The 57,671-nt window shown below is 63.2% G+C and carries 40 protein-coding genes and 2 tRNA genes (1 of these 42 only partly in view); 18 read left to right on the top strand and 24 right to left on the bottom strand.

From position 1 onward, the window contains the following. The 6 genes from KF691_04055 to KF691_04030 form a co-directional block, all read right to left on the bottom strand. Positions 1-3,007 carry the 5' portion of a tetratricopeptide repeat protein gene (locus KF691_04055; GenBank protein ID MBX3388609.1) on the bottom strand. The gene continues 143 nt to the left of window position 1, outside the view, so only the first 3,007 of its 3,150 coding nucleotides appear in the window; it begins with the start codon at positions 3,005-3,007; its stop codon lies beyond the left edge, outside the window. Positions 3,008-3,127: 120 nt separating this feature from the next. Continuing rightward, on the bottom strand, positions 3,128-5,971 hold the full coding sequence (locus tag KF691_04050; protein MBX3388608.1) for a hypothetical protein: 2,844 nt from the start codon (positions 5,969-5,971) through the stop codon (positions 3,128-3,130). Between the two features lie 14 nt (positions 5,972-5,985). After that, positions 5,986-6,372, bottom strand: a complete 387-nt coding sequence (locus KF691_04045; GenBank protein MBX3388607.1) for a BlaI/MecI/CopY family transcriptional regulator — start codon at positions 6,370-6,372, stop codon at positions 5,986-5,988. A gap of 593 nt (positions 6,373-6,965) precedes the next feature. Further along, positions 6,966-7,535: a four helix bundle suffix domain-containing protein gene (locus tag KF691_04040; protein ID MBX3388606.1), complete on the bottom strand. Its 570-nt coding sequence runs from the start codon at positions 7,533-7,535 to the stop codon at positions 6,966-6,968. 93 nt (positions 7,536-7,628) lie between these two features. Beyond that, positions 7,629-8,120, bottom strand: coding sequence for a nitrous oxide reductase accessory protein NosL (locus tag KF691_04035; protein ID MBX3388605.1), 492 nt, complete (start codon positions 8,118-8,120; stop codon positions 7,629-7,631). Between the two features lie 140 nt (positions 8,121-8,260). Then, a complete protein-coding gene (locus KF691_04030) occupies positions 8,261-9,565 on the bottom strand; it encodes an FIST C-terminal domain-containing protein (GenBank protein ID MBX3388604.1) in 1,305 nt (434 codons plus the stop codon). 187 nt (positions 9,566-9,752) lie between these two features. Between KF691_04030 and KF691_04025 the strand changes: the two genes are divergently transcribed. Both KF691_04025 and KF691_04020 read left to right on the top strand, forming a co-directional pair. Continuing rightward, entirely contained in the window at positions 9,753-10,133 is a 381-nt protein-coding gene (locus KF691_04025; protein ID MBX3388603.1) for an RNA-binding protein, read from the top strand. Positions 10,134-10,400: 267 nt separating this feature from the next. Further along, positions 10,401-11,996, top strand: coding sequence for a polysaccharide biosynthesis protein (locus tag KF691_04020; GenBank protein ID MBX3388602.1), 1,596 nt, complete (start codon positions 10,401-10,403; stop codon positions 11,994-11,996). Positions 11,997-12,039: 43 nt separating this feature from the next. Here the strand turns inward: KF691_04020 and KF691_04015 are convergent, their stop codons facing one another. Then, entirely contained in the window at positions 12,040-12,372 is a 333-nt protein-coding gene (locus KF691_04015; protein ID MBX3388601.1) for a hypothetical protein, read from the bottom strand. Between the two features lie 166 nt (positions 12,373-12,538). Here KF691_04015 and KF691_04010 point away from each other — a divergent pair, with 166 nt between their 5' ends. After that, complete coding sequence (locus KF691_04010) at positions 12,539-13,774, top strand: M20/M25/M40 family metallo-hydrolase (GenBank protein ID MBX3388600.1); 1,236 nt, start codon at positions 12,539-12,541, stop codon at positions 13,772-13,774. A gap of 222 nt (positions 13,775-13,996) precedes the next feature. Here KF691_04010 and ychF read toward each other — a convergent pair whose 3' ends face one another. After that, positions 13,997-15,100, bottom strand: a complete 1,104-nt coding sequence (ychF, locus tag KF691_04005; GenBank protein ID MBX3388599.1) for a redox-regulated ATPase YchF — start codon at positions 15,098-15,100, stop codon at positions 13,997-13,999. 142 nt (positions 15,101-15,242) lie between these two features. Here ychF and KF691_04000 point away from each other — a divergent pair. From KF691_04000 to KF691_03985, 4 genes are all read left to right on the top strand, one after another. Further along, positions 15,243-15,317, top strand: a tRNA-Arg gene (locus KF691_04000). Between the two features lie 194 nt (positions 15,318-15,511). Then, positions 15,512-15,585: transfer RNA gene (locus KF691_03995), tRNA-Arg, on the top strand. 102 nt (positions 15,586-15,687) lie between these two features. After that, positions 15,688-16,908: an efflux RND transporter periplasmic adaptor subunit gene (locus tag KF691_03990; GenBank protein MBX3388598.1), complete on the top strand. Its 1,221-nt coding sequence runs from the start codon at positions 15,688-15,690 to the stop codon at positions 16,906-16,908. Between the two features lie 28 nt (positions 16,909-16,936). Next, positions 16,937-20,116 carry a multidrug efflux RND transporter permease subunit gene (locus KF691_03985; protein MBX3388597.1) on the top strand — a complete coding sequence of 1,060 codons (3,180 nt, stop codon included), beginning with the start codon at positions 16,937-16,939 and terminating at the stop codon, positions 20,114-20,116. A 153-nt stretch (positions 20,117-20,269) separates the two neighbouring features. Here KF691_03985 and KF691_03980 read toward each other — a convergent pair whose 3' ends face one another. Together KF691_03980 and KF691_03975 are read right to left on the bottom strand one after the other, a co-directional pair. Further along, a complete protein-coding gene (locus KF691_03980) occupies positions 20,270-21,865 on the bottom strand; it encodes a DNRLRE domain-containing protein (GenBank protein ID MBX3388596.1) in 1,596 nt (531 codons plus the stop codon). Positions 21,866-21,986: 121 nt separating this feature from the next. Beyond that, positions 21,987-23,606 carry a hypothetical protein gene (locus KF691_03975; GenBank protein ID MBX3388595.1) on the bottom strand — a complete coding sequence of 540 codons (1,620 nt, stop codon included), beginning with the start codon at positions 23,604-23,606 and terminating at the stop codon, positions 21,987-21,989. Positions 23,607-23,859: 253 nt separating this feature from the next. On the opposite strand from KF691_03975, the gene KF691_03970 reads away from it, so the two are divergent. Further along, on the top strand, positions 23,860-24,288 hold the full coding sequence (locus KF691_03970) for a hypothetical protein (protein ID MBX3388594.1): 429 nt from the start codon (positions 23,860-23,862) through the stop codon (positions 24,286-24,288). 1 nt (position 24,289) lies between these two features. Here the strand turns inward: KF691_03970 and tmk are convergent, their stop codons facing one another. Together tmk and KF691_03960 are read right to left on the bottom strand one after the other, a co-directional pair. Further along, entirely contained in the window at positions 24,290-25,024 is a 735-nt protein-coding gene (tmk, locus tag KF691_03965) for a dTMP kinase (protein MBX3388593.1), read from the bottom strand. Between the two features lie 50 nt (positions 25,025-25,074). Then, positions 25,075-25,614, bottom strand: a complete 540-nt coding sequence (locus KF691_03960) for an ArsR family transcriptional regulator (GenBank protein MBX3388592.1) — start codon at positions 25,612-25,614, stop codon at positions 25,075-25,077. Positions 25,615-25,875: 261 nt separating this feature from the next. Here KF691_03960 and KF691_03955 point away from each other — a divergent pair, with 261 nt between their 5' ends. Beyond that, a complete protein-coding gene (locus KF691_03955; protein MBX3388591.1) occupies positions 25,876-30,246 on the top strand; it encodes a hypothetical protein in 4,371 nt (1,456 codons plus the stop codon). A 20-nt stretch (positions 30,247-30,266) separates the two neighbouring features. Here the strand turns inward: KF691_03955 and KF691_03950 are convergent, their stop codons facing one another. The 4 genes from KF691_03950 to tsaB form a co-directional block, all read right to left on the bottom strand. Then, positions 30,267-31,391 (bottom strand): GAF domain-containing protein, encoded by a 1,125-nt coding sequence (locus KF691_03950; protein MBX3388590.1) that lies wholly within the window; start codon positions 31,389-31,391, stop codon positions 30,267-30,269. Positions 31,392-31,459: 68 nt separating this feature from the next. Beyond that, positions 31,460-32,737: an HDOD domain-containing protein gene (locus tag KF691_03945; protein ID MBX3388589.1), complete on the bottom strand. Its 1,278-nt coding sequence runs from the start codon at positions 32,735-32,737 to the stop codon at positions 31,460-31,462. A 1-nt stretch (position 32,738) separates the two neighbouring features. Next, entirely contained in the window at positions 32,739-33,398 is a 660-nt protein-coding gene (locus KF691_03940; GenBank protein MBX3388588.1) for a response regulator, read from the bottom strand. Positions 33,399-33,533: 135 nt separating this feature from the next. After that, a complete protein-coding gene (tsaB, locus tag KF691_03935; GenBank protein ID MBX3388587.1) occupies positions 33,534-34,274 on the bottom strand; it encodes a tRNA (adenosine(37)-N6)-threonylcarbamoyltransferase complex dimerization subunit type 1 TsaB in 741 nt (246 codons plus the stop codon). A gap of 85 nt (positions 34,275-34,359) precedes the next feature. Here tsaB and KF691_03930 point away from each other — a divergent pair, with 85 nt between their 5' ends. Both KF691_03930 and KF691_03925 read left to right on the top strand, forming a co-directional pair. Beyond that, positions 34,360-35,238 carry a hypothetical protein gene (locus KF691_03930; GenBank protein MBX3388586.1) on the top strand — a complete coding sequence of 293 codons (879 nt, stop codon included), beginning with the start codon at positions 34,360-34,362 and terminating at the stop codon, positions 35,236-35,238. Positions 35,239-35,631: 393 nt separating this feature from the next. After that, positions 35,632-36,021: an integration host factor subunit beta gene (locus tag KF691_03925; GenBank protein MBX3388585.1), complete on the top strand. Its 390-nt coding sequence runs from the start codon at positions 35,632-35,634 to the stop codon at positions 36,019-36,021. Between the two features lie 63 nt (positions 36,022-36,084). Here KF691_03925 and KF691_03920 read toward each other — a convergent pair whose 3' ends face one another. Genes KF691_03920 through KF691_03905 form a run of 4 tightly spaced genes read right to left on the bottom strand, consistent with a single transcriptional unit; the run spans position 36,085 to position 41,210 of the window. Then, the gene (locus KF691_03920) at positions 36,085-37,407 is read right to left on the bottom strand and encodes a DUF4340 domain-containing protein (protein MBX3388584.1); all 1,323 of its coding nucleotides are present in this window, start codon (positions 37,405-37,407) and stop codon (positions 36,085-36,087) included. Between the two features lie 23 nt (positions 37,408-37,430). Further along, on the bottom strand, positions 37,431-39,365 hold the full coding sequence (locus KF691_03915) for a Gldg family protein (GenBank protein ID MBX3388583.1): 1,935 nt from the start codon (positions 39,363-39,365) through the stop codon (positions 37,431-37,433). Positions 39,366-39,423: 58 nt separating this feature from the next. Then, on the bottom strand, positions 39,424-40,161 hold the full coding sequence (locus KF691_03910; protein MBX3388582.1) for an ABC transporter permease subunit: 738 nt from the start codon (positions 40,159-40,161) through the stop codon (positions 39,424-39,426). Further along, positions 40,158-41,210: an ABC transporter ATP-binding protein gene (locus tag KF691_03905; GenBank protein ID MBX3388581.1), complete on the bottom strand. Its 1,053-nt coding sequence runs from the start codon at positions 41,208-41,210 to the stop codon at positions 40,158-40,160. The genes KF691_03910 and KF691_03905 overlap by 4 nt, the downstream gene beginning before the upstream one ends. A gap of 409 nt (positions 41,211-41,619) precedes the next feature. Between KF691_03905 and KF691_03900 the strand changes: the two genes are divergently transcribed. Together KF691_03900 and KF691_03895 are read left to right on the top strand one after the other, a co-directional pair. Continuing rightward, positions 41,620-42,189 (top strand): STAS domain-containing protein, encoded by a 570-nt coding sequence (locus KF691_03900; GenBank protein MBX3388580.1) that lies wholly within the window; start codon positions 41,620-41,622, stop codon positions 42,187-42,189. A gap of 175 nt (positions 42,190-42,364) precedes the next feature. Further along, positions 42,365-44,524 (top strand): S8 family serine peptidase, encoded by a 2,160-nt coding sequence (locus tag KF691_03895; protein ID MBX3388579.1) that lies wholly within the window; start codon positions 42,365-42,367, stop codon positions 44,522-44,524. A gap of 104 nt (positions 44,525-44,628) precedes the next feature. On the opposite strand, the gene der is transcribed toward KF691_03895, so the two are convergent. From der to KF691_03880, 3 genes are all read right to left on the bottom strand, one after another. Next, on the bottom strand, positions 44,629-46,353 hold the full coding sequence (der, locus tag KF691_03890) for a ribosome biogenesis GTPase Der (GenBank protein ID MBX3388578.1): 1,725 nt from the start codon (positions 46,351-46,353) through the stop codon (positions 44,629-44,631). Between the two features lie 21 nt (positions 46,354-46,374). After that, a complete protein-coding gene (locus tag KF691_03885) occupies positions 46,375-47,283 on the bottom strand; it encodes a hypothetical protein (GenBank protein MBX3388577.1) in 909 nt (302 codons plus the stop codon). A gap of 66 nt (positions 47,284-47,349) precedes the next feature. Next, entirely contained in the window at positions 47,350-47,892 is a 543-nt protein-coding gene (locus KF691_03880) for a methylated-DNA--[protein]-cysteine S-methyltransferase (protein MBX3388576.1), read from the bottom strand. 101 nt (positions 47,893-47,993) lie between these two features. Between KF691_03880 and miaA the strand changes: the two genes are divergently transcribed. The 4 genes from miaA (at position 47,994) to KF691_03860 (ending at position 54,910) form a co-directional block, all read left to right on the top strand. Further along, positions 47,994-49,004 (top strand): tRNA (adenosine(37)-N6)-dimethylallyltransferase MiaA, encoded by a 1,011-nt coding sequence (gene miaA, locus KF691_03875; GenBank protein MBX3388575.1) that lies wholly within the window; start codon positions 47,994-47,996, stop codon positions 49,002-49,004. 344 nt (positions 49,005-49,348) lie between these two features. Beyond that, positions 49,349-52,189 carry a type I DNA topoisomerase gene (topA, locus tag KF691_03870; protein MBX3388574.1) on the top strand — a complete coding sequence of 947 codons (2,841 nt, stop codon included), beginning with the start codon at positions 49,349-49,351 and terminating at the stop codon, positions 52,187-52,189. Positions 52,190-52,635: 446 nt separating this feature from the next. Then, entirely contained in the window at positions 52,636-53,085 is a 450-nt protein-coding gene (locus KF691_03865) for a hypothetical protein (GenBank protein ID MBX3388573.1), read from the top strand. 103 nt (positions 53,086-53,188) lie between these two features. After that, positions 53,189-54,910 carry a hypothetical protein gene (locus KF691_03860; protein MBX3388572.1) on the top strand — a complete coding sequence of 574 codons (1,722 nt, stop codon included), beginning with the start codon at positions 53,189-53,191 and terminating at the stop codon, positions 54,908-54,910. 90 nt (positions 54,911-55,000) lie between these two features. Here the strand turns inward: KF691_03860 and KF691_03855 are convergent, their stop codons facing one another. Beyond that, on the bottom strand, positions 55,001-56,863 hold the full coding sequence (locus KF691_03855; protein MBX3388571.1) for an ABC transporter permease subunit: 1,863 nt from the start codon (positions 56,861-56,863) through the stop codon (positions 55,001-55,003). 215 nt (positions 56,864-57,078) lie between these two features. Here KF691_03855 and KF691_03850 point away from each other — a divergent pair, with 215 nt between their 5' ends. After that, positions 57,079-57,438, top strand: a complete 360-nt coding sequence (locus tag KF691_03850) for a nuclear transport factor 2 family protein (protein MBX3388570.1) — start codon at positions 57,079-57,081, stop codon at positions 57,436-57,438. Positions 57,439-57,671 lie beyond the last annotated feature (233 nt).

Raw genomic sequence — 57,671 nt, 5'->3', positions numbered from 1 at the left:
CCAGTTCCCTCATGCACCGGCCCGCTTCATACAAAGCCGCCGCACTCCACTCCGGATACCCGTACAGCACATCCACTTTCAATAACTCGCGGACCGCCTCATCGAGCTTCTTCTGGGCGTACAGGCACTCTCCGATCTGGAACTGCGCCCGCGCCGCCGTCGGCCCCTCGTGCTTCTCAACGACGTCTCGATACGCCTCGCATGCCTGGTCGTACTTCGCGAGGTTCTCTCGCGCCCATCCCTGCCCGAATCGCGCCTGGAACCACAGCGGACTCGCCGATTCTCCCTCGAGAAAACGCGAATACGCCTTCTCGCTCTCATCCCAAAGCGATGCGCTCGCGCTCACTTCCCCCAGCTTCAGCAGCGCGAACGACCGGTTCGCGCCCGTCGCCGGCATCTCCGCAACGCGGCTCAGCACGGCCGCCGCATCGCGTGCCCGCCCGCACTTGCCGAGCACATCTCCCAAAGTCAATAGCGCCGCCGACAGCACGTCGCTCGTCGGATACTTCTTTTCGAAGTCCTCGAGCGCTTTCACCGCATCCGCCGGCTTCCCCGATTCCTGCGCACACAGGGCCCGCAGATACGTCTCGCGCTCCCCGATTCTCGCCGCTTCCGAGGGCGGCAGCTTCTCCGCCGCGCCGCGAGAGCGCTCCAGCAGCGCCGCCGCCTCGTCCAGCTTCTTCGCCCCAAGCGCGATCTGCCCCAAATCGAGCGCCGCGTACGCTTCGATCATCGCCGTCGGCTGTCCATCCAGCAGCGCGCGGTACGCGCTCGCCGCTTCCTCGTCCCGTCCGAGCGCGCGAAGCGCCAGCGCCGTTTCATACCGAAACGCACTCTGAGTTTCCGCATCCAGCGATCCCGCCTTCGCCGCAATCGACCCGAACTCCTTCACCGCTTCTTCGTGACGGCCGAGACGGTTCATCGCGATCGCGTGCCGGGCGTGCGCGAGCGTCGCCCCCTTTCCCTTCACCCCCTGTTCCAAGTAGAGCCTGCTCGCCTCTTCCGCCTTCGCGTACTCACTCGCCGCAAGCCACGCTCCCGCTTGTTCGAGCAGCGCGCCCCGATCCGATCCACCGATCTTCGCGAGCGCTTCCGCGGCAGTCTTCGCATCCCCGCCGTTCGATGCGATCGCCGCCAGTTGCCGCAGCGCCGCCGCCGACAGCTCCGTCGTCCCTTTTTCCGATTCGACGATCGCCGTCAGCCGCGCCGTCGCTTCATCCGCCCGTCCGAGCCGCGCAAGCACGCCCGCATATTCGTACGCCGCGTGATTCTCGAGCGCCGTTCCCGCCGCCGATTTCCATGCTTTCTCCAGCAGCGTGAGCGCCGCGTCGTTCTTCCCCTGCCGCGCCATCGCCACACCCGCCCGCAGATTCAAATCGGCGCCCGCATCGACCCCGCTCGCTTCGATCGCGCGCGCGAACCACTTCTCCGCGCCGCCCCAGTCCTGCCTTCGAACGCTCAGATCGCCGAGTGCCGCAAACGCGCCCGCCCGGAGCTTCGAGTCCGCCGAAGGCGCCGATCCCGCCACCGCGCGCTCGAGCACGCGTTCCGCATCGTCGCTCCTGCCCAGCTTCTCGAGGCAAATCCCCCGCCGGGTTTCCGCTCGAACCTTTGCCGCATCGTCCGGGAAGCGTTGAGAGAACATCGCAAACGTCCGTTCCGCGTCGGCGTAGCTCTCCATCAGGAATTGATCTTCGCCAAGCAGCAGCACGATTTCGCTCATCCGCGCGTCGTTTCCGCCTCGTTCGAGGATCGCCGCGCACACCGCCGCGCTCCGTTCGTATTTCCCCAGCCGGTAGAGGCACGCCGCGAGCGACGAATCCGCCTGCGCTGCCAGCGCATGACTCGCGAACCGTCCCCGCCAGTCTTCCCACGCCGATGCCGCGCCCGCGTCGTCGCCGGTCTGCGCCAGCGCAACCGCTCGATCAAACAGCACCTCCGGCAATTCGTTCTCGCCCGCCGTCTTCGCAAGTTGCGAGAGTCTCGCGAGCGCCTCCGCCGACTTGCCGCCCTGCAGTTCGCACTTGGCCCGCCACAGCTCGGCGTTCGCGCGAACGGCTTCCGGCCCGCTCGTCGCGATCCGTTCAAACACCGCGCCGGCTTCGTCCGCTTTTCCCGCCTGCAGCAGCAAACGCCCCCGTTCAAAATCGACAAGCGCCCGTTGATCCGGCGTACTCCTCATCCCATCGAGCTCGCGCAGCGCCGCCTCCGCGCTCGCAGTGTCGCCCGATGCGCGCGCAAGCCGCGCGATCTCCAGATTCGCATCGAACGCGATCGCCCCTCCCGCCTTCGCCGCCCGCTGATACATCTCCCGCGCGCCCGCCGAATCCCCCGCGCTCTGGCGGCATTGCCCAAGCGCCAGCGCCGCGTTCCCCGCGCACGCTCCATCCGGCGATCGCTTCAGAATCCCTTCAAGCAGGGCGCTCGCGCTCTGGTTGTCCGAAAGTGAAATCTCCGCGAGCGCGCAGATCAGTTCCGCCCGATCGAGCGATCCGCTCGCCGGCCACTTCTTGCTAAAGTCCTGCAGCGCCGCCCGCGCCTGCTGCGCGCGCCCGAGGCGATACTGCGATTCCCCGTACAAAAGCACCGCCCGGTCTGCCTTCTCAAACTGCGGCGCCTCGCGCATCAGCTTCTTCAGCCCCGCGCTCGCTCCCGAATAGTCGCCAGTCCCCGCGGCGCACTGCGCCCGCAGCAGCCTTGCATCATTCACAAACGCAAAGTCCTTCACGCCGACAACAAGATCAAGCGCCTTCATCGCATCCGGATACTTCTCGAGTTTCGCCAGGCATACGCCCAGCGTGTACCGCGCCGAAGTCGCGTTCGGTCCTTCCGGATCGCCCGCCAAATACTTGTTCAGTTCCTCGATCGCCCCTTCATTCACTCCTTTATTCGCAAGCCCGACTCCCGCGCGATACGCCTTCTCGTCCGCGGGCGCCGCGCTCGCCCCACAAATCGCGCCGCTCACCGCGACCACCGCCAGCAACTTCGTTCCCCATCTCGTTCGCATGGACTCCTCCCGACAAAGCGATACCGCGGCACAGTGCGGGCCGTTTCCCCGATCACTCGTTTGTTCTTGCCAACCCTGCACCCGACCGTTAAGCCGGGCGCGGGGGTCTCGCGATGGAGGTCAAGCGCTTCGTGTAGAATTCACAACACTCGCCGCGGCAGGTGTCGGCTGCGCGGGCTGCGTCGACCCAGCAGGCGCCGCAGACGGGCTCGGTGACACAGGCGCCGTCGGGGCCGCGGGTGGTGTCGCAGCGGAAGATGGCGAAGGAGCCGCATTTGGCATCGGCGCGCCAATCGGAGCGACCGCCGGAAGTGTCGGCAACGCCGGAACCACAACCGGAGCCGGCGTTGGAATCGGCTCAAGATTGGTGAACGGAGCAGGTACGCCGAACGGCTCGGCGATTGGGCTCTCGTCCATCTCTTCGAGCTCATCCTCCGTGACATCGCCGGCCGCATCGGGAGCGATGATCACTTCCATCATCTCGGGAAACACTTCGTCGCCGTCGAACTCGGCGATCTCGTCGCCATCGTCCGATTCTGCTTCGGAGATCTTCTCTTCGAGCTCCTCGGCGCGTTGCTCGAGCTGCTCGATCTTTCTTTCGATCTGTTCGACCTGTTCGTCCGTCGAGCGCGAGCGCTGTCGCACCGATTCTGCGCGCCGACGCATCTCGGACGCCGCTTGTTCGACGATCTTTCGCGAGTCGCCGGCCTGCAATTCCGCCGCCTGCTCCTGCAGCCGCTCGGTCATCGCCTCGAGTTGCTCCTGCTGCTCACGGAACCGGTCGGCCTGGGCGCGCATCCGCTCGGCGTTGCGTTCGATGTTCGCGCGGTTCGCATTCAATTCGCGGAGCGCCTGCTCGTACGAACGCGTCAGTCCTCTTCGCGCGCCCGCCTCGGCCTGCTCGGCGCTGCGCGCCGCGCTCCGGCCCGAGCCCTCGCCCGATGCGCCGCCGGAACCGCCGGGATTGATGATCTCGACGAAGCCCGCGACGATCGGATGCTGCGCATCGGTCTCCCACACGACGATCGAGTTGCCCTTGCGCTGCACGAGAATCGGCACATCGCTCCTGCTCAAGAGTTTGTACAGCGCCTCGGCCTTTCCGGGCGAGAGCACATATGCCCGCGCCGTCCGCCCGCTCCTCAGATCCTGACTGGAAGCGATCGCCTTCGGTCGCGAGGCGCCGCACTGGCCGCCCCGCGCGATCACTTTCGCCTTCGGAGCAGACTCAAAGAACACGCCCGTGCCCGGAGGCATCGGCGGCATCGGAGCGACGGGGGCAACCGGAGGAACCGGAGCGACGGGGGCAACCGGAGGAACCGGAGCGACCGGCGCCGCAAACGCGCCGCTCTTGGCCTTCTTCGCGCGCATCGCCTCGAGCGCCGGCGCCTCGCCGAAGAACTGCACGTTGCCGTCCGCGCTCTTCACTTTCTTCCCGTCCGGCGTGATGACGACAAAGCCGGACGCTTTGTTCTTCGAGGCCTCCTTCTCGGCCTTTTCTTCCGGCGGGCACGCCAGTCCCGGCATGACAAACGCGCCGAGCGCCACCACTCCCGCCGCCGTGAACGCACCGAACAGCGACACTCTCGAAGCCGACTTCTGCGTCATCACCATCGTAATTCTCCTTGCCATTTTCTTCGCCGAGCCCGACAACACTCCGACGCCGCCGCTGAAACTCCCGTGCGAAAGCCACGGGCCCGAAACCCGACCCTTCATGCTCACAAACGACTTGGTCGCGAGCAGCGCCGTCGCGTACGCGCGCCGGCTCTCCGGCAGCGTGTTCACAACCCACGCGTCGCAGCTCGCCTCCGCCTCGTCATGCAGACGCCGACGCGCCCACCACGAGACCGGATGCCACCAGTACAACGACCCGATCGCAAGATCCAGCCAGCACAAGACGTGATCCCATCTCCGCACATGCGCGAGTTCATGCACCACCACCGCGCGCTGCGAACTCTGATCAAGCGCATTCCACAAGCCCCGCGGCAGAATCAGCTTCGGACGCAGCCCGCACCAGATCATCGGCGATACCGCTTCGTCCACCATTCTCGCTTCAGGCACTCGCGAAAGCCCGATCTGCTCCGCCGCACTCCGCACCATCGCCCGCACGTGCACATCCGCGGGCTCTGACATTCGAATCAGCCTCCCCGCCCGCGCCGTCCGAACAAGCCTTGCGCAGAGCAGCAGCGCCGCAACCCCGAGCCACAGCACCACCGGAATCGGCGAGGCCGAGCCGAGCCAATCGCGCACCGCGACGAGCGCCGCCGCAACCGTGCGCAGTTGCCCCGCGCTCTCCACTTTCTTCGCGTCCGGAACGACCGCCGGCTCGGGCGCAGGTTCCCTTCGCTCCGGCCTCGACTCTGCCGCTCCGCTCCGATCAATCCGCGCCCGTGCCGGACGCTCGGAAATTTCGTTCCGCGCCGCGCGTCCAGTCCCCGGCGCAAGCCCGAGAGGACTTGCAAGCCCCAGCGGCGTTGCGCGCCCCAGCGCGCTCATCGGTGAGGTCAGCGTCGCATAGTCCGCCCGAGCCGCACGCATATTCTCAGCTTCGAACGGGATGGCCCGAGGTGTGTCCACCACAAACCGTGCTTCATTCTCCGGCTGAATCAGCGGCACCAGCACCGGGCCAACAAACATGGACGCCGGCGCGCTCTGCGCGGCAACCTTCGGCTCAGGCTTCACCTGCGCGACTTCGGTCTTCGGCTCCCGCGGCGTCGCCGACTCGATCGCCTTGATCACGTTCTCCGCCGCGCCGAGCAGCCGCTCCGAACCGAACCAGTCCGGCCGCCACACAAAGACCCCGATCACCGGCGTCACGAACGACGCCAGCACCGCGAGCCAGAGCGTGTGCTTCGTCGCCGCGCTCCACACCCGCACGCGGCAGACCAGTCCGACACCCAGCGCCAGAGGAGTCGCGGCAAGCCCGCCGATCCACAACGCCCGCATGATTTCCGTCATCGCGTCCATTGCTCCGGGCCCTTTCAGCTCTTGTTGTCCAGGTCGTCGATCAACTTCCGCAGCTTCGTGATCTCATCCGGCGTAAACCGCTCATTCTCAATCAGTTGCGCCAGCATGGGCGCAGCCGCACCGTCGTAGAGCTGGTCCACCAACGCCTTGATGCGCGAGAGTGTCACGCTCTGGCGGGAAACTTTCGATCGGTAGATGTACGCCGTGTCCCGCTTGTCGCTGGCCACCACGCCCTTCTGCTCGAGCCGGGTCAAAAAGGTCAGAACCGTCGTGTACGCGACGTTTCTCCCCCGCTCGTGCAGCCGGTTCATCACGTCCCGCACCGTCTGCGGCCCGTGATCCCAAAGAGCCCGCATCACCGCGAGCTCCGCTTCCCCGAGTTCGATCTGCTTTCTGGCCATGTGCTCCGTCCGTTCCGACCGCGGTCTACTACCGCTGTCGTAGTCAAGATACTACAACCGTCGTAGGCCGTCAACGGTTGCGGCAATTTTCAAACAAAAAGTTTGAATCGCGCATTTCCGAAGCCCCCTCCCTGAGGGAGGGGGTTGGGGGCGGGCGGGGCGGGCGGGGCGGGGCGGGGCGGGCGCGCTCCGATTCCGTCAAACAGTTCGTATAGATCCCATGCGACTCACACGACCTATTCCTTCGCGCCGGCGGAATCCGCGAGTTGCTCCGCGCCTCTCACAAACCTTTTCAACTCCACCACTTCCAGCCCGCTCTTGTTGTTGTCGTCCTCCCAGCAGACGATCAGGTCGCACTCCGCCGGATCATGATCAAAGCGGCTCGTCGCAAACTCAAACTCGAAGATAGTCGACTTCGAGTGGGCTTGCAGGGTCCTTCCACTGGGAGCCCATTGGCTCCAACTGCGTCGCCCGGCCGCTCCACCACATCGCGCTCGCCGACGCGAGCGCGATGCGACCAATAGGACCGATGGGACCAATAGGACGAATTAGACCGATGGGGCCAAATGGCTGATGAGGCTTATGCCGGAAAGCTATTTTGTGTCACCGGGCTTGGGCTGTGCGCCTCGATGTTGCAAGCGTGCTTTGAGCATTCGTTCGCGGATGCCGCCGTGCTCGATGAAGTCTTTCTCGAGTCGGCGGATCTGGCGGTCCAGCAGGTAGTTGGCCTGGTGGATCACGCAGATGGTGATGTTGGCGACGACATCGCCGGGGCGGGTTTCGCAATAGGGCCGATAGGTCTCATAGGACGTATGAGGCTCATTGCCGAGCTTGCGGACGAAGAGGGCTTCTTTTGAATCTTTCGGCCAGAGCGGGAAATCGCGCACGCGAAGGTAATCCTGGTAGTCGTTCAGCAGTTCCTCCAAGCTCGCCCGCGCCACGTTGACCAGCTTGATCTCCATTTCCTTCGAAGTCCCCGACGCCGCGCATCCCTCCACGATGTTCTGTTTGCCGGACCGTGCCGCCTGCACCATTTGGTCGATGGTGCGGTCGCCCTTCTTCAGGAAGCGCTCGCAAAAGCGAAACGTGATGTCGTAGATGACTTCGGCCTTCTGATAGGAAAGCAGTTCCTTGTAGTTGCCGTGTGCTGGAATGAAGGGCATGCCCACCTCGCGTCCGACCTTCAGAAATAGGTCCTATGGGTCCCATAGGACCTATGAGACCTATTGCCTTCTGCCTCAGCATACAAAGACCGCTCACTCGCCCCCGTACTTCGCCTTCATGTACGCGTGCCGCTTCTCCACGACTTCCTGAAACGTCATCGCTCCCGCCGCGGGCTTCGTGCGAAACGCCACGATCCCCGAGCCCATCGGCGTGCGGTTCTTTGCATCCATCACAAACCATGCCTTTTCCGCGCGCACCCACTTTCCGTCTTGGGCATCCTGCACAAAGGTCTTGATCGCCGGTACCGCGTTCTTCTCGCGTGCCGCGTCGAGCATGCAGCCGAGATCGTCGTAATACAGCGTGCGCCCGCCCTCTCTCATCACCCGCGCGCCCGCAAAGCCCGAATCCTCGATCGTCATCCCGCACGCGGCACACTGATCGATTCCCGTTTGGACCGAACCGATCTCCGCCGGGCGCACAATCGCAAGCGCCGCGAAGCACACGGCCGCGGCAACAAAGAGCGCCATCCCGCCGATCGCCCGTGCTCCACCCCCGCGCGAATTGCCCGACAACTCGTTGCTCATCCGCGTGTCTTCCGAGGCCAGTTCTCAGTAACACCAAATCCGATTTTCCGCATTTCTAGTGCCTAATGCCGAATGCCCAATGCCCAATGCCCAATACCCAATGCCCAATGCCAAGTGCCTAGTGCCAAATGCCTAGTGCCTCATTTCTTCGCCCGAAACAACGTCAGACACGCGCTGTTCCCATGCAGGAACGACTCGGGCCCGACCGGCGCGATCTCGCCGGCCGCGAAAAAGCCCGCGAGCGCGAATGCGCTTCCCGCCGGCATGAACGAGGGCGCGATGAACGCGCCCGGCTTGGCGAGTTGTTCGCCCGCCGTCACGCCCTGCCCGAAAGCGCGGCAGACCGCTGCCGCATCGTGGTTCTTCTCGGAAAACAGCCGCGTTCCGCGTCCGTTGCACGTCACGAGCAGCCCGCCCGCCGGCCGCTCGTGCAGCCGCTGCGCATCGAGCAGGAGCGACAGGTCCTGCGTCGCCGTGTCGGCGTCGCGCACGTGAAACTGCACTGTCTGCCCCGCGCGCACGAAATCCGCGACGGCGATCGAGCCCGATGCCGGGTCTTCCCCCACCACGGCGCGGATGAGAAAATCGTCGCGCCCGAACCGTTCCTTGTACTCGTTGATCACGCGCCCGAGAAACAAGCCGCCCGAGAGCGCGCCGCGCTCGCCCGGGTCCATCTCGTTCACCACTTCGCGCATCACCTCGCGCGCCGGCCGCCCGCCGAGCTGCATGATCAGATTGTTCTTTGCGCGCGTGATCACCAGCGGCTGCCCCACCGCGCGGCAACCCTGGCTCACGATCGTCTCGACTTCGACATTGCCCGAGATCGTCACGCCCACCGCGCCGAACTTCATCACCTTGTCGTCGAGAAACATCACGTTCCCGCCCGGCGCCCGCGCCGCCGACGCCAGCCCGCCGATCACTTTCCCGATCGGGCGCCCTTCCGGATCGGTTCGGCGCGCCTTGTTCATCATCGGGATGAGCTGCAAAACCGGGATGCTGAACGGATCTGCGAAGACGATCGTCGCCGCAGTGTCGTCCGCGGCGCCGATCCCGCCCGCCAGCACCGCGACGTGTTCTTTTTCCTTCGCGTCGAGCGGCGGAAACGAATCCGATGTGAACGCGCTCAGTCGAACATTCGGAAGCGAGAGCGCGAGGATCGCCACGCCCGGCGTGCGCTCGAGTTCGATCGCGCCGCCCAGGACCGATTCCGCCGAAACTCCGAGGCAATTGACCGGGCGCAGCATCTCGCGCACCCATTTCGAGATCTCGTCCGCGCGCTCGGTGTGATGCGCCGAGAAAAACACGATCGCGAGGTCGCAGGCCCGCGAGCCGAGTTGCAAAAGACAATCGTGTGCCGCGGCACGCACCGCCATTTCCGTCTCCGGCTGCGACGAAATCGCCGCGCCGACGACCGGCCCCGAAATCTGGATCGATCCGCTCGACATGCGGCCAAGACTAGCCCCCGGCGCGCCCCCAAAGAGCCCCCGCGCCGCCGCGGCTATACTTTTGGCGGATTGCACCCGTTCGAATGTCTGAAGTGGGTGGTCTTGGGACCGTTTCGGATTCTGCCTGAGCGCCGAGTTGGTTTCACCGTTCTGGGTTGGATGCTCAGGCAAGATGCGAGAAACGGTTATGAGGATTTACGTCGGCAATCTGCCCTTCAGCTGCACCGAAGATGAACTCCGGAATCACTTTGGCACATTCGGTTCGGTGACGTCGGCCGCGATCGTGATCGATCGCGAGACCGGTCGCCCGCGCGGCTTCGGATTTGTTGAAATGGCCAACGACGAAGAGGCCCGCAAGGCGATTGCCGCGAGCAACGGTCAACAGTTCGGCGGACGTCCGCTCGTTGTCAACGAAGCCAAGCCCCGTGAAGCCGGCGCAGGTGGCGGTCGCGGCGGATTCGGTGGCGGCGGTGGACGCGGCGGATTCGGTGGTGGTGGCGGCGGACGCGGCGGATTCGGCGGCGGACGTGGCGGTCGCGATCGGGGCGGCGACGGCGGCGGCTGGTAATTCGGAGGCGCGCGGTGTTGAATCGCGCGGGCTTGAAGCGCGCGACGATGCATCGGATGGTGCCGAGTCGCGCGAAGATTCGAAACAATGAATTCGGATTGCGGATTCGCGATCCGGAAACTCGAAGTGACGAGACCCGGGCACCGGCCCGGGTTTTTTTTCGCGCGGAGGGCTTCCCGTGAAGAGTGCGCGACTTCTTCGCAATCCTGGCGAAGTTTGGGTGCGGTTCGGCCGATAACCAGATGGAAGAACTCAACGGGAGAGTCCATGCAGATGCCGGAAGTTCCATCTCGCGCGATACTCATCGGAACGGCACAGACCTTGAGCCTGCTCGCGGATCAGCTGCGACTGATCCCGGATGCGCCGTCGGCTGCGGGATTCATTGATATTGAATCGAAGGACGGGAACGCGCTGGCGGATGTCGCGGGGCTGGCGCGGGAGACGGGCGCGACGATCGCGATCGTTTCGCTTCCGGGCGCGATGGCGCGGCAGATCGAGACGGCGCGCGAGGCAGTTCGGCGCGCGGGGCTCGAAGAGCGCATCGTGACGCCACTCAATGAAATGCTGGAGCGCGCGCCGGGCGCGACGTTTACGCGGGTCGCGCGCGAGATCGATGTGACGGACCTGATCGGGCGGACGCCATACGGGATCGACCGGCGCGCGGTGGCGGGCGTGCTCGAGGGCGCGAGGGTGTTGATCACGGGCGCGGGCGGGTCGATCGGATCGGAGATCGCGCGGATCGCGGCGACGTTCAAGCCGGGCGCGCTGATCCTGATGGAGCGGAGCGAGAACGCGCTCTTTGAGATCGATCGGCAGATCGCGCGGAAGTTTCCGGATGTGAAGCGGCGGGCGCTGCTTCATGACATTGCCGATGCGGACGCGACGATGCGGCACGTGCTGGAACTGAAGCCGGATGTGGTGTTCCATGCCGCGGCTCATAAGCATGTGCCGCTGATGGAGGATCATCCGGCGCACGCGCTGACAAATAATTTGTTCGGCACCAAGAGCGTCGCGGACGCGGCGCTGGCGAGCGGGGCGAAGCGGTTTGTACTCATCAGCAGCGACAAGGCTGTGAACCCGACGAGCGTGATGGGCGCAACGAAGAGGCTGGCGGAGATGTACACCCAGGGGTTGCATCGACAGGCGCGCGCAAGCACGCGCGGCACGAAGTGCGACGCCACGAGTTTCAGCATGGTGCGGTTCGGCAACGTGCTGGGGAGCGCGTGCAGCGTGCTGCCGATCTGGAGCACGCAGATCGCGGAGGGCGGACCGATCACGGTGACGGACCCGCGGATGACGCGGTATTTCATGACGATTCACGAGGCGGCGATGCTGGTGATCCAGAGTGCCGCGATCGAGCCGGGGCCGGATGCGGCGGTGTTCGTGCTGGACATGGGCGACCCGGTGAAGATCATGGATCTGGCGATGCGGTTTGTGCGGGCGCATGGGTATGCGCCGGTGGTGAAGGGGATTGCGGGGCCGAGCGAAACTCTTGAGACAAAGGCAGCGACCCACCCCCTACCCCCTCCCTCCGGGAGGGGGTTTCAGAACGCGGACAGCGGGCTGCCGCTGATGGAAGTTGCGGTGACGGGGAAGCGGCCGGGCGAGAAGCTGCACGAGGAATTGTGCTACGACTCGGAGCAATTGCGCGCGACGGCTTTCCCGGGGATTCGCTCGTGGGCTGGAACTGCCGCGGGAGAATTGCGGCAAGATTTCAATCTGCCTGCGATGGTGGCGGAGTTGAGCACAGCGCGGCAGATGGTGGAGAAGGAAGCGGTCGTGCGGGCGATCAGGCAGCACGTACCGGAAATGAGGGCTTCGGAGATTGAAGCGAGGCCTGTGGCGTTTGAGCGGGCGGCGTGAAGGTTCCGCCGGGGCGCGCCGAGAATAGGCAAGCGACGATGATTCACGCCGCGATGCGACGCCAATACGACACAGTCTGAGAGATCGACTGCGTTGTACCGCACTCGGGGCACGTGTACAAATCGTCGGTCCCCGAAGAAATCGGATATGCACACTCGCGGCACAATTGGTATTCCCAGCGCCTTGCCGCGTGAATCACTCGCCGACGGTTTCCGAGTAATACTCCGAGCGCGATTGGAGTCGGCGCAAAACAGAGCGCGCCAGCGACAACCAGCCACGCGCGATCGATTACACTTGCTCGCACTAGCACCAACGTTCCGAGCAGGACGAGCGCCGCGAGAGCCGACGCCGAAAACCAGATCCAGATAGTTCGCATTTGCGATTTCTTCAATTGATTTTTCTCGCTACTCTGGATAGGTACCACCACAATCTGTATCGGGTGTGACCCCAAACGCATCTGCGCAGTCCGGGCTCGTAGAGAGCCGGTTCCGAATCATCTGTTCTTCAGTTGACACCACTCAAAACTTAGTGTATACTAACTCATGAAGATAGGCCGTTTATGCTTGGTTTTCGCGGGCTTTTTGGTGGGTGCGGCCGGCGGGCTTTGGGGCGGGATTGCGGGGTGTGTACTGATGCCGGGGGATCGGACGCGGGGATTTATTGAGGTTGAAAAGCGGGATGTGCCGCGGGCGGAGGCGCTTCGGCGGGATGTGGAGCGGCTTGCGGGTGAGATCGGTGAGCGGTCGCTGATGGCGGAGCGGAACGCGCGGCCGTCGCTCTACGACGCGGAGGATTTTCTCGCGCTGTCGCTCGCGAAGATGGGGTTTGTCGTGCGCTGGCAAACGTTTGCCGCGGTGTGTCCGGACGGTGTGACGCGGGACGCGAGCAACCTCGAAGTTGAGATCGCGGGCTCGGACAAGCCTGAAGAGATCATCGTGGTCGGCGCGCACTACGACACGGTGCATGTGGATGATTTGGTGCACGGGCGCGTGCGCATGCCGGGCGCGGACGACAACGCGAGCGGGTGCGCGGCGCTACTCGAGATTGCGCGCGGGTTTGCGACACGGCGGGAACGCGGAGAGATGCCGGCGCGGACGGTGCGGCTGGTGTTTTTTGCGAATGAGGAGCCGCCGTTTTTCTGGACGGATCAGATGGGGAGCCTGGTGTACGCGCGGGCGTGCAAGGAACGCGGCGAAAAGATCGTCGGGATGATCAGCCTCGAAACGATCGGGATGTACAGCGATGAACCGGGATCGCAGGGAAGACCGGCGCTGATGGGCAACGCCGTGCCCGATCGGGGGGACTTCATCGCGTTTGTCGGGATGTCGAACGCGGAGGAGTTTGTGCGCGAATGTGTGGACGCGTTTCGGGCGGGGAGTTCGTTTCCGTGCGAGGGCGCGGCGCTGCCGATGGCTGTGCCGCGGGTGGGGAGCAGCGATCACTGGAGTTTCTGGAAGCAGGGATACCCGGCGGTGATGGCGACGGATACGGCGAAGTATCGGAACAGGAACTATCACAAGGAGACGGATACGCCGGAGACGCTGGACTATGAGAAGATGGCGGAGGTTGTGAGGGGGGTTGAGGGTGTGATTGAGGGGTTGGCGGGAGATCAACACGGAGAACCACGGAGAAGGAAGGCCGAGAAAGGCGCGGATTTGGAATTACCACGAAGGGCACGAAGAGCAGGGAGAAGAGAGAGAAAGAGAGAGAGCAAATTGGAGATTAAGGGGCTGACGCTCGCCCATTTCATGGGCGAGGGTTTGGTGAGGGGCTGCTGACCAGACACTTCGTGTCTGGCAACGTCCGAGCGCCCGCTTCGCGGGCTGAAAGAGCGGCGGTGATGAGCGCACCAACCGGAGTTCGATTGTCCCCGCGCCCTCGCTTGCGCGTCGGGCTCGTAGAGGCGGCGCGATTGCGAGGGCGCACGACCTTTGTGTTCAACTCCGCGAACACGTTGCGCCCGCCCCCAACCCCTTCCCTCGGGGAGGGGGCTCCCGACGTCAGACGTTGAAGAGGAAGTGGCAGACGTCGGCGTCGTGCATGGTGTAGTCCTTGCCTTCGACGCGCATCTTGCCGGCTTCTTTGATGGCTTTTTCGTTCTTGAACTTCTCGAGATCGGCGACGGAGTAGATCTCGGCGCGGATGAAGCCACGTTCGAAGTCGGTGTGGATGACGCCCGCGGCCTGCGGCGCGGTGGCGCCGATGGCGACGGTCCAGGCGCGGATTTCCTTGGGGCCGGCGGTGTAGAAGGACTGGAGGCCCAGGAGTTTGTAGGTCGCGCGGGCGAGACGGTTGAGGGCGGGCTCGGCCATGCCCATCGACTGGAGCATCTCGATGCGGTCGGCATCGGAGAGTTCGGCGAGTTCGCTCTCGATCTTGGCGCAGATGGGGACCCACTCGGCGCCCTCCTTCTTCGCGTGCTCGCGGACCTTCATGCAGAGCTCGTTCTCGCCGTTCACATCGTCCTCGTCCACGTTCATGACGAAGAGAACTTTTTTCGAGGTGATCAGGTTGAGACTCTTGAGCGATTTCTGATGATCGGCGTCGTCGAAGTGGACGGTGCGGGCGGGCTTGCCGGCGTCGAGGACGGGCTGGAGCTTTTTGAGGACTTCGAAGCGGACAACGGACTCTTTTTCGCCGCTCTTGGCGGCACGTTCGGCTTTGCCGAGAGCGCCGGCGACGACCTCGAGATCGGCGAGGACGAGTTCGGTGTTGATCGTCTCGATATCGCGGATGGGATCGACGGAGCCGTCGACGTGTGTGATGTCTTCGCCGCCGGGTGCTTTGGTGAAACAGCGGACGACCTGGAGGATCGCATCGACCTCGCGGATGTGGCTGAGGAACTTGTTGCCGAGGCCGGCGCCTTCGCTCGCGCCCTTCACGATGCCCGCGATATCGACGAGGCGGAGCATCGCGGGGACGATCTTCTGGGATTCGATGTGGGTGCGGATGATCTCGAGGCGGGGATCGGGGATGGGGACGACGCCGACGTTGGGCTCGATGGTGGCGAAGGGGTAGTTGGCGGCGAGCGCGCCCGCCTTGGTGAGGGCGTTAAAGAGCGTGCTTTTGCCGACGTTGGGGAGACCGACGATTCCTGCTTCCATGGGGGCGGATGGTAGATGGGGAGAGGGGCAAAGGGGCAAAGGGGCAGAGGGGCAGAGGGGCAGAGGGGCGAAGGGGCGAAGGGGCGAAGGGGCGAAGGGAAAAGACAAAGTGCGGCGGACGGCTGTTCTATTATGACGCGACGCGTCCGTAGCTCAGCCTGGATAGAGCATCGGTCTTCGAAACCGAGGGTCGCAGGTTCAAATCCTGCCGGGCGTATTTCCCGACCGAGATCGCAAATCTGAGCGCCGACGAGGAGAGCGGAAGCCTGGAGAGAGAACGCGGAGTCGGCGGAGAGTGCGGAGTTGCGCGGAGGGAAGAGCTTTCACACAAAGAAGTGATTGCGTCGGCGTGAGGAACGCTCGACGCAATCGAGGGCTCGGAGAGTGCGTGAATTCCTATGATCTTTGCGTGCGCCCGTAGCTCAGCTGGATAGAGCATCGGATTTCTAATCCGATGGTCGGAGGTTCGAATCCTCCCGGGCGCGTTTTGCGGGCGGCTCGGCGGGTGGTTTTGGCATTCGGGCGCATGTTTCAAACAGAATGAGCGTCCCCGGTGGCGTAGGACTCGGCGTAGTTATGCTTCGGGCATGAATCATGCCAGAACGGAGAGGTGGCGGCTTGCGCGAGCGGCGGCGCTGGCCGGAATTGCGGCGATCGGAATCGCTGCCTGCGGCAAGAAGCCTTCGGCGAGCGCGGGCGCGGCGCCCCCACCGACGGTGTCGGTCGAGACCGTGACGCCGGTGACCGTGCCGGGGAACTACGAGTTCATCGCGCAGACGGCGGCGTCGAGGACGGTCGAGATCCGGGCGCGGGTGCAGGGCTTCTTGCTCAAGAGGCACTTTGAAGAAGGCGGGAAGGTGAAGGAGGGCGATCTGCTCTTCACGATCGACCCGCGGAGCTTCGAGGCGGATCTGCAGATCGCGCGGGCGCAGCTTGCTCAGGCGAAGGCGGCGCTCGCGCTCGCCGAGTCGAACCTGGTGCGCGTCAAGGAGGGCGTGGAGAAGGGCGGCATCGCGCAGGCGGACCTGGACCGCGCGCAGGCGCAGCGCGATCAGGCGGTTGCGGAGGTGAAGCTTTCGGAAGCGAAGGTGACGAACGCGGAGCTCGAGCTGAGTTACACGAAGATTCTTTCGCCGGTGTCGGGAACAATCGGGCAGGCGGAAAGGCAGGAGGGTGCGCTCGTCGATTCCGGGCAGAACAGCCTGCTCGCGACGAGCCAGCAGGTGGACCCGATCTACGTGAACTTCAACGTGAGCGAGCGCGACGTCCTCAGGTGGCGGAGCGACGTGGCGAGCGGGCGGATCAAACTGATCAGCGACAAGCACCTGCCGACGCAGATCACGCTCTCGGATGGGACGGTCTTCGAATCGACGGGCACGATCAACTTCGTGGATGTCAAGGTGGACCCGAACACGGGAACGGCGATGATCCGTGCGGAGTTTCCGAACCCTGAGGCGCGTGTGATGCCCGGGCAGTATGTGAAGTTGAAGATTCTCGGGGTGGAGAGGCCCAACGTGCTGACTGTGCCGCAGCAGGCGGTGCTCAACACGCCGAACGGGACGTTCGTGCTTGTGGTGGATTCGGACGGGAAAGCGGAGCGTCGCCCGGTGACTTTGGGAGATTGGCTTGGATCCGACTGGACGGTCGAGTTCGGGCTCAAGCCGGGCGAGCGGGTGATTGTCGACAACATTCAGAAAGTGCAGCCGGGGATGGAAGTGAGAGTTGCGGAGAACGTGGCGACGCCGGGGGAGGCGGCGGCAGCCAACCCGGCGAATCCAAAGGTCGCGGCACCCGCACCGAAGAAGTGAACGACCTGTTCGAAGCGAGAGGAAGCTGATGTTCGCCAAGTTTTTCATCGATCGGCCGGTGTTCGCGACGGTGGTCTCGCTTTTGATTACGCTTCTTGGCGTGGTGGCGATCCGGAGCCTGCCGATCGCGCAGTTTCCGGAGATCGTGCCGCCGAGCGTGGTGATCAGCGCGACGTATCCGGGCGCGAGCGCGGAGACGGTGGCGCAGTCGGTGGCGGCGCCGATCGAGCAGCAGTTGTCGGGTGCGCGGCACCTGATCTACTACCAGAGCCAGTCGGGCAACGACGGCGTCTTGAAGATCACGGCGACGTTTGAGATCGGATCGGATCAGGATCTGGCGGCGGTCGAGGTACAGAACCGGTTGGCGATCGCGCAGCCCCGGCTGCCGCAGGAGGTGGTGAGGCAGGGCATTACGGTCACGAAGACATCGACGAGCTTGCTCGCCGTTGTCGCGCTGCGCGCCGAGGACGGCGAGTACGACGATGTGTATCTGTCGAACTACGCGACGATCAATCTGCTCGATGCGATCAAGCGCGTGCCGGGCGTGGGCGACGCGACGATTTTCGGAGGCAAGGACTACGCGATGCGCGTGTGGGTCGATCCGGACCGGTTGGCGCAGAAGGCGTTTACGGTAACGGACCTCGCGACAGCGATCCGCGATCAGAACGCTGTGTTTCCTGCGGGACGCATCGGCCAGAGGCCCGGGCCGGCCGATCAGCAGTTGACGCTGCCGGTGTTGACACGCGGGCGGCTCGAGAACCCGGAGGACTACGAGAGCATCATTTTGCGCGCGAACCCCGACGGCTCGATGCTGCGGCTGAAGGACGTGGCGAAGGTCGAGCTCGGGAGCCAGACGTACGACCTGTTCGGTCGGCTCGACGGGAAAGCGACGACGCTCATCCTGATCTATCTGCAGACCGGCGCGAACGCGCTCTCGACGTATGAAGCGGTCGAGGCGACGATGCGGGATGCGCAGCGGTCGTTCCCGAAGGGGGTGGAATGGCTCATCCCGTACGACACGGTGCAGTTCATCCGCGCATCGATGGAGAGCGTGGTGCACACGCTGTTCGAAGCGGGCATTCTCGTGATCCTTGTCGTGTTCATTTTCCTGCAGAACTGGCGGGCGACGATCATCCCGCTCGTGGCCGTGCCGGTCGCGATCATCGGGACGTTTGCGGGGATGCTGGCGCTCGGGTTCACGATCAACTCGCTGACGCTGTTCGGGATGGTGCTGGCGATCGGAATCGTCGTCGACGATGCGATCGTGGTGGTGGAAAACGTCGAGCGCATCATGCACGACGAGCAACTTCCCGTGCGCGAGGCGACGATCAAGGCGATGGAGCAGGTGACGGGGCCGGTGGTCGCGATCGTGCTGGTGCTGAGCGCGGTGTTCTTGCCGGTCGCGTTTCTGGGCGGACTCACGGGCGAGCTCTACCGACAGTTTGCGGTGACGATCGCAGTATCGGTCGCGATTTCGGGTTTGGTGGCGCTGACGCTGAGCCCGGCGATGTGCCGCCTGCTGCTCAAGCCTGGGCACGGGAACAAGTTTGTTTTATTCCGGTGGTTCAACAAGGCTTTCGACGGATTGACGCACGCGTACTCGAGCACGGTGAAGCTGTCGATCCGGCTCGCGGTGGTGACGCTGCTGATCTTCGGCGGGTTGTTGTTCGTGACGTATCGGTTGTTCCAGACCGTGCCGGGCGGATTCATCCCGGATGAAGACCAGGGGTACATCATCGTCGCGATGATCCTGCCCGACGGGGCCTCGATCGATCGGACGGACAAGCTGGCGTCGGAGGTTGAGTCGTTTCTGAAGCAGGACCCGAACGTCGCGCACACGGTAATGCTGGGCGGGTTCGATTTTCTCGCGGGCGGGATCAACAGCACCAACACAGGGATTTTGTTCGCGCGATTGAAGCCGTGGGCTGAGCGCACGAGACCGGATCAATCGGCGAAAGCGCTGATCGGGAAGGTGTACGGGCACTTCGCGAGCAACCGCGAGGGAGTCGTGCTTCCGTTCAACCCCCCAGCTATTCAGGGCCTTGGCCAGCGCGCCGGATTTGAATTCCAGTTGCAGGCGCGGGGAGCGGGCGACGTGCGTGATTTGGCGGCGGTCGAGCAGCAGTTCATGGCGGCGGCGGCGAAGCGGCCGGAGATCACGGGCCTGAATGCGACGCTGCGCGTGAACACGCCCCAGCTCTTTGTCGACCTTGATCGCGACAAGGCGAAGATGCTCGGCCTTTCGCTCACGGACATTTTCAACTCACTGCAAGCCTATTTGGGCGCGCTGTACATCAACGATTTCGACAAGTTCGGGCGGATCTGGCGCGTGCAGCTCCAGGCCGAGCCGCAGTTCCGCAAGTCGCCGCAGTCGATCACAGAGATCTATGTGCGCAATGCGACGGGCGGGATCGTGCCGCTGTCGGAGGTAATCTCGCTGAAATTGCAATCGGGCCCGAACACGGTGGCGAGGTTCAACGGATTTCCTTCGGTGCAGATCACCGGTGCGCCGGGCGCAGGGTTCAGCACGGGCGACTCGATGCGGGCGATGCGCGAAGTTGCGGCGGAGGTTCTGCCGCCGGGGTACGGATATGAATGGTCGGGCGCGAGTTTCCAGGAGATCAAGGCCGGCAATCAGGCGCCGATCGTTGTGGGGTTCGGATTGATCGTGGTGTTCCTCGTGCTCGCGGCACAGTATGAGAAGTGGTCGCTGCCGTTCGCGGTGCTGCTCGCGGTTCCGATCGGCGTGTTCGGGGCACTGGTCGCGGTGTGGCTGCGGAACTTCCCGAATGATATTTATTTCCAGATCGGGCTCTTGACGCTGGTCGGGCTGGCGGCGAAGAACGCGATTCTGATCGTCGAGTTCTGCGCGATGGAGCGTGCGGCGGGCAAGCCGCTGATCGAGGCGGCGGTGAACGCGGCAAGGCTCCGATTCCGGCCGATCATCATGACGAGCCTCGCGTTTATTCTCGGTGTTGTGCCGCTGGCGATCGCGCGCGGGGCGGGTGCCGCGGGGAGGCAGTCGATCGGGACGGGCGTCCTGGGCGGGATGATCGCGGCGACTTTTTTGGCGATTTTCTTCGTGCCGGTGTTCTTTGTGATCATCCAGGCCGCAGCGGAAAAACTGTTCGAGAAGCACGGGAGAGCGAAAGGCGGGATCGCGCCCAGTTCGGCACCGAGTTCGGTTCCGAGTCCGACGTCGCACTAGAGCAGATCGCCTTCGATGTGGCGATGACAAATTGAAGTGCGACGGGCGGTGTCGTGCGCAATGGCCCTTTGCTGCGCTCGGGCCCCTACGGAAAGGTTCCATTGGAAGCGATCATCGCAATCGCACGAAAAGCGATTTCGCTGCAGCGGCACACTAGTCGCAGAGCAGCGTCTCGTACGCCACGACGAACGAGACAAAGTCGGCATCGTCCACCGCGTCGTCGCGATTGAAATCCGCAAAGGCCGAGGCGGGCGGCACGACGAGCGCGTCGTATGACTGCACGAAGAGCGAAAAGTCGGAATCGTCGACAAAGCTGTCGCCGTTGAGATCGCCGTCGCAGACGGGCTGAACGAACGTGACTTCCAGTGTCGGGCGATCGGAGACGACGGCGGCTTCGCTCGAGAGGAAACGCCAGCCGTCGCCGCCGGTGGGCGCTAGAACCCAGCCCTGATTGGAAGCGGGGTTCGCAACCATGTCGCGCACGGAAGAGGTCACATCGAAGACCGCCCAGGCATCGAGCACGTTGGGGAGAACGGCGAATTCGGCGCTCGGCGCCGCCTCGACTCCATCGAATTGCACGCCCGCGCCGAGTGAATTCCAGGTGGAGTTCTCGTTCCACGTTCGATGCATGCGGTAGAGCAGGATGCCGTTGACGGTCGGATCGTTTGTCGCGGGGCCGGTGAGAAGCTTGAGTTTGGCGGAGAGGACCTGCGCACCGGGCGGCACCCGGCCGATGCCGCGGCCGACGAAGTCGTCGAAACGGACAAGGCCTTGCGTGATCGAGGGCGAGCTATCGATGAGAATGGGAGAAATCGTGGCGCGCGAGCCGGAAGGAACGGCCGCGTCGAGATAAGTGTCGCTCACGAGCGCGCCGCTTGTGCCGCGGCGGATGCTGATGCTTTGGATGTTGGGATCGGAAGCGAAAACGCCGGCCAGGGGCGAAACGAGCTGCGCGTTCAGAGGAGGTGCGGCGCCGGAGAGATCGCAGACGGTGCGGAGAAGATTGTGGAGCGTGTAGGTTGAGGCGTAGACGCCGGGCTTCACCATCGGGCCGTAGAGAATCGTCGGGATCTGGTTGCGGAGCGTGTTGGCGTCTTCGTCCCAGGTGATGATGAGCAGGCTGTTGTGATTCATCGCCCACTGCGCGTACGGGCCGACGTGCTGCGCGAGCCAGGCATCACCCTGTTCGATCGTGCCGTCGTGCATGTCGTTGTTGAGATTGGGAACGACGAGGGAAACAGACGGGAGCTTCGAGAAATCGGACGGAAATGCGGAGAAGGGCTGGTTTGCCGCGAGGGGGAGCTGATTCGGGCCTGGTGAGGCGGATTGCCAGTTCGCGCAGGGGTTGTGCTTGCGTGCGTAGGCACCAAAGGTGGCGCCGTCGAAGCCGGCGTACGGGAGATCCTCGCTGAAGGAGGCGAATGTGCGACCGGAAGCGATGATGCTCGCGCCGAGATTCGGAGTGGTGAACGGCGTGCCCGCCGGGACGCTGTTGTCGATCACGCCCAGGGAAGCGCCGGCGAAGAAGTGGATGTAGTTGGGCTGGCTCGGATGAGTGAGACCGTAGAAATCGGTGAAGAGTGCGCCGTTCGCGGCGAGCTGGTTCAGGTATGGCGCGCCGGGATAGCCGATGACCTGAGAGAGACCGTGATTCTCCTCGATGACGATGACGATGTGGTCGGGCGGAGCGCCGCGCGAGAATCCGCAGACGATGGCGAGGGCGGCGGTTGAGAAGCAAGCGCGGAGCATGGTGTGAGTTACGGCCGGATTTTCAGAACGTTCGGCCTGCTCGTCTCAATATACCGTCAAAAAGAAAAAGCCCGGCCTTCTAGGGGCCGGGCGAGTGCGATTCCGCAAAGATGCGGGTTCCTTATGGGCAGAGCAGAGCGTTGTACGCGTTGGCAAAGAGCACGAAGTCGTCGTCATCCACGAAGCCGTCTCCGTTGAAGTCCGCCGGGCAGCAGGAGTAGAGAGCCGGGTTTGTGGGACAGATAAGCGTGTTGTAGGCGTTGGCGAAGATCACAAAGTCGTCGTCGTCGACGAAGCCGTCTCCGTTGAGGTCGCCGACGCAGCGCTTGGTGAAGCAAGGCGTGGTCGTCAGCATCGTGATGTCGTTGACAGGGACGTTTACGGGCTGCCAAAGATCGCTCGAGGCAACCTGAATTCCCGGTGTTTTCACCGCGAGCGCGACCGGTTTCCTGACAGGATCAACTATGCGTTCGCGGCAACCGCTCGTGAAGTCGGTGTAGGTCTTCACGAAGTAGATATCGTTGCCGCCGGCGCCGATGTCGTTGGTCACGCCGCCCATGGCGTATCCGCCCCAGGGGCGCCAATTGGTGACGCCCTCGCCTCGAACGTTGAAGCCCGCGACAAACGGCCCGTAGATCTGCTGGCGGATGAACACGCCGGCGCCCGACACTTCGATGAGCGAGGCGCTGTTGATCGGTGCGGCGGCTCCGGGCGAGACCATGCCGGCGATCACGGCGGTACGTGCGGGCGTGAAGATGACGGCTTGATATCCGTTGGTGAAACCATCGACATCGAGCGCCCAAATGGGCGCTCCCGTGAGATGGTCGAGCTTCGCGACGATGAGATCCGAGGGAGACAGCTGGCCGGGAACCGCCGGGCCGCGCCTGCCGCTGAAGATCAGGTCTCCCGCGCCGTCGAGCGCAAAGCCGTCGGCGGTGATGCTGATTCCGGCGGAGGGATGCAGATACTCGCGGGCCCAGATGATGTTACCGGCGGAATCGGTGCGCATCGCGAATGCGCCGTATCTTCCGACCGTGACATCGAGGATGTTGCCCACGATCAGAAGATCGTTTGAGCCGGTGGGAAACCTGGCCTGTCGCACTTCGGAGAAATCGAGTTCCGAGGCATCGGAGCCCGGCGGGATGTAGGCGCGTTCGATCACCAGAATGCCCGCGGCGGTCTGGACTGTGAGCACCCCGACTCTCGAAACTCCGAGCGCGCCGACCTGGCGATTGACGGAGGCGATCTGCTTATTGAAGATCTCGCGGACGCTGACGCCCAGCGTGCCCGCGGCGGGTGCGATGGAAGGCACGAAGGGAGTTCCCTGCAGGAGCGTTCCCCAGATCGGGATGCCTGCGGGCGTCACCCGGAACACGAGTTTGCCCACGGCGACGCCTCCGAACGCCGACTCGCATCCGAAAATCAGAGCGCGGTCGCCGGCCTCGACGAGCGTGTAACCGGCGTTGTTGCCCTGGGTGAGAAGATACTGCTTGCTCCAGAGGATGTTCCCATCCGAGTTGTATCGCACTCCCTGGATGGCGCTCGGAATTCCCGCGACGGAACGGATTCCGACTGTCGCGTAGTCGCAGTCGTAGAGATCGGTGATGTCCAGCGCTACTTCCTGGGCGGGCGTTCCGTACGCGCGCTGAAATATCTGCGCCGACGCGGCAGACCCGATCGCGGAACCGCACAGACCCGCAACCACAAATGCACACATTCCACTCCGCTTGCGTGTGTCCATTGGTCGTTCTCCTGATTTTTTTTCGCCGCACCACCGCTCGCGCCGAGCGATCGGCAACAACGTGAGGCTAACACGACCAGCGGAAATGCACAGTGCCGTCCGCGATATCGGTCCCTAAATGTTTCTTCAGAGTGGGGCGCGCCCACCCAGCAGCTTGCGAACACGGACGCAAACACCGCGCAAACGGCACGAACCGAATCGCTTTTGGAGCGAATTGTGGCCACAAACTGAAGAATGGGGTTAAGTTTGAATCGTGATCAAGAAGAGTCGTCATGGCGCGCTCGTTGGCACGGCCCTGCTGTCCGCATCGCTTGGCGCGTGCACATCGGTCCGCTACACGGAGCAAGGCACTCCACGGGCGACGCTCGCGAGCGCACCCGAAGGTCCGGGTCCGTCTCATTCCACCGCGTGGGCCGGCGTGCTGCCGGCCGACTCGGTGAACGATTCGCCGCTCGCGATGGCGGAGTATCACGCCGACCTTGATCGCAACGACGGAGCGTTCGGTGTTGTGACGGGGCCGCCGGGCGAGCCGTTGTCGTACTACGCGTCGGCCGAACCGCCTTCTTTGTACTGGCAGTATCAGTTCACTCTGCCATCGACCGCGAACACGGTCACGGTGTTCCGTCGGCCGAACGATGTGCTCTACTACCGGCCGTATCGCGGGTATTACCGGGCGCCGTAAGTCAGGCGGTGCGAAATCGCGAACCGAGTTCGCGAACCGTCGCTTCCCAGACCTGATCCGCGTTTGCCTTGGCGTCGATGAGCGCGTGGTGCGCCGGATCGGCCTTGGCCTGAGCAAGGTAACTCTCGTGCACGCGGCGCCGGAAATCGTCGGAGCGCTGCTCGATTCGGTCATCGAAAAGCGTCACGCCCCGCAAGGCCTCGGCCTGCGCCGCTTTTTTCTTGCCGGCGTTGACAGGCACGCCGCGCGTGCGCGCGGTTGCGGTTTCGACATCGACGTAGTAGATCAGCACAAGATCGGGCGACAGACCGAGCGTTGCGACTTTGCCGACAGCGCGGATGTCCTCCGGCAGCAAGCCTCCCCCGGCGCCCTGATACGCGAAAGTTGAAGTCAGGAAGCGATCGGCGATGACAAGATGGCCGGCGGCGAGGGCGGGCTTCACCGTTTCTTCGACAAGCTGCGCTCGGCTCGCCATATACAGCAGCATCTCGCAGCGGAGAGTCATGGTGGATGATGGATCGAGCAGAACACTTCGGATCTGTTCACCGACCGAAGTGCCGCCGGGCTCGCGGACGGTGGTCACCTGGATGCCGCGCGACTGACAGGCGTCGGTCAATCGCTTCATCTGGGTGCTCTTGCCCGAGCCGTCGGGCCCTTCGAAGACGAGGAATTTTCCGGCGAGCGCGATCGGCCACGATTCGTTGATTTCTGCGCCGGAATTGGTCGGTTGCGGCATCAAGTCGAGTGTAGCCGCCGGTCGCGTGAATTCTCGACCGTGTGTCTCGATCAACCCGCTTCCTTCGTATCGGATTGATCCCGGCTGGGCGCGGGATTCGTCGCTCCGCTCGCGCCGCCGATGTAGCCGAGTATTTTTGCCGCGGCCTGAAGCCCCTTGCCGGCGGGGCTGACGAAGGAGTTCGAGACACCTTCGAGCGTCTGGAAGAAACGGAGAAGTTCATCCAATCGCTTGTTGTGCGCGAGCAGGTCGGCGCTCGGATCGCGTCCGGCACGCTCGCCGGTCTGATCGCGGATCTCATAGAGCTGGGCACGGAGCGGATCGACTTCGCGCTTCATGCGCTCTCGGACGATCGCGCGGAACATTGCCCACACTTCGCCCTCTGCTTTGAAGTATTCTTTTCGGTCTCCCCGGCGATGCACGCGCTCGACGATGCCCCAATCGAGCAGAGCGCGCATGGACATGCTGGCGTTGCCCCGAGAAATCTGCAGGCGCTCCATGATGTCATCGGTGCAGAGCGGCTCGCCCGTGATGTACAGCAGAGCATGCACTTCCGCCATGGTGCGGCTGATGCCCCAGGCACTTCCCATTTGCCCCCAAACGGCCACAAATCGATCCTGAGCCTCTCTGAGTTGTGCTGGCTGCATGAATCGCCCTCGGGATGCCCGACGTCGTACGACATGAGTATAGCGAAAGTTTCAGAAACGATTGAAAATGAGCCGCGACGCAAAGTCTTTTCACGAAAGCCGTTGCGCAGGTCGTCGGCATGAAATCCTGATCGGAGCGTGGCGCCGTGGGCCGCATCGAATACTTTCGGAGGTGTGGCGCCTCGCCCACCAGGAGTGGATGGCATGAACAAGGAACCGGGCTTGAGTTCGGAAGAATCCGCGGCGTTGCTCGATCGGCCCGCGAAACGCGCGGGACGTGGGCGGCGCATCCTGATGGTCCTCGGCGGGATTGTGCTGATCCTGCTGGTGATCGTGGCGCTCTTGCCTCGTCTGGCGTCGCCGTTTCTGAACGGGCGGACCGTGCTGAACTCGGATCGCGTGCACGCGACCATCGCATCGTCGTCGCTCGGCTGGTTCGGTGATCAGCAGGTGCGGCTCGCGCTGACGGACGCCAAGGCGAAACCGGCGGGAAACCTCAACGTTTCGATCGATCGCGGGCTGCTCGCGCTCGCGGGCAATTGGTACAACCTCGGAACGATCCGGATAACGGGCGATGCCGAGCTTCGAGAAGGCGCCGGGGCATCGGCTCCGAAGCCGACGAGCGGCGGAACGACAGTTTCGGTCACAACCGACCGGATACCACTGCCGAAAGACCTGCAGGCCCGGATCGAGATGAGTCTGAGTAAGGTCGGCGTGATCGACGCGGCTGGCGCGACTGTCGCCGAATTACGCGATGTGAAAACCGTCGCGAACATCCGGATCGGCGAGCCTCTGACGATCGACTTTGATGCGAAGTCCGGTGCGTCTCCGATTTCCGCGAACGTCAAGGTCGAGAACTGGGTACAGCCCGACGGCAGCATTCATCTCGATAGCGCGAGCCTCGCGAAAAACTCGCCGAAAGTGAATGCGTCGGTCAAGATGGATGATCTCTCGGTCGCGCTCGTCGATGCGCTTGTCGCAACCGCGACGGGGCAGGAGCGCCATCTGAAATCCATCCTCGGCGAAACGGTTTCGATCGAATCGCAGGCGAGCGGCGACTTCGGCGGAGGGAATGCTTCGCTCAACCTGCGGAGCGCAGGCGCGCAAGCGAATGCGCAGTTCGCGCTCAAGGACGGCGTGGTGTCGCTCGTGAAACCCGCGCACGCGAAGATCACGAGCGCCGGGACGCGCGCGATCCTCGACAACTACGTCCCTCCTTCGACCGGCGGGTTCGTCGTCACGTCGGCACCGGACACGGAATTCCAGATCGAAGAACTCTCGCTCAAGCTGCCGACGGCCGGTCTCGATCTGCGAAATGCGCGCGTGCGCGGCACGGCAACGCTGGCGAATACTGCCGGGACGATTGCTCTTGGAGAAGGCCAGCCCCCGTCCAAGGTTTCTATTCCGGCGTTTAAGGCCGCACTCGCGAGCGAGGATCTTGCCGGGGTCGTTCGCGTGACGGCGGACGCGGAGTCGACGATCGCAACCGGCGGCAACACCGCTTCGGGAGGCGACCTCAAGGCGGATATTTCTGCTTCGGGGCTTCTCGATGCGAATGGCGCTCCACGTTCTGGCTTGCCCGGTGCGATCGATGGGCGCGTCGCGCTCCGCGGCGCCGCGACGGGGATACTGCAGCCGATCGTTTCGGGGGCGTTGGCATCGTCCGGAGTCGCGCTCGATCTGCCGCGCGACATCGGCCCAACCGCCGATGTCGATCTGACCGCAAAGACCGAGAGCGGCGTGATCGACCTGGATGTGAATGCGCGCGCACAGTCCGCCGAAGCAATCGCGGAACTGCGTGTGACTGATCAGGCACTCGCGGCACGCGGCAAGGGGATTTCGCTTCGGCTCGCAAACGCCGGCGCGATCGCGGCCCGAACGCTCAAGAGCCCGAATCTCTCACTCGCGAACCCGAGCGGCCAGTTGTCGTTGGACGTCACGTCGCTGAATCTGCCGCTGGAGTCGGGGACGCGCAAGCCAAAGCTCGATCAACTCGCGGCACAGGCGAAGGCCACGCTGAGCGGCTGGTCGCTCACCGCGCAGGTCCCGCCCGGAAAAGACCAGGTCAGGGGCAGACCCGTCGCGATCGACCTTCGTGCGTTGAACGCAGATGTCGCGCTCGCCCCGGGCAAGGGGGCGGTCGTCCGGGTCGATTCAGATGCATCAACCGACGGCGCACCTGTGAAGATCGCGGCCGATCTTTCGTTGCCGCACGCGCTCGACTCGATCGGCGCGCCCAAGCCGGGAGGCGGCGCGGGACTCGCACAAAAGCTGGGTCCGGCCCTTGCATTCGGGCACGTGGAGGTCTCCGGTTTGCCGGCGACTCTGGCTGATGCACTCCCTCGATCGGCGCAGTCCGCTACGACAATGGGCGCTCTGGTCCGCGAGGCCGTCGGGGATACGGTCACGATCTCGCTCGATTCTTCGCGTGGCGCGGATGCGCAGGCGATGTCGGTGAAAGCAAACGTTCAGGGGGCTCGCACCAGCGCGGGGGTGAATGCAGACATCAATTCGTCGGCGATTGTCGCGATCGCGACCGGCAAGGGCACGCTCACACCGGGGTTGCTCGACGCGCTCGTGAGTGGCAACGCGGCGGACAAGCCGCGGCTGCGCGCGCCCGTTTCCTATTCGTTTTCCACGGAACCGTTGAGTGTTCCGCTCGATGCAGAGGGCTCACCCGTTCTTGCGAAAGCGGGTGTGCTGAAGGCAAAGGCATCGATCCCGGGCCAGGCGATCGTGCAATCCGGTGCGCAGGCATACGGCCTCCAAGACTTTGCGATTCAAGCGGATATGCCCCTTTCGGCTTTGGGCGAGGGTTCGGGCGGGCAAGCCGCGGCCAGCGCGGGCGGCGTGCTGCTTTCCGCGGATGGATCGTCGATGGGCAACCTCGATGCGAAAGCGACGCTCCCGCTCGGAGCCAATCTCACACTCGCGGGGCCGGCAAATGTTGAAGTGGGATTGAGCGGCATGAACACGGCGGGACTGGATCGCGCTCTCGGGCAACCTCTGCTCGTGTCGGGCGCACTCGGGCCGAGCGCGACGATCAGGGCCGCAACCCGGATTTCGCCACCGAGCGGCGCAGCGATCGGAGTCGCGGAAGCGTTTTCGAAAGCGGACCTCGCCGCGGACATCACGCTGGCATCGCAACGGCTCGAGATCAAGAAGCCGTTGCACGCTCGAGCGGAGGGCGATCGGCTCTCACTTGAATCTCCTGAACCGATCACATGGACGATTGATCCTGCGTGGTTCGACCGATTTGTTCTCGGGAAGGGACAGGGAAAACAAGACACCGATCTCAGCCTGGCGGCTCCTGCGCGTGCCGAGCTTGTGGTTTCCAAAGCGGTGATCGCCCGGACGAACACGGAACGGGGGATCCAGGGCCCGGCGTTTCCTGGGGTTTTCGCGCTCGACGCGACGGCGCGGCTTCCTTCGCTCGAACTTGTCGATTCGCGCAGCGTGCGCACCCAGATGGGCGACGCGGTGCTCAAGGTTCTGTCGGGGCCGGCATCGCCCGGGCAGCCGATTTCGCTGGCGTTTGACCTCGGCTTCGGGAAACTCGCGGTCGTGCCCGATCCCGCGAAATCGGGACCGGGCGGCGGCACGATCAAGGGAACGATCTCCGGGATTTCGACACCCACGGGATTGATCGAGGCTTCGAATCCGATCATCACGGCGAAGGGAGATATCCGCTCCTTGCCGTCGGCACTTGTCGATGCTTTCAGCGTCAAGAACGGATTGCCCGGCGAGATCCTCGGCCCGAGCGTGAACGTCGCGCTCGATGCGCAGAATTTCTCGAAGGCGGGCGGGAGCGTTTCGTTCAGCGCGAAAAGCACCGAAACAGGAGCGGTCTCCGAGAACGGTGCGACGACGCAGCGCCCCCGCGCGGAAATGTCGCTGAAGGGAAATGCGCAGAACGGCGTGCTGGTCGCGCCGCTCAACATCACGCTCCGTCGCGTGGATCTGGGGCTCGAGAAGCGATTGTCCGATGTCCTGCCGATGATCGCGGACGTTGAAAAACGCTATGAAGACAAGCAGGCGGTGATCTCGTCGCCTCAGCTCGCGATACCGCTCGACGGGAACACCGCCAAGCTCAACGGCACGCTGAACATCGACCCCGGGGACGCGAGATTCAAGACGTCGGGCACGTTCGGTGCGCTGCTTCGGGCGATCAAGACAAAGGACCAAGGAAAGATTTTTCAGCGCCTGAAGCCATTGAACCTTTCGATCACCGACGGGGTGATCACCTATCCGCGCTGGACGTTTCCCATGGGCGAGTTCAATATGGACATCGAGGGAACGGTCGATCTGCCGCAGAGCTACGTGGACATGGTCGCTTGGGTTCCGGTCGGTCAGCTCGTCGAAGACGTTGCGGGAGTATTCAATCGGATTCCCGGGGTCGGGACCGCGGGCAACATGATCAATCAGTCCACGATGGTTCCGATTCGCTTCAAGGGACCGATGGGGCAAACCAAGGCAGCGCCGGACGCGGCCATGTTCGGCAAGAACTTCATCAAGAACGTCAACCCCGAAAAGGCTGTCGATCTGATCAAGGACATTTTCAAGCGACCCAAGTAGCGGGCATCTGGGGCTTCCGCTCAGCCGAGAAGATCGCAATCGTCCTGATCTTCGAGCTCTTCGCTGTGGGTGGGGAAGGGATCCCCGGGACTCGCCCACTCCTCCTTGGGAAGGTGCCGGTGGTGCACCTTGATCACCCGGCCGAACTGGCTGGCGAGGATCTTCGAGAGCGATTGGAGTGACTGGCGAGCGTGCTCGGGAAAAGGCGACGTCCGATCACGGAAGAGAACGATGCACGCGAGGGTCTCTCCTTCGTGCACCGCGGGAGAGGCGAGCACGGCGCAGTCGCCCAGCCACTCCGCTGCGCCGGGCAGAGCCCGCTTGACCTGCGCTTCGCCTTCGAGGAGCACCGTCGAACCGATCTCATCCATCCGGCCCGGAACCGTGTCGGCGAGGTGATCCAGCATCATCTCCGCCGAGTCGCGCGCCCGGTCGTAATTCACGTAGGCGCCGAGCGTCCAGTCGCCGCTGCTTGATGGGAGAAAGAGCGCCGCGTTGGTGGAGCCGAACTTGGCGAGCATGAATTCGAGGCTGGTGCGCATCAGGCTTTCGAGCTCGATCTCCTGGCGGATCAGGCCCGTGAATTCTCCCGCCATGGCGACCGTATCGATTGTGCCCGCGAGCTCGGCGTACGACTCGGTCATCTCGGCGCACAGCCGCGTCAGTTCCTTCGAGAGTTCGCGGCGCGAGGCGTTCAGCTTTCGGCAGAGACCGCGGAGCCGGCGCTCCCGCGCGCTGGCAGCGCCGCGCGCGGCCGCGGCCCTCTCCACGATCGCGACGAACTCATTCAATTCCAGTCGCTCATCGGCAAAGTCGTCGCAGCGAAGTTCGATCGCGCGGCGCGCCGATTTCGCGTCGACGGTTTCGCAAAGCAGCACAACTGTCTCGACGGAGCGCGCCGAAAGAATCTGGTCCGCGATCGAATCCGCCATCAGAAGGATGGAGCCCAAGCCCTCGACGATGGCATCGTCGGCGGCCTCCGCCGATCCGAACGCGCGGCAGTCATAGCCCTGCTTCGAGAGGACGCGCATGACCTCGTCGCGACGCGCCCGCACCGGGTGAGCGACGAGCACGACCTGCTCACGCCTCATCGTGGTTTGGCTGTTCTCGCATTCCTTACCCGGCTTGGTTTTGCGTGCGGCCATTGTCGGTACGTCCTGGTGCGGAAAGGTCCGCACATGGTTTTCGACGCACCCGAGGCCCGACTTTTGCTTCACTGGTGCGGAGCGACCGAGTTGATCGCAGTTTCATGGAACGACCCGCCCGTTCCACGCACGGCAGATTCGAGAATTGATTCAAGTTCCCGCGATGCTTCGACGATCGCCGCCGCAGCAGCCCGGTCGCGAGCGTCGTGCAGCCTCATCGCCAGGAGCTGCGTCTTGGACGTCACGATCGAGAGATTCTGCTTGGCACGCTTTCCGGCTTCGGCCAGCATGCGTGCTTCCGGAGAGACGGGCGCTTGGTCCGGCGCAAGTTGCCCGCGGATGGCGAACGAAAGATCCCGAACGGTCCGAAGAAGAGTGCGGTTTTCGCGCGTGGCTTCCATGATCGACTCGATCGCGAGACCTGCGGGGCCGACAGACGAGAGCCCGAGCGCGCTGAGGCGATCGCTTACGGCACGCAGGAGACGATCGCCGAACTCCGCCATTTCCGGCGGCCGGATATTGGCCGCGGGGAGCAGAATCGGGATCTTTGGCGGAAGAGCGAAATCGCCGCTCCATCCAAGCCCCAGCGTTTGAACGAACGCGGCGCTTCCCGAGATGAGCCCCACCATCGCCTTGTTTTCCGACTCCGGAAGCTCTTCGAAGGGCGTCGCGTGGAGGAGCATGACCTCAGCCAGGGCCGCCGGGAGATTCCAGAAATCTGCCAGTTCCTTCCCGGCGCGGTGATAGTCCACTCCGAGAACGCGGCGTTCGATCGTCGCACTCGGTTCGCATTCATGACGGGCGAGCTCGATCACTTTCCCGTACGCCTTGGGCAGCGCGTGATCCAGAACGAGCTTGCCGATCGCGTGGAGCAGCCCGGCAACAAACGCTTCCTCGGGCGCGATCCGCAGCGCCGCGCGGTTGCTCGATGCGAGCATTTCGGCCGTGCACGCCACGCACACGCAGTACTTCCAGAATCCGGCACGATCGAATGCGCCCTCGGCTTTGTCGCCGTCGACGCCAAAGGCTCCAAAGGCGCTCGCGCCGAGCACGGCGCCGCGAACAGCGCCGATCCCGACCAGCACGACCGCCCGACGCACCGACGTGATCTTTTCCGCGACGCCCCTGTCTGCTTTGCGGCAAAGCCCCAGAATCCGACCCGAAAGCACGGGATCGGTCTCGACAAGGCTCGCAATCTCCGCGAGGTCCACTTTCGCGCTGTCCTGGAGGGCAAGCAACCGGCTTGCAACCGGCGCGAGCGGCGGAAGACTCTGAACCTGACGGAGAATCATCCGAGCCTGTTCGGATTCGCGCCCGCCGACGATGTGGTTGCCGGAATCCGCCATCTCAGGCCGCCGCGCGAACAGTCCCCGTCGACACTTGGAACAAGTCCTGAACCTTCTTCAGCAGGGCCGAGGGCTCGAACGGCTTGAGAAGCATCGCGTCGATCCCTGCGGCAGACATCGCGCGGATGTCCGTTTCGTTTGCCGAAGCCGTCACGCCGAGAATCCTGCAATTGCGAAGGTCTTCGCGTGCCCGCACCCGTGCGCACACGGTGCTCCCGCTGACGTCGGGCAGCATGAGGTCGAGCACTATCGCGTCCGGCCGGAAACTTTCGGTGAGCAGCCCGGCGTCGTATCCGGTGGCGGCGCAGCGCACTTCAAATCCGCCGCGACAGAGCGCGTGCTCGGCGAGCCGCAGGAATGCATCATCATCATCCACGATGAGCACGCGCCGGCGCTCGTCGTGCGCACCGGACGGATTCCCGAGCGCGTCGGTTGGAATGCCGCTTGTTTTCATGAACCGCAGCAGTTCGTCGCGAGGGATGCGCCGAAACTTGGACCCCGGAACACGAAATCCCGTCAGCCTTCCCGCATCGAAGCAACGGATGATGGTCTGCTGGCTGACCTTGCAGATCGCCGCGGCCTCGCCCGTTGTGAAAATGCGCTTGGCGCTCAAGGCCTCTGGTTGCGATTCCGAGTTGGCGGCATGATCGGACAGATCCATCACGACCTCCCGAGATCGAGAGCCTCTAGCAACGTCCCCAAACCGACTCATCGGGCTCGGATGAACGTCACTTCAGGCAATCTCGTGGAGATATGCGGGGGGCGATGGTGATCAGGCACGTTTTTTGCGCTCAACCTACTTCTGATTGCGGGCTTTCCACTGTGTCACGGCCTCCGGTTCGCGGGGATAAATCGGGTTCAATGACTCCGGGCCTCCGGGAACAATCAGGCACCCCAACTCCAGGCACGAAGCTGCACGAAACCGAGGATGTTCTACCGGGATGTGCAGCGCCGCGGCGGCTGCGCGAATCGCCTCAGGCAGATACTTATCCGCGACGATCAATCCGACGTTCAGGCCGGCCACGTCTTCCGCTCGAACGAGCTTCGTCGCGGGCGCTTGGTCCCCAAGTCTGCGCTCCCAGCCGGCTTCGAACAGAGTTGCAAACGCGCTGTCGTTCTTGCCGGCAAGCAGCACGGCGAATCGACCGGAAGATTTCACCATGTGTGCCGCGACCCACGCACTCGGCACGCTGGCGCACATTGCATCAGTGGAGTACGCAAGCATCTTTGCCGCTGTGACGGCAACCCGAAGCGCGGTAAAACCGCCCGGCCCGGCTGAAACCGAAACCAGACCGAGTTGCTCGGGACGAGCCCCTGCGTTGCGAAACAACCGGTCGATCGCCGGCAGGAGATCGTCATCGCGCCCGGTCTCTCGACGTAACGGCTCGGTCAGAATTGTTCCCGAGACTTCGAAGCGGCCCGCTGTACGAAGTATCCTGGCGAGCGCTACACCCGGGCCATTCACTCCATCTTCCAAAGCCGAGGGGTTACTCGACTCGATGGAGAGACTGAGAATCGTGTCCGCCGCGGCGTCCATCCGCAAGCCTAGTGGCCCCGGACTGAGCTCCGAATCGGCTACGCTGTGCTCGACCGTTCTTTGATCCACGCACCCGGAGCCGCGAATGCGCAGCGCAGTCATCGCCTTCTTGCTTGCCGCACTGATCTTTCACCCTCTCTGCAATGCGGAGCCGGATCAGGAAACGCTTTCCGCGACACCACCCCCCGTGCAGGAAGACAAGCCGCAGCCGCTCGGTGCTTCGCAGCCGGAGTGGCGCTTTCAATTCGAACCCTCAGCTTGGTATGCCGGCGCGAGCGGCAAAGTGCGCATCGCGGGCGCGCCCGCCGGGGCTTCGACCGTTCAGATCAACGATCTTCATCTGGACAACCCGCGCCTAACCCCTGCTGGCGAATTGCACCTCCGCACCGGAGACTGGCGTTTCAGCTTCGGCACGTTCTTCTTCTCGCAGAATCGGCTGCAAACGATGAGCGTGCCCGGACAACTCGGCTCGGTCGTGTTCGCGCCGGGCAACCAGGTCTACTCCAAACTCGAGCAAAATGAATATGTCCCGGTCGTGGGGTATGAGTTCTGGAAGCGCAAGGCGGAGCCGAACGACGCGGTTCAGTTTCTCGGGCGCCTCGAAGTCTTCGGCGGTGCTCGACTGGACGACGTGAAATTCGATTTTTCCCAGGGTGCACTCGCTTCGAGTCAGAGCGAATTCTTCGGCCAAGCCATCGTTGGCATTAAAGGCTCGATGGATATCGCCGAACAGTTTTCGATCGACCTCGAAACGAGCGTCGGAGGCTGGCCGGGCGGCAACAGCAATTACGCGTGGAGCTGGGATATCACCGTCGGTTTCATGTGGCGCCCGCTTCCCAATGTGGGAGTGCAGCTTGGTTATCGCAACTTGTTCAATGAATTCCGCAACGGCGAAGGCTCCCAGCAGTTTTACTACAACGGCGGCCTCGCAGGGCTTTTCTTCGGCGCCGTGATCCGGTTCTGATCGGTGGACACCCATTTGTCAAGGCGGGGAACGCGTTTTTCCACATTTCTGTGGAGACAAAAAACATTCACGCTCGCGTGTTCCATATGTGAATCTCGCTTGACGTCACTCGACTGATCGCGGATACTGTTGCGCAGGGGCACGTCATGCAGTTTGCATTCCTACATTCCGCATGGGCTGCTTCTGGAGGAAGAGCCATGGGGTCGCGGTTCTCATCTTCACAATCGGTTCTGCTCGAGCTTTGAACGGAGTCGGTGCATTTGCCGCGCCGGCGCGCCCAACCACGCGCCGACTCGGGGAAAACTTCTCGACGCGGGTTGGACGTAGAGCAACAGCGCGGCAACGATGCCACGCGAGTCAGACGTTCGAGAGCATTCGCGGGAACAAAGTGCCATGCGAACGATCACCAAGAAAGATTTGATCGATTACATCTCCACCCGAGCCAAAGTCAAAAGGCCGACCGTGAAACTGGTCGTGCAGGAGTTTCTTGATCAGGTCATCAACGAGCTTCAGCGCGGTAACCGTCTTGAATTTCGAGACTTCGGGGTGTTCGAAGTGAAGAACCGCGCTGCGCGCTCGGCACAAAACCCGAAGACTCTCGAAAAGGTCGAGGTTCCGGCCAAGCGCACCGTCAAGTTCAAGATCGGGCGTCTGATGCGCGAGAGCCTCGAGGAACCAGCTACCCGATCCAAGCCGGCGCCGGTTGCATCGTCGTCCGGCCCCGCCATCGGCAGCGTGGTTGTCTCGAAGCCCCGCTTCAGCGGCGCCAAGATCGAGGCCTGATTCCGGCGATACGGCGCGGTCTTTGATTATTTCGCGATTCCGCCGGCGCGCAGCCGACGCTGTCTACTTCGGGTTCGGCGCGGGGAACTCCGGTGCGGACGGCTTTGGCGGCAACGGTGTTCCGCGATCCGGTGATGGTGGTTCGGCCGATGGGCCGACCGAAGGAGGCTTCTCTTCAACCTGAGGCGGCGCGATCATTTCATCGAGCCGCGCGCTGAGCCGCTTCGCGTCGTATTGGGAGATCGCGAAGAGCCAGCCCGAGGTGCGCTTGTTGATCTCCGCGGCTTGCTTCGCGGCGTCCACCTTCTTTTCTTCGGCCGACTTGTCGACTTCCGCCGCGCTCTTGGACTCGGAAGGTAACGCGTCTGCCGCCGCTTCCGCCTCGACATGCGCCCACCATTTGCCGTCGCGAAATCCGGTCTTGACGGTCACGACCAGCCCGTCGAATGTCTCGAATTGTGCGACCACCGGATGCGCCGCGTTCGGACCGGTCGCGGCGGGATCGGGATTGCCGATCACGCCACCGGGGTCCTTCATGACATCCTCCATTGACAGAAATGAAATCGCCTGCACCGGCTGATCGACGGCTTCGCTGGGCTTCAGTTGCGCGTCTGGCGGCATCCCCGCGGCAGTGAAAGCCGCCGCGTCCCTGTCGGGGCGCGAAAGAGAGAGATCCGGTTCGGCGTGTCCATCCGGAGACGAAGGACCCGTTCCGGCGACGCGCCGGATTGTCGCACCCTTGATCCGCTCGCGCGGAACGTTCACGATTTTCTTGTCGACCCAGTTCATCGGCTCGGAATCGACGTAGACCGTTCCGCGCGTCAGCCACGACTGCGTCGAACCGGGGCGGCGGACAAACTGTCCTGTTTCCATCGGGCGCTCGAGCGTGGCGTTTCCGATGTCCGCGGCATTGCCGATGATCAGCGAGCCGATCGCTCTTCCCGCGGAGTCCTTGAGTTCGACGAGCGCCCCGGGCGCCGCTGCTTTTTTTGCGGCATCGCCGGCATCTTTCGGAAGAACCGCGACTTCCTGAACGCCCAGCTTCGGATAGAACTCGGCGTTGGAGGTCTGTGGTACCGAGAGTTCGAGATTGCCGAGCTGAAGCAGCGTCGAGCGCAACCGCTCGATGTCCGCGGGGAATCCGTCTTTGGCGACGACAGTCCACGCCGCGTTCTCGCCGCTGCCGGTTCGAGCGAGTGTGACGCTGCCCGAATTCTTCAGGATGGTCACCGAAGCGACGTCGTTGATCTTTTCCTTGAGCCCCGGGATCGCGGCGCCCGGCACCGGGATTTGGGAATTGCCGCGACGCCCCTTCACGGCAAAGAAGGCGCCGCCCACGATAATCGCCGTCGCGATCGCGAGATTTCGCAATTTGGTTCCGCTCATGATTCCAACCTCTTCCGCGCCTGTTACGCGCTGGTGCGTGCCGATTTTCTTCCGATGGCCCGGAACGCGGCCCAGAGCACGGCGATCAGCATGACCACGACAGGGACCAACCCGATATTGATCAGTTTCACCCGCTCGCCCAGTTTCTGCACATCCTGACCCAAATCGAACTGAACTTTCCTGAGTTGCTTTCGAGTCTCGAGCCGCTCGGCGCGGAGTTTCTCGAGTTCTTTCTGCTGCGCATCGGTCAGCAAGATCACGCCCTGGTCGGACTGATCCGGCCGCGTGCGCTCGATTTCGAGAATGCGTTGCTGGGCCGCCTCCGCTTTCTGCTTGAGTTGCTCGGCTTCGGCGCGAAGTCTCTGCTCGGCGCCGCGCTTGATTTCTTCCACGCGCGTAAAGGGCCGCGTGTATTCACCCCGCGCACGGACACCGAGCAAGTCGCCGCTCCCGATGTACGAATCGATCGCCGTGGTGAGCATGGCGACGTTGTCCGCGACTTTCATCGCGCCGAAGGCGGTCTGCTGGATCCACAACCGGTCCGACAGCACATCGACGTCGGCGATGATGAGCAAGTTCGCCGGCTTCGCCGACTCTTTGAGACTGTCCGCCACCACCGGCTCTTCCGGACCCTGTTTCGACTCATCAGCATTCGAGGCGGCCGGATCCCCCTGCGGAAAAGCGGTCTTGAGATTCCCGGTCAGGCGCGCGCCGAGGGTCAGTTTCTGCCCGCTCGACTTAAAATCAGCCAGCACACTCGCCGGATCGGTGAGCGACAGCATGGCCGCGGCCTGGAGCAGCATCGAATTGTCGGTTGTTTCGATGATCGGCGTCAGTTCGCCGCCTTTGTTGGTCGGATCGGCCGGAGGTTTGTGGGTGAGCGCACCGGCCATCGCGAAGTTCACCGACGTCAATTTGCCCGAGACGGGGTCGGACTTGTTGAATCCGCGCTGATCGACCGTGATCCAAGGGGGAAAGACAATCTGCTGCTGGCGCCCACCCTGACCCGCAGTCAGTCGCGTGCCGAGCGTCGCATCGGCCGCGATCAACTTGGGGTCATAACCGACGCCCCAGGCATTGAAAAGATTTTCGAGGTTTGAAGAAAGGTCGACTCCGCCCGGCTGCATTCTTTGCTGCGCCGCCGCTTCGTCGGCCATACACAAGGGATCGACGAAGATAATCGCCTTGCCGCCCTTGAGCACGAACTGATCGATCGCGAATTGTGCTTTGAGATTGAAGTTCTTGGGGTGGACGATCAACAGCACCGAGGTTTCCGCCGGAATGACGAGGTTGTCCGCCTGCAGCGTCTTGACGTCGTAGAGCTGCTTGAGTTCCTGCATGACCGCCCAGCCGGGTTTTCGCATCGGCTGCTGCGTGCGCGGATCGATGGTGAAGCCGCCCGCAAGATCGAGGCTGCTGACGATCGAAACCACCGGCTTCTTCGACATCGAGAGCACCTGCACAAGCTTCGCGACGTCATACTCGAGAAACCGCTCGTTCGTGATATCAAAGAGAGGAATGACTTCCCGCCCGCCGATCGTGTTCGTGCCGACCAGACCGAGATAGATCGATTCGCCCGAAGGAGAAGGCAGACCGGTGAGCCCCGCCTGCACGGCGCGATCCTCGTCTTCGCTGAATGCCTCCGGGTCCACGTTTTGAACCACGATTTTTCCGTCCGAATCGCGCGCGAACTCTTCCAGCATCTCGCCGATGCGCCCCGCGATTCCCTCGATCTGCGGCACGCCCTGCGCCGCTTTCGCGGAGTAGTAGAACGTGAGCGTGACCGGCTCTGCCGGGCTCTTCGCGATGTTCTTTGATCCTTGCGTCAGGGTGTAGAGCCCGCCATCGGTCAGATCGAGCCTCACGGAACGCAGCGCCGCGCCGGCCAAAACGTTCACCGCCACGAGCAGAATCGCAAGGAGTACGAGTGAGGCAATTCCGGCAATGCGTGCATTCATAGAAATCGACCCTGCAACTCAATACCCGACTTCCCAAACTCGATATCCGACACTTTGCTCACTCCGCCTTCTTCATATTGACCACGACGCCGGTCGCCGCCACGAACACGATGATGACCGATCCGAAGAAGATCAAGTCGCGCAGGTCGAGCACGCCCCTCGAGATCGCGTCAAACCGCGACAAGAAACTGAAACCGCCCAGCACCTGAACGGCGCTCAAGGGGAGCCAGCCGCTCACAAACGCCTGAACATCCTTCAAACCCGCAAGCATGAAAAGCAGGCAGATCACCACCGACACGATGAACGCGATCACCTGGCTCTTGGTGGTCGCGCTGATGCACGAGCCGATCGCCAGGAATGCGCCCGCCATCAAAAAGCTCCCCACATACCCCGCGAAAATCACACCGTTGTCCGGATTGCCCAGATAGTTGGTCGTGATCCACAGCGGAAAAGTAAGGGCGAGCGCGAGACCGGCGAAAGCCCATGCGGCGAGAAACTTCCCCACCACCGCCGCCGAGAGCGAGATCGGCAGCGTGAGCAGCAGCTCGATCGTGCCGGTCTTGCGTTCCTCGGCCCACAGCCGCATCGACACCGCTGGAATCAGGAACAGGTAGAGCCACGGATGAAAATTGAAGAACACGACGAGATCGGCCTGCCCGCGCTCAAAGAACTTTCCGAGCTGGAACGTGAACACGCCGGACAAGAACAGGAAAATCACGATAAACACGAGCGCCACCGGCGTCGTGAAATAGCCGGACAGTTCGCGCCGGAAAACCGGGAGCAGCCCCTTCATCATGCCGCACCTCCGGCCTGAACGGACTCGCGTGTTCGAGCACCGTCGCGTGTCGTCAGATCGCGGAAGACGTCGTCCAAGCGACCGCCTTCGACCGCGATCGTTTCGATCGTCCAGCCCTTGCTCTTGGCAAGACTCGTGACGTCCGCGAGCAGCGGCCTGCCGCCCTTGGGCACCAACGTGCAGGTCTGGCGAGGCCCACCCGGTCCTGCGGCAGAAACCGGGACATGCCGAACACCCTGATCCTCGACGTCGGCAACCCACTTCATGGCTCCCAGTTCCTGCGCGAGGTTGAGCGGCTCGCCGGCACTGGAGAGAGGCGGGATGAGCGTGAGCGTAACGGCATTGTGATACTTGCTCATCGCGCGCAATTGCGCCGGGGTGCCATCGACCAGCACCTTGCCCTTCGCGATGATCACGGCGCGTGTGCACACGGCCTCGACTTCCTCGAGAATGTGCGTGCTGAGGACGACCGCTCTCCCCGAGTTCGCGTCGCCCCGATTCGCAAGGTCGCGGATCACATTCCGAACTTCATGCTTCTGATTCGGATCGAGCCCGTCGGTCGGTTCGTCCAGGATCAGCACCGGCGGCTCGTGCAGCATTGCCTGCGCCAATCCCACGCGCCGCTTGAATCCTTTCGAAAGTGTTTCGATCGCCTGCCTCATGACGCCGCCGATATGCACGCGCTCCACCACTGATCCGATGCGCCGACGTTTCTCCGCGCCCGAAAACCCCCGGATCTGCGCGATGAAGTCGAGAAACGCGCCGGGTGTCATGTCGGGGTAGTTCGGAGCCCCCTCAGGGAGGTATCCGATCACGCTCTTCACGCCGACCGGGTCCTCGACGACATCCCTGCCGCAGACGAGAGCTGATCCGCTCGTCGGCGTCAGAAAGCCGGTCACCATCTTCATCGTCGTGGACTTCCCGGCCCCGTTCGGGCCCAGAAACCCGAGTACCTCACCCGGCCCGACTTCAAGGCTCACGCCATCCACGGCCAGAATCGATCTCGCTCCGGCGCCGAAGCGTTTGCTGATGTTCCGGATGCTGATCATGCAGCGAACGTCTCCTATTCGACGGGCCCACACGCCCCAGCCCTGAAAAGTCTTGCCCGCGCTTCCCAACCAGATTGTGCGGGTCGGCAGAGCGTAGCAATGGCCGGTTCGCGCTTCATTTTTCTCCTCGGGGGGCGACGGCTCCACCGATCGTGGGTATCTAGTCGTTTCGGCACCCGCAAGGTTCGCCGAACGCACACGACCGAAAACACCCGCGGACCCCTCAAAGTCCGCACAGAAGGAGCAGACGCGCATGGTTCGCCGCCGCGCCAGGTTCCGAGGCTTGCAATACGCCTCGTTCAATGACTTCCTTGAGGCAGGACGGTCGCCACACCCCTCGGCTCTGCCCGATTTCGGGGCGTCGCGCGCTCCGTCCGGATTTTCGCCTCGCGGCGGGGGAGAGCATTGGATGGACATTTTCGAGGATTCAGATGCTTTGTTGGACGGCGCAAACCGCATGGGGTACCGATCATCGGCCCCGGGTCAGGCGACGTCCGGCGATGAGCGGCCTCTCCGCGCCAGCGCGTCGTCGCCGGGGCCGACCACGCAGTCTCGGCAATTCCCGCGCGACCGCTTTATGGTCGTCGATCGATTGCCCTACGCAACCGTGGTCACGTTCGTCACGCCGCACCTGCGCGAAGCGCACGCCGCGCAGCTTGGCCCCGAACTCGTCGCGCTCGCGCGCCTCACCGGCGGCAGGCTCGCGCTCGACATGACTCAGGTCACCGACTTTTCCTGCGCGTGGATCAACGCGATGATCGCGGCATCGCAGCACTGCGAGCAGTTCGGCGGCAAGCTCGCCATCATGTCGCTTTCGCCTCGCCTCGAGAACCTGCTGCGCGAGACCGGACTCCACCGCCAGCTTTATCTCGCTGGCTCCGTCAAAGAAGCGCTCCAGCGCTATGCGACCAACGCCAGCCGGTCGAGTGGCAGCGGCATCGGTCGATGGCTCGGCCTGAAGCGCGTCGACGCCGCTTGATCCATCCGCAGGAAGTCGGATTCTCGGACCTTCAGGCCGATCGGATAGAACGCGGGAAACTCAACCCCTTTACCCTCCGTACCTCCATGCGGAGGGTTTTTTGTTGGCTTGAATATGAGGTTCCAGACCGCCGATTCCGGCAGCGCCCGCGAGCGTTCGTGAGAGGGGATTCTTCTTGGCGAATCTGTTTGAAACGACAGCCCGCACCGTTTTCTTCACGGGCGTCGCGCTCTGCGCCTCGACCGCCTTGGCCCAGGACGTGCTCGATCTTCGCGCGCAGCGGGTACGTTTCCGCGACACGCCCGATCTCCTGAAAGAACGCACGCTGCGCGCGTCGGATACGGCTCGTGTGCTCACGCTCGACGGACCGATGACCCCCGAGCGTCGCGCCGCGCTTTCCAAAGCCGGCGTGCAAATCAAGAGTTTCCTCGAGGGCAATTCGTTCATCGCCGAAATCCCGCCGGGGTCTCCTGCCGCGCTGAGCCGCCTCGGCTTTGTGCGCACCGCCGCCGACTTCAAACCGGAATGGAAGATCGCGCCGGATTTGTTGCGCCGCGCGCCCGCGAGAAACTTTCGCGAGGCCGTCCGCAAGCAACTCGAATCCGGCGGCAAGCTCGCCCTGATTGTCTCGTTCGCTCCCGGCGCGAATCCGGCGCTCGCCCGAACACAAGTCGCTTCTTTACCCGGCGCCCAGATTCTCAAAATGGACAACGCCGGGGGCGATCTGCTCGCGGTCATCGCGCTCCCCGCGCATCAACTCGTGGCGCTCAGCCGCATGTCCACCGTCTTCTTCATCGAGGAAGCGCCGGAGTTCGAAGATCGCAATGCCAACGCGCGCTGGATCGCTCAGACCAACATCTCGAATTCCACGCCGATGTATTCCGCCGGCCTGAACGGCACCGGCCAGATCATCGGCATCATCGAATCTTCGACCAAGCTCGACCTTTCGCACTGCTCGTTCTTTGATCCGCTCGTCTCGGTGGCCGGCCCCACGCACCGCAAAGTCGTCTACCTCAATACCCCCCGCAACGTCGGACTGCACGCGACACACGTTTCGTGCACCGCCGCCGGAGACGCGGGCGACAACACCAACACGCGTGGAATCGCCTACGGCGCGCGAATCTCCTTTCTCGGCGGGCTTGCGCTCGACGAGAGCATCATTTACAACCTTTTCCTCGACAACTACAACCACGGCGCGTTCGTGCACAACAACAGCTGGGGGAACTCGAGCACCAACGCCTACGACGTGACCTGCCGCGCGATCGACAATTTCTCCTGGACGAACCCCAACTGCCTCCTGATGTTCGCGACCGCCGAGAGCGGCCCGCTCACAAACCCTGAAAACGCGAAGAACTGCATCGCAGTCGTCGCCAGCGGCAATACGCCGAACCAGGAAACCATCATCTTCGGCGGCACAGGTCCCACGACCGACGGCCGGCGCAAGCCCGAGATTTCCGCTCCCGGAAGTTTGACGTCCGCCACGAACGGCACCGGCTGCGGCACGGGTGGGCAACTCGGCACATCGATGGCCTCCCCCGTCGTTACCGGGATGGCGGCGATGATCCGCCAGTATTTCACGCAGGGCTTCTACCCCTCAGGTCTCGCCAACGCCCCCGATGCGAGAGTGCCAAGCGGCGCGCTGCTCAAGGCCATGCTGCTCAACGGCGCCGTTCGCATGACGTCGCAAGCGACCTATCCGAGCGACACCGCCGGATGGGGGCGTCTACTCGCGGACCGTTCGGTGTATCTCCCCGGCGACTCCCGCAAGCTGCTCGTGCGTGACCAATCGAACAACGCGGCGGGTGCGCTCAGCACCAGCGACTACCGCTACGTGCGCTTCGTCGTGACACCCGGCAGCGAAGACCTTCGCGCCACCATGGCTTTCCACGATGCGCCGGGCAGCGTCGCATCGAGTGCACCGGTCGTGAACAATCTCGATCTCACGCTCATCGCGCCCGGCCGCGTTGAATACCGCGGCAATGTCTTCTCCAACGGCTGGAGCACGAACGGCGGCAGCGCCGACTCGCTCAACAACGTCGAGATGGCAATGTTCCAGTCGCCAACGCCCGGCGTCTGGTTCGCGAAGATCTCGGCGCCGGCGGTCAACGTCGGCACGCAGGGCTACGGCCTTGTTCTCACGGGCAATGTCGCCGAAGCAACCTGCGTCTGCGATCTCAATGCCGACGGCTTCGTCGACGATGCCGACTTTGTCATGTTCGTCTCTTCGTACGACCTGCTCGAAGACCCGCTCGGCGATTTCAACGGCGACGGCATGACGGACGACGCGGATTTCGTCATTTTCGTCGGCGCGTACAACGAGCTGTTGTGTCCTTGAAGCAGGTGTCGAGGTGTCAAGGTGTCGAGGTGTCAAGGGAGCACCAAAGGCATCCGACTCGGCGCCCTTGAAACCTGGACACCCGGAAACCTCGCCACCTTTCCCTAATCCTCGTCGAAGTACTCTTCCGCCGTCTTTTCGTCATCCTCAAAGTTGACGGCGCTCGACTGCGCATCGCTGAGGATGCTCTCGTCGAACTCTCCCTCGTCCGCGACCCACACGCCGTCCTGCTTGGTGATCTTGGAGCGTGTGCCGCCGCGCCCGAGCTTGAGCTTATCCGAATACTTCCCGGTCTCGATGAGTTTCGAGTCGTCCTCGCGCTGCCGGCGTGCCCGCACCACCAGCCGCAGAGGCACCTCGACAAACGGAGTCTCTTCGCGGAGCCGGTTCATCAGGAACCGCTGGTAGTTCGGGCGGAAAAGTTCCGGGTAATTCACGACGATCGTGATCGTGGGCGGGTTGGTCTGAGTCTGCGCGACAAAGAACACCTTCGCCTGCGTGCCCATCGTGTCGGTCGGGCCGCGTCGGGTCACGATCTCGCGGATCAGCCGATTGAGCTTGCCCGTGGTCACGCGCTCCGACGCCTGCTGCTTCAACTCGAATGCCAGTTCGATCGTCTCGCGGACATTGGCGTTGTCTTTGCCGCTGACGAACGCGATCGGCGCGAAGGAAAGGCCGCGCAGCTCCTTGCGCAGGTAATCCTCATACTTCTCCGGCGTTACGGGCTTGTCATCGCGACCGATCTGCCCTTCGGCAAGGTCCCACTTGTTCACGACGATGATCGCCGGCTTCCAGCTCTTCTGCGCGAGTGCCGCCAATTGCTCGTCCACCTGGCTGATCTTTTCGGTCGCGTCGATGAGCAGCAGGATCACATCCGCCCGCTCGATCGCCCGCACGGCCCGGTCCATCGCCCAGTGCTCGATCTGATTCTGAAAACTCTTCTTGCGCCGGACGCCCGCCGTGTCGATCGCGACCAGGCTCTTGCCGTCCATCTCGAAGCGGACGTCGATCGCGTCGCGCGTCGTGCCCGCGATTTCACTCACGATCACGCGGGGCTCCCCCGCGAGCGTGTTCACGAGCGTGCTCTTGCCCGCGTTGCGCTTGCCGACGATCGCCAGCATCAGGTCCGCCCGCGCTTCGGGCTCGGCACCGAGCGCTTCATCGGGCGTCAACTCGTACACCGTGTCGAGGAACTCCCGGCGCATGTAGTTGTTCATCGACGAGACCATCAGCGGCTCGCCGAACCCGAGCGCCGACAACTCGTGCGCGTGCGCCTCCCACTTCGGCCCGTCCACCTTCGTCGCGACGATCCGGATCGGCGGCTTTTTCCGAAGCCCCTTCCCTGAGGGAAGGGGTTGGGGGAAGGGTTCCTGTTTTCCTCCCTTTGCCCCTTTACCCCTCTGCCCCTTGACCCCTTCTCGTCCGCTCCCCAATTTTCCCTCTCGCAGCAGCTTCGCGATCTGTTCATCGTGAGGCGTAATACCCGCCTGCGCATCGACCGCGAACAGAATCAGATCCGCCCCCTCGACTGCCGCGGCAATCTGACCCTCGATGTCCTCCGTCAGCGTCGCAAGGTCGGCGCCGACTTCGTCGAATCGCTCGCCCTCAGCGACATATACACCGAAGCCGCCGGTGTCCATGAACTCGACTGTCTTCTTCGGGCTGTTGATGCCGTTTGGACCCTCGAGATCGACGATTGCCGCAACCCGATCCCGCGTCACCCCCGGCGTCGGATCGACGATGGAGACCTTCGACTTCGCGATCATGTTCATCAGCGAAGACTTGCCCGCGTTGGGGCGACCGACGATAGCAATGCGTGGAATGGGCACGCTAGATCGTAGGGAAACGGATCAGCCGATCCGTCGCCGCTTTCTTCGAAACGAAAGCAGCATCACCGGCACCCCCGCCGCCATCCCGGCCCCCTTCGGCGCATCGCGCAGCGGCCGGAACCGAGCTTCTCCTCGCTCCTCCTGCAGATACCGACGCAGTTCAAGCCGCTGCTCCCACGTCAGCACGCCGAACATGTCCGCGAGCAATTTCAGACCATCCCGCGGCCTCGGATTGAAGTTGGAATTCGTCGCGTACTCCTGCAAGAGTGTTTGCAGCTTTCCCTCCTGCTCGCTCGTCAGATCGAGCCGGCGAGAAATCCTCTCAAATCGTTCGCGTGCCTGTGCCGCGCTCGCCTGCGCCGGCCGCTCGATATCCGCGATCTTCTTTTCCCGTTCGAGACGCGCGAGCAGCGTCGCCCGATCCGACTTCGACTCGCGTGACTTCTCCGCGATCCACGCCTCGCGATACTGCTCGATCAAGCGGGCGTATTCCCGCCGCGCACGCTCCGGGAGCGCCTTGGAAATCACTTCTTCCGGACTGGTCTTCCAGATCTCGCGATGCGCCCCAAAGCGTTTCAGCACGTCATCAATACGTTCATCCGATCCGCTCGCGATCACTTCCCGCAATCCAAGAATGAACGGGATCCGGCGGATTCCACCGGCCGTCACATCGGCAAGCCGCAGCCGGATGTATTGATCGATCGGTTCTCGTTCCGCGTCGCTCAAACCAAGCAGCTCGACCGCCTCGATCTCTTCGCGATTCTCGAGCGCGATCAACCTGCCATCCGCCCCGAAGTGAACGAGCGTCTTCGCCGGCGCGGCATCCTTGACCGCGGGACCCGCAAGCAGCGGCGCATCTTCCGCGACCTGCTTCGGCGCAGGCGTCGCAACGGACACAGCAACCATTAGTCCGAGAATGAGCGCAACCATCGAAGCCTCCCGGTTTCGTTGGGAAACCGGCAGTTCAACGTTCAGAACGCTGCCTTATTCCAGCGCCTATCCCTGCACCTGTTCGACACCTACCGGTGATTTCACCGCAAAGAGATCGAGCGGCGGCATTCCCGCCACACGTCTTTCGTGCTCGAGCAGCCAGCGCTTGCGCCACAGGTCGCCGCCGTAGCCGCCGAGCTGCCCATCGGCATTGATCACGCGATGGCACGGCACGATGATCGCGATCGGGTTCGCCCCGTTCGCGGCACCCACCGCGCGGAAGCCGTTCGCGCTCCCCACGCGCTTCGCGAGTTCCGCGTACGAGATCGTCTCGGCGTACGGAATCTTCAAAAGCTCGTCCCACACGCGCTTCTGAAACTCGGTTCCTTCCAGTTCGAGTGATACACCGAACTCGCGCCGCCGCCCCTGAAAATACTCGTGCAGCTCGTGCTCGACCTGCTCCAGCAGCGCGCTCTTCACCGACAACAATTCGCTCTCGCCCCTACCGGAAAAGTGCAGCCCGCAAAGCGAATTCGGAGTTGCCTGCAACCACAGGTCGCCGAGCGGCGACTTCACAATCCGCGACGCATTGGCGAGCGCGGCAGTCATGCCCGCATCATACCACACTCTTCTTCGAACAATCTCGCTCGGAAATAGCCACTTTGGGTGGTGCGACGGGTGTCCCGGATAATCGCCGCAACAATGACCGATTGACACAGCCTGACGGTAATCTCATCCCTGTCATCGCCGGCCCAACCGCCGGGGGCAAGTCCGCACTCGCGCTCGACCTGGCCGAAAGGATCGGCAACGCCGAAATCATCACCGCCGATGCCTTTCAGATCTACACCGGAATGGACATCGGCACAGCGAAGCCCACGCCGGCCGAACGCCGGGGAATCCCCCACCACCTGCTCGATCTCCGCGATCCGCGCGATCCGACGCCCTTCACGGTGCACGATTGGCTCCGCGCCGCGAACGCCGCGATCGCCGACATCCGGTCCCGGGGCAAACACCCCATTGTCGTCGGCGGCACGCACCTCTACATCAAGGCGCTGCTCGACGGTCTCTTCGAGGGCCCCGGCGCCGACACGGAGCTGCGTGAGAAGCTGCGTGCGAAGGGGCTTGCCGCGCTCCGCGAAGAGCTCGAACGCGTCGATCCCGATGCAGCGCGCCGCATCCACGCCAACGACGAACGCCGCACCATCCGCGCGCTCGAAGTCTTCCACCTCACCGGTAAGCCGATCAGCGCCCACCAGACGCAGTGGGATTCTCCAGCCCCTTCCCTGAGGGAAGGGGTTGGGGGAAGGGAGGGTTCTGATTCGCTCTCGCCACCTCGACACCCCGACACCTCGACACCCTCATTCCGCCTCATCATCCTCGACTGGCCCGCCGAACTCATCAACCCGCGCATCAACGCGCGTGTCAAAAACATGATGGAAGCGGGCTTTCTCGATGAGGTGCGAGCGCTGCACGCGGCGGGCGCGTTCGCGCCCGCCGCCAACGCTCAGGCCCGCGAAGCGCTCGGCTATAAGCAACTCCTCGCGCATGTCGAAGGCCGCATGTCGCTCGAAGATGCGATCGAGCGAATCAAAATCGATACCCGCCACTTCGCTAAGACACAGCGAACGTGGCTGAAGCGTTTGCGAATCACGCCCGGAAGCAAATCGATCGACGCGGCGAATAGTCCAGTGTCCGAGTGGCTGGCGAACCTCGGGCACTGACCGAAACCTCGTGTCGGCGCTGCGTCCAAGCCGCCATTCGCCGCAAATCATGCGGTGAATAGCAGGTCGATTCACCGCAACGTCTGCGGCGAATACGGCAGAGAATCCGTCCAAAATCCAAACAAAATCCTGCTTGCACGTATTCCCTACACCTAACCCCCTTGACAACCCCCCCTTTCTTTCCTTATCTACAGCCTTTGCCGGACTGCCACTTCAGGCTCCAGCCGGTGAATTGCCGAAGGTGTGGCGGCACGCCGCCCCGCCCAAAGCCTTTCCGCAGCCCGTTTTTCAGTGATTCCCCGGTCCTCCAACCCGGCACACCCCTCGCATAGACAAATTCACCCATGGCCAAACGCCCTTCCAAAAAACCCGAGTCCGTGCCCGAGGGAGGAGCGACCGCCGTCGCCGACGCACCCACCTCTCCGGCCAAGCCCGTAGGCCGATTCGGCGGCAAGGGCGGACGGGGTGGCCGAGGCGGACGCGTCTTCAAGTCCGTCTACAAGACCGGTTCCGCCAAGGGCAAGAACCTCGTCATCGTCGAATCGCCCGCCAAGGCCAAGACCATCAACCGCTATCTCGGACCCGAATACGTCGTCCTCGCTTCGGTCGGCCACGTGCGTGATCTGCCCAGCCGCAACCCCAAGGGTGTGAAGAACCCGGTCCCGGGCGTCGACCTCGAGCGCGATTTCAAACCAACCTACGTCATCAACGAAGATCGCGCGAACGTGATCTCCGATCTCCGCCGCGCGGCAAAGGACGTCGCCAGCGGCGACGGCCAGATCTGGTTCGCAACCGACCTCGACCGCGAGGGTGAAGCCATCGCATGGCACCTCGCGCAGGAACTGGGCATTACCAGCAAGCAGGCCAAGCGCGTCATCTTCCCAGCGATCACCAAAGCCGAGATCGCCAAGGCTTTCAGCAATCCGCACCCGATCGACGAAGACCGCGTCAACGCGCAGCAGGCGCGCCGAATCCTCGATCGCATCGTCGGCTATCAGGTTTCTCCGTTGCTCTGGAAAAAGGTCGCGCGAGGACTCAGCGCCGGACGCGTGCAGTCCGTCGCCGTGCGCCTCGTCGTCGAGCGCGAACGCGAGATCCGCGCGTTCATCCCCGACGAGTACTACGAGATCAAGGCCAATTTCACGAACGAACTCGCCAAGGCCGCGGGCCTGGCTCCTGCGTGGCAGAAGTTCATCGCCCAGCGCGACGACAAGAACAATCCCCCCACGATCGCCCAGCAGACACACTGGCTCGAAGAGAATCACGGTTTTCGCGCCGAACTCATCGAAGTCGGGGGCAAGCCGATCGACATCCTTGCGCCGAAAGAAGGCGAACACCGCACCGAGGCCCAGAACAAGCAGATCCTCGACCGCGCACTCGAGATCGCGCGCCTCGCCGGCGTCAAAAACCCTTCGGTCGATGTCACCGAAGACCAGAGCGCCAAAGGCCCCGCCAAATTCATCCGCGCGATCAAGGGCGATATCGACCCCAAGACCCCGTACAAGGTCGAATCGATCGAGACCAAGCGCACGACGACTCGCCCGGCACCGCCATTTATCACCTCGACGCTTCAGCAGGCCGCGAGCAGCCGCCTCGGCTTCGGCGCACAGCGCACCATGCGTGCCGCGCAGCAGCTCTACGAAGGCGTGGACATCCCCGGCGAAGGCCCGATCGGTCTCATCACCTACATGCGTACCGACAGCACGCATCTCTCCGGCGAAGCGCTCAACGCCGCACGCGAGTACATCGGCAAGCAGTTCGGCGACAAGTACCTGCCTGAGAAGCCCAATTTCTTCTCGTCGTCCAACAAGGATGCGCAAGAGGCTCACGAAGCCATCCGCCCGACCAACCCCGATCTCGCGCCGTCGAATCCCAAGATCCGCCGCGCCCTCTCCGATGATCAGTTCCGCCTCTACGAACTCATCTGGCAGCGCTTCGTCGCGTGTCAGATGACCCCCGCGCAGTGGGATTCGACCACGATCCGCATTTCCGGCGGCACCGACCCTTCACCGGCGAAAGTCGTCACCTTCAAGACCACCGGCCGCGTCCTCATCTTCGACGGCCACTACAAAGTCTCCGGCGTCCCGCGCGGCGGCGAAGAGCAGACACTCCCCACCTTCACAGAGAATCAGCCGCTCGCGCCTTTCGCGGCAAGCGTTCTCCAGAAATTCACATCGCCCCCGCCGCGCTACAGCGAAGCGAGCCTGATCAAAGTCCTCGAGTCCGAAGGCATCGGCCGCCCTTCGACCTACGCCAGCATCATCAGCGTCATCCAGGAACGCAAGTACGTCGAGCAGCAGCAGCGCCGCTTCTACGCGACCGACCTGGGCGAAGTCGTCACCGACAAATTGATCGAGGGCTTCCCGCAGATCATGGATGTCGGCTACACGCGCGAGATGGAAGCGCAGCTCGACAAGGTCGAGGAAGATCACCTCGACTGGATCGACATGCTCAAGAAGTTCTACGGGCCCTTCAAAAAGGACCTGAAGAACGCCGAGGAATCGCTCGTCCACGCCAAGGCCGAATCGCAGCCCTCCGACTACAAGTGCCCGACCTGCGGCAAGCCGCTCGTCTACAAGTTCGGCAAGAACGGTCGCTTCCTCAGTTGCTCCGACTACCCGACCTGCACCTACGCCTCGCCCGTCGATCGGGAAGGCAAGCCGAGACCGGCGGCCGAAACCGTCAACGTCCAATGCCCCAAGTGCGGGCGCGCGATGACCAAGCGCGTCGGCCGCTTCGGGCCTTTCCTCGGTTGCTCCGGCTACTCCGACAAAGAGAATCCGTGCGACGGCCTCTTGAACATCGACAAGAAGGGCAAAGTCACGGCTCCGTCACAGCCGCCGCTCATCACTGATCTTCCCTGCCCGACGTGCGAAGCCCCGCTCAATCTCCGCAACGGCGTGCGCGGCCCGTGGCTCGGCTGCTCCCGCTTCCCCAAGTGCCGCGGCAGAGGCAAATGGGCCGAGCTCGACGAAGCCAAGCGCACCGGCCTCGAGAAACAAATGGCCGCGCACGACAAGGCGAATCCGATTCCGATTATCAAGACGATGGATGGAATCGCGCTGACGGATGCGATGGGCAAGCCGCTGGCGGCGGCGAAAACGGTGGATCAGTTGTCGGGAGATGACGGCTCCTCATCCGGCGAACAGACGCTTGAGTCGGTTGCGGATGAGATGGGGGTGTAGTCCGCGTTTCGGAGCCGCGGACTTCAGTCCGCGCGGGGTCTGTTGCGATTGAATTTGCCGTTCGAGGCGAATGCAAGTGAGCAATTCACCGCCCGAACTACCTCAGTCGGTGCACTGGAGGTACTCGCTGCCATTGTTTCTTGTTGCCCTCGCCGTCTTGTTGTTCATGCTCTTGGTGGCGCATGCAGGCTGATGGTCACGCGATTGGCCTTTTTGTGCATTTCACGGCAACGCCGTGCCAGAATCGAGCCGAGGGTGGAGCGAAGCGACACCCTCGGTGCGAACAAGAAGAATCCCGCACCCCAACCGGGGTGCAACACTTTTGTCAGTTGTCGATCGACGGAAACACGGACGCCCCATCCGGCGAACAGAATCGTGACTGCGCCGAGGACAAATAGAACTCGCAACCTATGGGCAATTCCGTCCCATCTAACACTCTCGCGAACGTGATCCGCCGCGAGATTCTCCCTTCGCTGGTCGTCTTGGGAATCGCCTCGCTGCTCGTGCTCGTTGGCTTTTTCCTGATAGCAAGATCAAACAAACGTCCCGGTGCGGATGAAGCGCTCCGCGGCCCCCGATCGCGACTGCTTCACAGAGCCGATCCCAATTTCGACGCCGGGTCCGAGAAGAACGATCTCACGCTTCTCTATTGCACGGAGGCGAACGGCCGCACCGAGTACTTCTTCATCAACGACCAAGATGATTCTCGCTACTTTGGACACGTTGAACTCTTCAATTCGCTTGAATCCGCAGCTTTCCAGATTGCTCGGAACTTGAGGGACCGAAATGTGCTTGCCGCCGAACCCGCGATGGCATTCGAAGGACCACCGGCTGTCCGCGATTGGAAGGATTCCGAATTGGTCCGGATGCACGAGTTGCTGCTCGACCGGAAGTAAAGGTTCGACTGAGCGAATTCATCGAGCCAACAACCCGAATCGGTTGCCCTGCCCTTGATTGACGCAGAATTCGGGCGCCCCGTGCTCGGCGAATCATTCCGTCATGAGCGATCGCGTCATTCCCCACATGTCCCCCTCCGACTTCCGCGCGCAGGCCCACCGCGCCATCGACTTCATCGCCGACTACCTCGCTTCCATCGAGTCGCGCCCGGTCCTTTCGCAACTCAAGCCAAATGACATCTACAACATGCTCCCCGTGCACGCGCCCGAACTCTCCGCGCTCTCCCGCGGCAGCGCTCTTTCCGGCTCGCACAGCGGCATCGATACCGAATGGTCCTCCATCTTCTCCGACCTCGAACAAACCATCCTCCCAGGTCTCACCCACTGGCAATCGCCCAACTTCTTCGCCTTCTTCCCATCCGACACCAGCTACCCCTCGATCATCGGTGAACTGCTCTCCGCCGGCCTCGGTGTCCAAGGCATGCTCTGGCTCACCAGCCCCGCGTGCACCGAACTCGAAACCAAGGTTCTCGACTGGCTCGGCGAACTGATCGGGCTGCCGCGCGAGTTCCTTTCCGATGGCGCCGATCCGAAACTTGCCGATCATGGGCGCGGCAATGGCGGCGGCAATGGGGGTGGGGTCATCGAAGGCACCGCGAGCGAAGCAACGCTCGTCGCACTCTGTGCCGCGCGCCATCGCGTGCGCTGCAGGAACCCCCTCCCTGAGGGAGGGGGCTTGGGGGTGGGCGAGCTTTCCTCTTTGCCTTCCCACTCCGCCACTGCGCCACTCCGCCACCCCGCCACTTCCCCTCACTTCACAATCTACTGCTCCACCCAGGCCCACTCCTCCGTTATCAAGGCCGCGATGATCGCCGGCCTCGCAACCTCGCCCGACGATCGCACCCACCTCCGCCTCATCGACACCGACACGAACTTCGCGATGGACCCCGCTGCGCTCGAGCGCGCGATCCGCGACGACCTGAAGCGCGGCTTCACCCCAACTTACGTCGTCGCGACCGTCGGCACAACATCCTCCACCGCGATCGACCCGATTGACAAGATTGCAGGCGTGTTGCGCGACACCGGCTGCGACAAGCTTGGAACGTGGCTGCACATCGACGCCGCGCACGCCGGGGCCGCATGCGTCTGCCCCGAATTCCGCTCCATGCTCGCCGGTGTCGAGTCCGCGGACTCCATCGCCTTCAACCCGCACAAGTGGCTCCTCACCAATTTCGATTGCAACTGCTTCTACACGCGCGACCGCAGGTCTCTTACCGGCGCCCTCTCCATCACACCCGAATATCTCCGCAACCGCGGCACAGATTCCGGCGCGATCGACTACCGCGACTGGCAAATCCCTCTCGGCCGGCGCTTCCGCGCGCTCAAGCTCTGGCTCGTGCTCCGCCACTACGGCGCCGAAGGCTTACGCGAGCACATCCGCGAACACATACGGTTGTCCGAACTCTTCGAATCACTCGTCCGCGCAGATTCCCGCTTCGAAATCGTGGCCCCACGCTCCATGAACCTGATTTGCTTCCGTTACCGAGGCGAATCCGAAGCCCGTAACCGAAAGCACCCGCCGTCGCCTCCGTCCTCCCCCTTTGCCAAAGGGGGAGGTGGCGCTTCGCCGGAGGGGGTTTCTACCGATCTGGATTCGATCAACAAGCGCCTTGTCGATTCCCTCAACCAGAGCGGCAAGCTCTACCTCACCCACACCGTGCTCCCCGGCATCGGCTACACCATCCGCTTCTGCATCGGCGCAACGCTCACCCAGGAACATCACGTCCGTGCCGCGTGGGAATTGATCCGACAAACTGCCGGGTAAAACTCAAAGCTCAAAACATCAAAGCTCAAATAGATGCAAACGAACCCCGTTCCCCTTGCCTTGATTTGAGCTTTATCGCTTTGCGCTTTGTTACCTCACCCCCGCCAACCGCCTCACCGTCATATCAAACGTCCGCACCATCCCGCTCTGGATCGCGTACACCACCACGCAATAGATCACCGCCGCGCACACCGAACCGATCGCCAGCGACACCCGCGCCGTCTCCAGTCCGCCGCCGCCCGCAACAGTCTGCACCATCGCCGCTTCCGGACTGACAAGCGCGAAAATCAGTGGCGCCGGGCTCAACGCCCCGAGTGCCGGCCCGATCCACGAAACACTCAACGCCGCCTGCCAGCCGCACAAGCCCACCATCCCCGCGACCGCGCCGACGATTCCGACCGTCGCGACCACCGACGAGATCGTCCCCTTGCTCCGGAGCGACCACTGCAATCCCACCATCACGCAGAACGCCGTGAACGGGAGCACCACGACCGGAACCAATATCGCCGCCTCCGGCAGCACGACCGGGATCTGCATCGACCCGACGCCCGCGATCTGCGTCGTCACCTCCACGCCGCCCTCGCGTCCGAATCCGCCGAAGAGCACATAGACCGATGCCAGCGCAAGCGTTCCCAGCGGCACAGCCAGCAGCGGCAAGAGATACGAAATCAGTCCACGCAGCTTCCCGAACAGATAACTCGACGGCGTAATCGGGGTCGTCAACAACAGATCGAGCGTCCCGTCCTCTCTCTCGCGGCTGATCGCCGTCGCCGCCATGTTGATCGCCACCAGCGTGATCACCGCCAACTCTCCCCACACCGTCGCCAGCAGCGCCGTGCGGAAATCAACGTGATTCATCGAGCCCGTGTGATAGAGCGCAAGCAACGCAATCCCAAACAATCCGCCCAGCCCGATGAACGCGTACCGCGCCACGATGCGCCCGAGCGTGCTGTTCCGCGCCGCCGCCTCGCGCCACGCGATCGGATTGTGCCACACCGTCCGCGCCGGCCTCGTCTCCGCGCCCGCCGCACCAAGCCCAAACATCTTTCGATACCACGGAATGCCGCTCTCCTCGGCCTGAAACAGATTCAAACCGCCGCTGCGCACCGTGAACGTCGAAACCACCATCAACAGGACGCTGAGCAGCAGCGACCCGTAGCACCACGTCCGCACCGGATGTTCGAGGAACCAGTTCGTGATCCCCGACGTCGTCCCTTCCGGCGCCGTCGGAAAATCCGTCGGGTTCAAGAGTGCCGCGAGCGCCAGGAACGGATTGATCGCGGTCATCCATGTCACGCCCCCGCCGCCCGCGGCGCCGCGCCCCGAGTTCCGCAAAAACACATCGATCCCCGCCGTGATCGCAAGATAGCTGATCACGCACACGTAAAAGGCAAACACCGCCCTCTTGCCCGCCAGCCTCGACACCGACAGCGCGATCGCGATGGTGCCTACCAGGAGCACCGCGAACGCGCTGATCGCAAAGCTGCCGAAAATCGCCTGCATCGAGACGCCGCCGAAATACTGCGTCAGCGCGAACAAGGGCAGCGTCGCCACCATCAGCGCAATGATGAAGAACAATCGCCCCAGCAGATTCCCCAGAACAATCTGCGCCGCCGTCAGCGGCGTCGTCAAAAGCACTTCCCATGTCCGCGGGCTCGACTCCTGCGCGATCGCCCCCGCCATGAACACGGGCGCCAAAATACAGATCAGCGCGAGCTGCAGATACGCAATAAACGTAAAGCTCGCCGCGGCATTGATCGCCAGCTCTCGATAATCCAGCTCCCCGCCCCCCAGCCGCGCAATGAGCGACCAGAGCAACACCAGAATCAACACCGCCAGGTACGCCGCGCGAATATACAGGTGCCGCGTCCGCCTCGACCCGTTCTGCACGAGCCGCACCGCGATCGGATTCAGCGGAATCAGGTAGACGATCCAACGGAGAAAGACGGGCATGGGTAAAGCATAAGAAGTGGCAAAGGGGCAAAGCGACAGAGTGGCGAGGGGATTGGACCGATTGCGGCGAGCGAATGCGCCGCTCTTCTCACCTCTTCACCCGCTCACCTCCCCACCTCCCTACCTCCTCACCTCCTCACCTCCCTACCTCCTCACCTCCTCACCTTTGTCCGGGTCCTCACTCTCCCCCTTCCCCCTTCCCGTATGCTCCCCCCATGAGCATCAACTCCCTCGCGAAACAATTTGTCGATCTCTGCAATCAGGGCAAAAACTTCGACGTCATGCGCAGCATGTATGCCGACGACATCGTCTCCGTCGAAGGCGACGGCAAAGAAACCGCCGGCAAAACGCCTGTGATCCAAAAATCTGAACGCTGGGCGGCCGTCAACGAGATCCACGGCGAAAAAGTCCTCGGCCCATACTTCTGCGGCCCCGATCAATTCGCAGTCCACTTCACTTTCGAAGTCACCCCCAAAGCCACCGGCAAGCGTCGATCCCTTCCCGAAGTCGGCGTCTACACCGTCAAGGGCGACAAGATCGTTCGCGAGCAGTTCTTCTACGAGGGCGATCGCTAGCAGGCTGTTGAAATTCTGATTGTGCCTACTGCGCCGACGCATTGCAGACAACTTTCTGGCCCTCAGACCCGGGTCGCGAGGGTAGATGGCGGTTCGAAATTGCGACTGGTTGGAGTTTTTCAACAGCCTGCTAGCTCGCACACGCCACGAGTGGTGACAAAACGCCGCTCGGACTTCTCCGCATCTGTTGGCCCGCAACGCGGGCCGACGGAGCTTGCCAGATGTGCAACATC

This window comes from Phycisphaeraceae bacterium (genome assembly GCA_019636555.1).
In the GTDB taxonomy this organism is placed as follows: domain Bacteria; phylum Planctomycetota; class Phycisphaerae; order Phycisphaerales; family UBA1924; genus JAFEBO01.
The sequence above is the reverse complement of the archived record's forward strand: the minus strand, read 5'-3'. Positions and strand labels throughout refer to the sequence as shown.

Bases quoted from the DNA above. Each gene is read 5' to 3' on its own strand.
- KF691_03850 (MBX3388570.1), top strand. From the start codon at position 57,079: ATGAGCATCAACTCCCTCGCGAAACAATTTGTCGATCTCTGCAATCAG.
- ychF (MBX3388599.1), bottom strand. From the start codon at position 15,100: ATGGAAGCAGGAATCGTCGGTCTCCCCAACGTCGGCAAAAGCACGCTC.
- KF691_03905 (MBX3388581.1), bottom strand. From the start codon at position 41,210: ATGATCAGCATCCGGAACATCAGCAAACGCTTCGGCGCCGGAGCGAGA.
- tsaB (MBX3388587.1), bottom strand. From the start codon at position 34,274: ATGGACGCCGCGGCGGACACGATTCTCAGTCTCTCCATCGAGTCGAGT.
- KF691_04025 (MBX3388603.1), top strand. From the start codon at position 9,753: ATGAGGATTTACGTCGGCAATCTGCCCTTCAGCTGCACCGAAGATGAA.
- KF691_03860 (MBX3388572.1), top strand. From the start codon at position 53,189: ATGAGCGATCGCGTCATTCCCCACATGTCCCCCTCCGACTTCCGCGCG.
- KF691_03910 (MBX3388582.1), bottom strand. From the start codon at position 40,161: ATGATGAAGGGGCTGCTCCCGGTTTTCCGGCGCGAACTGTCCGGCTAT.
- KF691_04035 (MBX3388605.1), bottom strand. From the start codon at position 8,120: ATGAGCAACGAGTTGTCGGGCAATTCGCGCGGGGGTGGAGCACGGGCG.
- KF691_04010 (MBX3388600.1), top strand. From the start codon at position 12,539: ATGAAGATAGGCCGTTTATGCTTGGTTTTCGCGGGCTTTTTGGTGGGT.
- KF691_03975 (MBX3388595.1), bottom strand. From the start codon at position 23,606: ATGGACACACGCAAGCGGAGTGGAATGTGTGCATTTGTGGTTGCGGGT.
- KF691_03960 (MBX3388592.1), bottom strand. From the start codon at position 25,614: ATGGGAAGTGCCTGGGGCATCAGCCGCACCATGGCGGAAGTGCATGCT.
- KF691_03990 (MBX3388598.1), top strand. From the start codon at position 15,688: ATGAATCATGCCAGAACGGAGAGGTGGCGGCTTGCGCGAGCGGCGGCG.
- KF691_03930 (MBX3388586.1), top strand. From the start codon at position 34,360: ATGCGCAGCGCAGTCATCGCCTTCTTGCTTGCCGCACTGATCTTTCAC.
- KF691_03955 (MBX3388591.1), top strand. From the start codon at position 25,876: ATGAACAAGGAACCGGGCTTGAGTTCGGAAGAATCCGCGGCGTTGCTC.
- KF691_03915 (MBX3388583.1), bottom strand. From the start codon at position 39,365: ATGAATGCACGCATTGCCGGAATTGCCTCACTCGTACTCCTTGCGATT.
- KF691_03925 (MBX3388585.1), top strand. From the start codon at position 35,632: ATGCGAACGATCACCAAGAAAGATTTGATCGATTACATCTCCACCCGA.
- KF691_04020 (MBX3388602.1), top strand. From the start codon at position 10,401: ATGCAGATGCCGGAAGTTCCATCTCGCGCGATACTCATCGGAACGGCA.
- KF691_03855 (MBX3388571.1), bottom strand. From the start codon at position 56,863: ATGCCCGTCTTTCTCCGTTGGATCGTCTACCTGATTCCGCTGAATCCG.
- KF691_03985 (MBX3388597.1), top strand. From the start codon at position 16,937: ATGTTCGCCAAGTTTTTCATCGATCGGCCGGTGTTCGCGACGGTGGTC.
- KF691_03900 (MBX3388580.1), top strand. From the start codon at position 41,620: ATGGACATTTTCGAGGATTCAGATGCTTTGTTGGACGGCGCAAACCGC.
- KF691_03920 (MBX3388584.1), bottom strand. From the start codon at position 37,407: ATGAGCGGAACCAAATTGCGAAATCTCGCGATCGCGACGGCGATTATC.
- KF691_04040 (MBX3388606.1), bottom strand. From the start codon at position 7,535: ATGCCCTTCATTCCAGCACACGGCAACTACAAGGAACTGCTTTCCTAT.
- tmk (MBX3388593.1), bottom strand. From the start codon at position 25,024: ATGCCGCAACCGACCAATTCCGGCGCAGAAATCAACGAATCGTGGCCG.
- KF691_03885 (MBX3388577.1), bottom strand. From the start codon at position 47,283: ATGGTTGCGCTCATTCTCGGACTAATGGTTGCTGTGTCCGTTGCGACG.
- KF691_03950 (MBX3388590.1), bottom strand. From the start codon at position 31,391: ATGGCCGCACGCAAAACCAAGCCGGGTAAGGAATGCGAGAACAGCCAA.
- KF691_04030 (MBX3388604.1), bottom strand. From the start codon at position 9,565: ATGTCGAGCGGATCGATCCAGATTTCGGGGCCGGTCGTCGGCGCGGCG.
- KF691_04015 (MBX3388601.1), bottom strand. From the start codon at position 12,372: ATGCGAACTATCTGGATCTGGTTTTCGGCGTCGGCTCTCGCGGCGCTC.
- KF691_03940 (MBX3388588.1), bottom strand. From the start codon at position 33,398: ATGGATCTGTCCGATCATGCCGCCAACTCGGAATCGCAACCAGAGGCC.
- topA (MBX3388574.1), top strand. From the start codon at position 49,349: ATGGCCAAACGCCCTTCCAAAAAACCCGAGTCCGTGCCCGAGGGAGGA.
- KF691_03980 (MBX3388596.1), bottom strand. From the start codon at position 21,865: ATGCTCCGCGCTTGCTTCTCAACCGCCGCCCTCGCCATCGTCTGCGGA.
- KF691_03945 (MBX3388589.1), bottom strand. From the start codon at position 32,737: ATGGCGGATTCCGGCAACCACATCGTCGGCGGGCGCGAATCCGAACAG.
- KF691_04050 (MBX3388608.1), bottom strand. From the start codon at position 5,971: ATGGACGCGATGACGGAAATCATGCGGGCGTTGTGGATCGGCGGGCTT.
- KF691_04045 (MBX3388607.1), bottom strand. From the start codon at position 6,372: ATGGCCAGAAAGCAGATCGAACTCGGGGAAGCGGAGCTCGCGGTGATG.
- KF691_03880 (MBX3388576.1), bottom strand. From the start codon at position 47,892: ATGACTGCCGCGCTCGCCAATGCGTCGCGGATTGTGAAGTCGCCGCTC.